At 51.3% G+C, this 57,671-nt stretch carries 56 protein-coding genes and 1 tRNA gene (1 of these 57 running past the window's edge); 37 read left to right on the top strand and 20 right to left on the bottom strand.

The genetic code is table 11. The features are described from left to right. Positions 1-19 carry the 3' portion of a methionine--tRNA ligase gene (gene metG, locus INT19_RS06670; protein WP_193060192.1) on the top strand. Its footprint begins 2,018 nt before the window's first position, so the window shows 19 of its 2,037 coding nt (coding positions 2,019-2,037); its start codon lies beyond the left edge, outside the window; the stop codon is at positions 17-19. Positions 20-151: 132 nt separating this feature from the next. Here the strand turns inward: metG and INT19_RS06665 are convergent, their stop codons facing one another. Genes INT19_RS06665 through INT19_RS06655 form a run of 3 tightly spaced genes read right to left on the bottom strand, consistent with a single transcriptional unit; the run spans position 152 to position 2,524 of the window. After that, the gene (locus INT19_RS06665) at positions 152-1,114 is read right to left on the bottom strand and encodes a PstS family phosphate ABC transporter substrate-binding protein (RefSeq protein ID WP_226912643.1); all 963 of its coding nucleotides are present in this window, start codon (positions 1,112-1,114) and stop codon (positions 152-154) included. Continuing rightward, positions 1,107-1,340, bottom strand: a complete 234-nt coding sequence (locus INT19_RS06660; RefSeq protein WP_193060191.1) for a hypothetical protein — start codon at positions 1,338-1,340, stop codon at positions 1,107-1,109. Before INT19_RS06660 ends, INT19_RS06665 begins: the two co-directional genes overlap by 8 nt. Positions 1,341-1,360: 20 nt before the next feature. After that, positions 1,361-2,524, bottom strand: coding sequence for a Na/Pi symporter (locus INT19_RS06655; protein WP_089038452.1), 1,164 nt, complete (start codon positions 2,522-2,524; stop codon positions 1,361-1,363). A gap of 244 nt (positions 2,525-2,768) precedes the next feature. On the opposite strand from INT19_RS06655, the gene rsxA reads away from it, so the two are divergent. The 7 genes from rsxA to nth are packed head-to-tail and all read left to right on the top strand — an operon-like array spanning position 2,769 to position 8,687. After that, on the top strand, positions 2,769-3,350 hold the full coding sequence (gene rsxA, locus INT19_RS06650; RefSeq protein ID WP_193060190.1) for an electron transport complex subunit RsxA: 582 nt from the start codon (positions 2,769-2,771) through the stop codon (positions 3,348-3,350). A gap of 5 nt (positions 3,351-3,355) precedes the next feature. Next, on the top strand, positions 3,356-3,958 hold the full coding sequence (gene rsxB, locus INT19_RS06645) for an electron transport complex subunit RsxB (protein WP_095603302.1): 603 nt from the start codon (positions 3,356-3,358) through the stop codon (positions 3,956-3,958). Next, entirely contained in the window at positions 3,945-5,621 is a 1,677-nt protein-coding gene (gene rsxC / locus INT19_RS06640; RefSeq protein ID WP_193060189.1) for an electron transport complex subunit RsxC, read from the top strand. Before rsxB ends, rsxC begins: the two co-directional genes overlap by 14 nt. After that, the gene (locus INT19_RS06635; RefSeq protein ID WP_193060188.1) at positions 5,618-6,667 is read left to right on the top strand and encodes an RnfABCDGE type electron transport complex subunit D; all 1,050 of its coding nucleotides are present in this window, start codon (positions 5,618-5,620) and stop codon (positions 6,665-6,667) included. Before rsxC ends, INT19_RS06635 begins: the two co-directional genes overlap by 4 nt. After that, positions 6,664-7,335: an electron transport complex subunit RsxG gene (gene rsxG, locus INT19_RS06630; RefSeq protein WP_193060187.1), complete on the top strand. Its 672-nt coding sequence runs from the start codon at positions 6,664-6,666 to the stop codon at positions 7,333-7,335. Before INT19_RS06635 ends, rsxG begins: the two co-directional genes overlap by 4 nt. Continuing rightward, on the top strand, positions 7,332-8,033 hold the full coding sequence (locus tag INT19_RS06625; RefSeq protein ID WP_193060186.1) for an electron transport complex subunit E: 702 nt from the start codon (positions 7,332-7,334) through the stop codon (positions 8,031-8,033). The genes rsxG and INT19_RS06625 overlap by 4 nt, the downstream gene beginning before the upstream one ends. A 15-nt stretch (positions 8,034-8,048) precedes the next feature. Continuing rightward, a complete protein-coding gene (gene nth, locus INT19_RS06620) occupies positions 8,049-8,687 on the top strand; it encodes an endonuclease III (protein WP_172420925.1) in 639 nt (212 codons plus the stop codon). 53 nt (positions 8,688-8,740) lie between these two features. Here nth and INT19_RS06615 read toward each other — a convergent pair whose 3' ends face one another. Then, positions 8,741-9,799: a tRNA-queuosine alpha-mannosyltransferase domain-containing protein gene (locus INT19_RS06615; RefSeq protein WP_193060185.1), complete on the bottom strand. Its 1,059-nt coding sequence runs from the start codon at positions 9,797-9,799 to the stop codon at positions 8,741-8,743. A gap of 154 nt (positions 9,800-9,953) precedes the next feature. On the opposite strand from INT19_RS06615, the gene INT19_RS06610 reads away from it, so the two are divergent. Genes INT19_RS06610 through INT19_RS06595 form a run of 4 tightly spaced genes read left to right on the top strand, consistent with a single transcriptional unit; the run spans position 9,954 to position 15,356 of the window. Next, on the top strand, positions 9,954-10,328 hold the full coding sequence (locus tag INT19_RS06610; RefSeq protein ID WP_038484719.1) for a response regulator transcription factor: 375 nt from the start codon (positions 9,954-9,956) through the stop codon (positions 10,326-10,328). After that, positions 10,325-12,385, top strand: coding sequence for a 3'-5' exonuclease (locus INT19_RS06605; RefSeq protein ID WP_193060184.1), 2,061 nt, complete (start codon positions 10,325-10,327; stop codon positions 12,383-12,385). The genes INT19_RS06610 and INT19_RS06605 overlap by 4 nt, the downstream gene beginning before the upstream one ends. Then, complete coding sequence (locus INT19_RS06600) at positions 12,382-12,585, top strand: hypothetical protein (protein WP_089038462.1); 204 nt, start codon at positions 12,382-12,384, stop codon at positions 12,583-12,585. Before INT19_RS06605 ends, INT19_RS06600 begins: the two co-directional genes overlap by 4 nt. Before the next feature lie 2 nt (positions 12,586-12,587). Next, positions 12,588-15,356 (top strand): ATP-binding protein, encoded by a 2,769-nt coding sequence (locus INT19_RS06595; protein WP_193060183.1) that lies wholly within the window; start codon positions 12,588-12,590, stop codon positions 15,354-15,356. 3 nt (positions 15,357-15,359) lie between these two features. Here the strand turns inward: INT19_RS06595 and INT19_RS06590 are convergent, their stop codons facing one another. From INT19_RS06590 to INT19_RS06580, 3 genes are read right to left on the bottom strand one after another with little or no spacing between them, the layout of a single operon-like run. Then, complete coding sequence (locus tag INT19_RS06590; protein WP_193060182.1) at positions 15,360-16,487, bottom strand: DUF294 nucleotidyltransferase-like domain-containing protein; 1,128 nt, start codon at positions 16,485-16,487, stop codon at positions 15,360-15,362. 30 nt (positions 16,488-16,517) lie between these two features. Continuing rightward, positions 16,518-16,844 carry an HlyU family transcriptional regulator gene (locus INT19_RS06585; protein ID WP_089038465.1) on the bottom strand — a complete coding sequence of 109 codons (327 nt, stop codon included), beginning with the start codon at positions 16,842-16,844 and terminating at the stop codon, positions 16,518-16,520. 53 nt (positions 16,845-16,897) lie between these two features. Beyond that, entirely contained in the window at positions 16,898-18,118 is a 1,221-nt protein-coding gene (locus INT19_RS06580; protein WP_193060181.1) for an argininosuccinate synthase, read from the bottom strand. Positions 18,119-18,327: 209 nt separating this feature from the next. Between INT19_RS06580 and rnt the strand changes: the two genes are divergently transcribed. Together rnt and INT19_RS06570 are read left to right on the top strand one after the other, a co-directional pair. Then, positions 18,328-18,996 (top strand): ribonuclease T, encoded by a 669-nt coding sequence (gene rnt, locus INT19_RS06575; protein ID WP_038484741.1) that lies wholly within the window; start codon positions 18,328-18,330, stop codon positions 18,994-18,996. A gap of 217 nt (positions 18,997-19,213) precedes the next feature. Then, a complete protein-coding gene (locus INT19_RS06570; RefSeq protein ID WP_089038466.1) occupies positions 19,214-20,473 on the top strand; it encodes a 6-phosphofructokinase in 1,260 nt (419 codons plus the stop codon). Between the two features lie 91 nt (positions 20,474-20,564). On the opposite strand, the gene INT19_RS06565 is transcribed toward INT19_RS06570, so the two are convergent. Further along, positions 20,565-22,280, bottom strand: a complete 1,716-nt coding sequence (locus INT19_RS06565) for a bifunctional protein-serine/threonine kinase/phosphatase (protein WP_038484747.1) — start codon at positions 22,278-22,280, stop codon at positions 20,565-20,567. 257 nt (positions 22,281-22,537) lie between these two features. On the opposite strand from INT19_RS06565, the gene ppa reads away from it, so the two are divergent. The 8 genes from ppa (at position 22,538) to purH (ending at position 31,419) form a co-directional block, all read left to right on the top strand. Continuing rightward, complete coding sequence (gene ppa, locus INT19_RS06560) at positions 22,538-23,068, top strand: inorganic diphosphatase (RefSeq protein ID WP_009724723.1); 531 nt, start codon at positions 22,538-22,540, stop codon at positions 23,066-23,068. Positions 23,069-23,285: 217 nt separating this feature from the next. Continuing rightward, complete coding sequence (gene dsbD, locus INT19_RS06555; RefSeq protein ID WP_193060180.1) at positions 23,286-25,166, top strand: protein-disulfide reductase DsbD; 1,881 nt, start codon at positions 23,286-23,288, stop codon at positions 25,164-25,166. 296 nt (positions 25,167-25,462) lie between these two features. Further along, positions 25,463-25,927: an acetyl-CoA carboxylase biotin carboxyl carrier protein gene (gene accB, locus INT19_RS06550; protein WP_089038468.1), complete on the top strand. Its 465-nt coding sequence runs from the start codon at positions 25,463-25,465 to the stop codon at positions 25,925-25,927. Positions 25,928-25,957: 30 nt separating this feature from the next. Beyond that, the gene (gene accC, locus INT19_RS06545) at positions 25,958-27,298 is read left to right on the top strand and encodes an acetyl-CoA carboxylase biotin carboxylase subunit (RefSeq protein WP_125748228.1); all 1,341 of its coding nucleotides are present in this window, start codon (positions 25,958-25,960) and stop codon (positions 27,296-27,298) included. A gap of 108 nt (positions 27,299-27,406) precedes the next feature. Then, positions 27,407-28,318, top strand: a complete 912-nt coding sequence (prmA, locus tag INT19_RS06540) for a 50S ribosomal protein L11 methyltransferase (RefSeq protein WP_125748230.1) — start codon at positions 27,407-27,409, stop codon at positions 28,316-28,318. A 99-nt stretch (positions 28,319-28,417) separates the two neighbouring features. Further along, a complete protein-coding gene (dusB, locus tag INT19_RS06535; RefSeq protein WP_146943574.1) occupies positions 28,418-29,458 on the top strand; it encodes a tRNA dihydrouridine synthase DusB in 1,041 nt (346 codons plus the stop codon). Continuing rightward, positions 29,455-29,778, top strand: coding sequence for a DNA-binding transcriptional regulator Fis (gene fis, locus INT19_RS06530; protein ID WP_125748236.1), 324 nt, complete (start codon positions 29,455-29,457; stop codon positions 29,776-29,778). The genes dusB and fis overlap by 4 nt, the downstream gene beginning before the upstream one ends. Positions 29,779-29,838: 60 nt before the next feature. Continuing rightward, entirely contained in the window at positions 29,839-31,419 is a 1,581-nt protein-coding gene (purH, locus tag INT19_RS06525) for a bifunctional phosphoribosylaminoimidazolecarboxamide formyltransferase/IMP cyclohydrolase (protein WP_193060179.1), read from the top strand. Between the two features lie 113 nt (positions 31,420-31,532). Here purH and INT19_RS06520 read toward each other — a convergent pair whose 3' ends face one another. Both INT19_RS06520 and folE read right to left on the bottom strand, forming a co-directional pair. Further along, complete coding sequence (locus INT19_RS06520; RefSeq protein WP_193060178.1) at positions 31,533-32,990, bottom strand: NAD-dependent succinate-semialdehyde dehydrogenase; 1,458 nt, start codon at positions 32,988-32,990, stop codon at positions 31,533-31,535. A gap of 119 nt (positions 32,991-33,109) precedes the next feature. Continuing rightward, positions 33,110-33,661, bottom strand: a complete 552-nt coding sequence (folE, locus tag INT19_RS06515; RefSeq protein WP_125748245.1) for a GTP cyclohydrolase I FolE — start codon at positions 33,659-33,661, stop codon at positions 33,110-33,112. Between the two features lie 297 nt (positions 33,662-33,958). Between folE and INT19_RS06510 the strand changes: the two genes are divergently transcribed. Next, positions 33,959-34,552 (top strand): hypothetical protein, encoded by a 594-nt coding sequence (locus INT19_RS06510; protein WP_193060177.1) that lies wholly within the window; start codon positions 33,959-33,961, stop codon positions 34,550-34,552. Positions 34,553-34,608: 56 nt separating this feature from the next. Here the strand turns inward: INT19_RS06510 and INT19_RS06505 are convergent, their stop codons facing one another. Both INT19_RS06505 and INT19_RS19400 read right to left on the bottom strand, forming a co-directional pair. Further along, positions 34,609-35,583: a serine/threonine protein kinase gene (locus tag INT19_RS06505; protein ID WP_193060176.1), complete on the bottom strand. Its 975-nt coding sequence runs from the start codon at positions 35,581-35,583 to the stop codon at positions 34,609-34,611. A gap of 34 nt (positions 35,584-35,617) precedes the next feature. Then, complete coding sequence (locus INT19_RS19400; protein ID WP_226912781.1) at positions 35,618-35,992, bottom strand: ComF family protein; 375 nt, start codon at positions 35,990-35,992, stop codon at positions 35,618-35,620. Positions 35,993-36,423: 431 nt separating this feature from the next. Between INT19_RS19400 and INT19_RS06495 the strand changes: the two genes are divergently transcribed. Next, positions 36,424-36,508 (top strand) — tRNA-Leu (locus tag INT19_RS06495). Between the two features lie 158 nt (positions 36,509-36,666). Further along, on the top strand, positions 36,667-37,695 hold the full coding sequence (locus tag INT19_RS06490; RefSeq protein WP_193060174.1) for a hypothetical protein: 1,029 nt from the start codon (positions 36,667-36,669) through the stop codon (positions 37,693-37,695). Between the two features lie 115 nt (positions 37,696-37,810). Here the strand turns inward: INT19_RS06490 and INT19_RS06485 are convergent, their stop codons facing one another. Continuing rightward, a complete protein-coding gene (locus INT19_RS06485; protein ID WP_038484790.1) occupies positions 37,811-38,572 on the bottom strand; it encodes an SDR family oxidoreductase in 762 nt (253 codons plus the stop codon). Positions 38,573-38,801: 229 nt separating this feature from the next. Here INT19_RS06485 and INT19_RS06480 point away from each other — a divergent pair, with 229 nt between their 5' ends. The 5 genes from INT19_RS06480 (at position 38,802) to INT19_RS06460 (ending at position 45,195) form a co-directional block, all read left to right on the top strand. Further along, on the top strand, positions 38,802-39,272 hold the full coding sequence (locus INT19_RS06480; RefSeq protein ID WP_038484793.1) for an FxsA family protein: 471 nt from the start codon (positions 38,802-38,804) through the stop codon (positions 39,270-39,272). Between the two features lie 230 nt (positions 39,273-39,502). Then, positions 39,503-39,796, top strand: coding sequence for a co-chaperone GroES (locus INT19_RS06475; RefSeq protein WP_038484796.1), 294 nt, complete (start codon positions 39,503-39,505; stop codon positions 39,794-39,796). A gap of 58 nt (positions 39,797-39,854) precedes the next feature. Further along, complete coding sequence (gene groL, locus INT19_RS06470) at positions 39,855-41,498, top strand: chaperonin GroEL (RefSeq protein ID WP_030072731.1); 1,644 nt, start codon at positions 39,855-39,857, stop codon at positions 41,496-41,498. A gap of 1,032 nt (positions 41,499-42,530) precedes the next feature. Then, positions 42,531-44,222 (top strand): group II intron reverse transcriptase/maturase, encoded by a 1,692-nt coding sequence (gene ltrA, locus INT19_RS06465; protein WP_050801113.1) that lies wholly within the window; start codon positions 42,531-42,533, stop codon positions 44,220-44,222. A gap of 238 nt (positions 44,223-44,460) precedes the next feature. Next, positions 44,461-45,195 carry an RNA methyltransferase gene (locus tag INT19_RS06460; protein WP_193060173.1) on the top strand — a complete coding sequence of 245 codons (735 nt, stop codon included), beginning with the start codon at positions 44,461-44,463 and terminating at the stop codon, positions 45,193-45,195. Positions 45,196-45,270: 75 nt separating this feature from the next. Here the strand turns inward: INT19_RS06460 and INT19_RS06455 are convergent, their stop codons facing one another. The 3 genes from INT19_RS06455 to INT19_RS06445 form a co-directional block, all read right to left on the bottom strand. After that, a complete protein-coding gene (locus INT19_RS06455) occupies positions 45,271-46,617 on the bottom strand; it encodes a Na+/H+ antiporter family protein (RefSeq protein WP_089038480.1) in 1,347 nt (448 codons plus the stop codon). Between the two features lie 169 nt (positions 46,618-46,786). Further along, entirely contained in the window at positions 46,787-48,034 is a 1,248-nt protein-coding gene (locus INT19_RS06450; RefSeq protein ID WP_193060172.1) for an acetate/propionate family kinase, read from the bottom strand. A 2-nt stretch (positions 48,035-48,036) separates the two neighbouring features. Further along, on the bottom strand, positions 48,037-49,464 hold the full coding sequence (locus INT19_RS06445; RefSeq protein ID WP_193060171.1) for a bifunctional enoyl-CoA hydratase/phosphate acetyltransferase: 1,428 nt from the start codon (positions 49,462-49,464) through the stop codon (positions 48,037-48,039). Positions 49,465-49,896: 432 nt separating this feature from the next. On the opposite strand from INT19_RS06445, the gene INT19_RS06440 reads away from it, so the two are divergent. The 7 genes from INT19_RS06440 to mntR all read left to right on the top strand — a co-directional run bounded on the left by INT19_RS06440 (position 49,897) and on the right by mntR (position 54,474). After that, complete coding sequence (locus INT19_RS06440) at positions 49,897-51,105, top strand: MFS transporter (RefSeq protein ID WP_193060170.1); 1,209 nt, start codon at positions 49,897-49,899, stop codon at positions 51,103-51,105. Next, on the top strand, positions 51,102-51,233 hold the full coding sequence (locus tag INT19_RS19605) for a hypothetical protein (RefSeq protein WP_264298857.1): 132 nt from the start codon (positions 51,102-51,104) through the stop codon (positions 51,231-51,233). The genes INT19_RS06440 and INT19_RS19605 overlap by 4 nt, the downstream gene beginning before the upstream one ends. Positions 51,234-51,367: 134 nt before the next feature. Next, positions 51,368-52,132, top strand: coding sequence for a DUF1538 domain-containing protein (locus INT19_RS06435; RefSeq protein WP_193060169.1), 765 nt, complete (start codon positions 51,368-51,370; stop codon positions 52,130-52,132). Continuing rightward, positions 52,132-52,947, top strand: a complete 816-nt coding sequence (umpB, locus tag INT19_RS06430; protein ID WP_193060168.1) for a Na,Li,K/H(+) antiporter subunit UmpB — start codon at positions 52,132-52,134, stop codon at positions 52,945-52,947. The genes INT19_RS06435 and umpB overlap by 1 nt, the downstream gene beginning before the upstream one ends. Next, positions 52,937-53,290 (top strand): P-II family nitrogen regulator, encoded by a 354-nt coding sequence (locus INT19_RS06425; protein ID WP_083004922.1) that lies wholly within the window; start codon positions 52,937-52,939, stop codon positions 53,288-53,290. Before umpB ends, INT19_RS06425 begins: the two co-directional genes overlap by 11 nt. A gap of 10 nt (positions 53,291-53,300) precedes the next feature. Then, positions 53,301-53,717, top strand: a complete 417-nt coding sequence (locus INT19_RS06420; RefSeq protein ID WP_226912782.1) for a CBS domain-containing protein — start codon at positions 53,301-53,303, stop codon at positions 53,715-53,717. 280 nt (positions 53,718-53,997) lie between these two features. Then, on the top strand, positions 53,998-54,474 hold the full coding sequence (gene mntR / locus INT19_RS06415) for a manganese-binding transcriptional regulator MntR (protein WP_089038486.1): 477 nt from the start codon (positions 53,998-54,000) through the stop codon (positions 54,472-54,474). Between the two features lie 14 nt (positions 54,475-54,488). Here mntR and INT19_RS06410 read toward each other — a convergent pair whose 3' ends face one another. The 4 genes from INT19_RS06410 to INT19_RS06395 all read right to left on the bottom strand — a co-directional run bounded on the left by INT19_RS06410 (position 54,489) and on the right by INT19_RS06395 (position 57,640). Then, on the bottom strand, positions 54,489-55,205 hold the full coding sequence (locus INT19_RS06410) for an RES family NAD+ phosphorylase (protein ID WP_193060167.1): 717 nt from the start codon (positions 55,203-55,205) through the stop codon (positions 54,489-54,491). Continuing rightward, positions 55,199-55,621 (bottom strand): MbcA/ParS/Xre antitoxin family protein, encoded by a 423-nt coding sequence (locus INT19_RS06405; protein WP_226916807.1) that lies wholly within the window; start codon positions 55,619-55,621, stop codon positions 55,199-55,201. The genes INT19_RS06410 and INT19_RS06405 overlap by 7 nt, the downstream gene beginning before the upstream one ends. A 329-nt stretch (positions 55,622-55,950) precedes the next feature. Next, on the bottom strand, positions 55,951-56,892 hold the full coding sequence (locus tag INT19_RS06400) for a glycosyltransferase (RefSeq protein WP_193060166.1): 942 nt from the start codon (positions 56,890-56,892) through the stop codon (positions 55,951-55,953). A gap of 79 nt (positions 56,893-56,971) precedes the next feature. Further along, a complete protein-coding gene (locus INT19_RS06395) occupies positions 56,972-57,640 on the bottom strand; it encodes a CDP-glycerol glycerophosphotransferase family protein (protein ID WP_193060165.1) in 669 nt (222 codons plus the stop codon). Positions 57,641-57,671: the final 31 nt, after the last annotated feature.

The raw sequence follows: 57,671 nt of genomic DNA, 5'->3' as shown, positions 1-57,671 counted from the left end.
AGGGCAGCGTGTAACTTAACGGCTAATACATTAATAAGTAACTAATAAGGGGCAAGGCCTGCTACAGCCTTAGCCCCTTTTTTTTTGCCCATCTCTTAGCGACAATGAGCTACCCAGAAAACAACTAATATGCGGCTAGCTTGTTACTCCCTCACTGACTTTCAAGCTGGCGAAGCGCGTCAAGGGTGTCGGCATACTCCTGTTCTTCAAGCGGAAGGTAGCCGGTAAAATGAATCCAGTCACGAATGTCTTCGACATAGGCCATCGCGAAACGGTGAAGCTCCGGTTTTTCCTCGACACTTTGTCTATTCAGGTAAAGATAAAGCGGACGAGATAAGGGGGTATATTGACCACGCTTGACGGTTTCCAGCGTCGGAAATACGGGTTGATCACTATTGGCCACCGCAAGAAGTTTCAGCTCATTCCAGTGACGGTGATATCCGCCGATACCAAAAAAACCCAAAGCACCTGGTTCAGCGGCAATTTGCGCAGCTAGAAACTCCTCATCTTCGCTGGCAACGTAGTCCATCCGGCTACTACGGGTCGCGCCTACAATGGCCGTTGTGAAGTAGTCATAAGTTCCCGAGTCCTGTCCTCGACCAAACAGCTCAATGGGCTCATCTGGCCAACTTGCGCGCACATCACGCCATGTCATGACCTCGCCTTCTGACGCCGGAGACCAAAGCCTGTGAAGTTCGTCGACAGTAATATCATTTGCCCAGCGGTTGGATGGATGCACCACGATCGAAATCGCATCCATCGCAATAGGCACTTCCACATACGCTACATCGTTAGATGCGCACACAGCCCGTTCGCTTTCGTCTATTGGCCGCGATGCATTATTAATATCAGTCTCGCCTGCACAAAACTTCTCAAAACCAGCCGTTGTTCCAGTGAACTCGACGGCAATATTGGCATCAGGATTAGCACGCTCGTAACGACGTGCTGCTTCTCGCGTCAATGGATAAACGGTGCTGGAACCGCTGGCAGTTAAATCACCAGAGGCGGCTGCCTGCATTGAGTTGCTATCCTCGCTGTAACCTTGAAGCAAAAGGCCCAACAGCAGGCCTGACGCCATCAAGGAGTAGGAATATCCGCGTGTAGCATTAGTCATTGCCTCCCCCCAGCTCTTTCTTGAGAGCTTGCCAGAAGGTTTTAAGACCACTCACTTTGGTATCTACAGCATCAATATAATGATCAAGCTGGTCGATCAGCTCATGCTGCTCATGCTCTTCCCGCTCCTGGGTGGACGCCTCAGCCAACTGCGCTTCCAGCTCATCAATCGATTCACGTAGTTCGCGAATACGTGCTTCTGTCTCAATTCTGCGTTGTGAACTCATACCAATTCCATCCCCTTAGATCAAAACAACTGGCTCGCCCCGATCAGGAGCAATGGCAGCACAAAGAAAACACCTAAAATATAAGCCACCACATAGAGTTTGTTTTTCTGTGCCAGCTCCGCAAGGCCAGTGGCAATGCTAGGCGGAATACCACGTAAGAAAGGTAGGCCGTATATGACCAGTATCCCCACTAGGTTAAACATCAGATGCACCAAGGCAATCTGCATAGCCAGTACCGCCGTTGGGCCACTTATCGCCGTTGCAGCGAGCAACGCAGTGATACAAGTCCCCACATTGGTACCTAATGTGAACGGATAGACCTGCCTGAGATTAAACACGCCAGTGCCAGCAAGTGGCACAATCAATGCTGTGGTGGTAGAGGACGACTGCACCAACAGCGTAATGATTGCCCCCGAACACATACCAGAGACAGGCCCTCTCCCCACGCTTGCATGCATGATGTCACGCGCCTTACCCACCATTACCTTGCGCAATACTTTACCAATCGCCGTTACCACAAAGAGGATGAGTGCCACCCCAATAACAATCATAGCAACGCCCATCCAGATCGGATTCGGCAGCCACGATACCGAGGCGCTCAGCAAGTCGGTCGCCGGTGAAATCGCCATTTTCATGAAATTGACGCTTTTCATGTCGACGCTGGCATCGCTAACAAAAAAGCCCGCCAGCAAGGCAGAGGTTTTTTCTAAAAAACCAAACATCATTTCTAACGGAAGCAGTATAGCCACGGCAACGATATTGAACGCATCGTGCACCGTCGCCGCAGAGAAGGCGCGGCGAAATTCCTCACCACTACGCACATGACCTAAACTAACGATAGTGCTGGTCAGCGAAGTACCAATATTGGCGCCCATGATGAGCGGAATCGCAATACTGACTGGCAAACCACCCGCCACCATCCCCACAATGATGGCTGTCACCGTGCTTGAGCTCTGAATTAGCGCAGTTGCGACAACTCCGATAACTAACCCAATCATTGGATTAGTAGCAAATGAAAATAGCTCCTTAGCATTGCTTGCGGTAGCAGCCTTAAAACCGTCTCCGATAGCCCCCACCGCAGCTAACAACAAATAAACCAGTCCAATGACAATTAACCATGATAGCCATTGCGACGTCCCTGGGCGCTCCCCCTGCGTCGGTAAGACAACTCCTGAAGTCGACATGTGTTCCCCCTCCCTAGCTGATTTTAATTTGGATGAGGGTATGCAGAGATGATGTAGCTTTGATGACAGGATTAAAACGGTCTCATGACCAATGCCTGAGCTTGCCCCAGCCGTCATTTTCGAAGATGGGCAACAGGAGAGCGGTAGCAAGTTCTGCTGACTAAGTACTTATTTCTGGTCAATAGTGAGCCATAGCGCTTCTCCCACTAGCCAGCAACGATTTTTCTGCGCACAATACGCCGCTATGAATGAACTCTTCTTGATTTTGGTCAGCACTGCGCTGGTCAACAACTTCGTATTGGTACAGTTTTTAGGGCTCTGCCCGTTTATGGGGGTTTCCAATAAGCTGGAATCCGCGATGGGTATGTCGCTAGCGACGACGTTCGTGCTGACACTAGCATCTGCCGCTAGTTATGCGGTCTATCATGGCTTACTTGTACCCTTGGACGTTACTTATCTTCGCACTATCAGCTTTATCGTTGTTATTGCCGCCGTCGTGCAATTTACCGAAATCATGGTGCGTCAACTCAGCCCCCTATTGCATCAAGTGCTGGGGATCTTTCTACCGCTGATTACGACTAATTGTGCGGTACTTGGTGTTGCCCTGTTATCGCTTAACCGTGAGCTGAGTTTCTTTCATACGACTCTCTATGGCCTGGGTGCTGCGCTAGGTTTTTCGATGATTTTGGTGCTGTTCGCCGCGATGCGCGAGCGATTGGCCAATGCTGATATACCAACCCCGTTTAGAGGCGCTGCCATTGCAATGGTCACCGCCAGTCTTATGTCACTAGCCTTTCTCGGCTTTTCAGGTTTAGCGCAGGGGTAACCGCCATGGGAGACATATTTTCTTGGTGGGGCATTCTCAGTGCAGTGGGTGTGTTGACCGGAATAGGCATCACGTTTGGAGCGCTGCTGGGAATGGCCAGTGTGCGTTTCAAGGGCGAAGAGAACCCGCTGGTAGAGCAGATTGATGCACTGTTACCGCAAACCCAATGTGGCCAGTGCGGCTACCCAGGCTGTCGGCCGTATGCCGAAGCCATCAATCAGGGCGATGCTTTGAATAAGTGCCCGCCTGGCGGCGAAGCGACTATTCACGCATTAGCAGACTTATTAGGCCGAGAGCCTGTGCCACTGGATGGCGAAGCAGCCACCGAAGATACCGTCGCATTTATTCGTGAAGCCGAGTGCATTGGCTGCACTAAGTGCATTCAAGCATGTCCGGTGGATGCCATTATTGGCGCTGCAAAGCAAATGCATACGGTGATAGAAGATGAATGCACCGGCTGCGATTTGTGCGTTGCACCCTGCCCCGTAGACTGTATTGATATGTTGCCCAGAAGCAAGCCTCTCAACCAATGGCAGCCTGTCGTCACCATAGCACCTTTAATCGCCAGCGATCGCCAGCTAACCAGGAGCCAGCATGCCGGCCTATGAATTCCCAGGTGGCATTACTCCGCCCGAACGAAAAGATCGCTCGAACCAATCGCCGCTTCGCAACGCGACGCTGCCTGCCCGGGTAACACTTCCGCTGAAACAGCATTCAGGTAATCCCGCGATCCCCTGTGTTGCTATCGATGATGCGGTTCAGGTGGGTAGCCTGATTGCCCAGCGAGATGGCATGGTATCAGCCAACCTGCACGCCAGTATTAGCGGGACAGTGACTCAGATTAGTGATACCGCCATCACCATCGACGCCGATGGCTTAGACCGCTGGCAACTGCTGCCCTCGCTTGACTGGCGTAGCGAAGACCACCAAGCGATCATTGATAGACTAGATAGCTGCGGGCTAGTAGGCCTTGGTGGTGCCGGTTTTCCCGCTTATATCAAAGCCCAAATAGCGGATCATCAGCGCATTGATACGCTCGTCATCAACGCCGCCGAATGCGAGCCGTATATCACCGCAGACGACTTGGCTCTTCGCCACTATCCAACCGAGATACTGGAAGGCGCGCAAATGGTCGCTAGGCTCTGCGGTGCCCATCAGGTTGTGGTGGGAATTGAAGATAATAAGCCCGAAGCGATCCATGCATTAAAGGAGGCGCTCGCTCACTTTCAACAGTCTGACTGCCAGCATCCAGTGAGCATAACGATGAAAGTCATCGAGACCCGCTATCCCAGCGGTGGTGAGCGCCAATTGATCAAGAAACTGCTCAACCTCGATGTTCCCAGTGGTGGCCTTCCTGCCGATGTCGGTGTTCTCTGCCACAACCCCGGCACACTGCTGGCAGCGCTATACGCCGTACGTGATGGCAAACCTTTGGTCGAGCGAATTGTCACCTTGACGGGAGATGCCATCAGCACACCAGGCAACTACTGGGTGCGTCTTGGCACACCTGTTGAAACGCTGCTTCAGCAGGTAGGATTAAACCAGCAGCTACATCAAGTCATTGTGGGCGGCCCGATGATGGGCTTACCACTCTCAACACTTGATGTCCCGGTGACCAAAACGACAAACTGCTTGATTGCAGCCACCCGTGAAGAACTTCCTCCAGCCCCCAGTGAGTCTCCCTGCATTCGCTGTGGTGCCTGTGAAAGTGTTTGCCCTGTTCAGCTTCTTCCGCAACAGCTGCATTGGTATGCCCGTGCAGAGAACGACGCTACATTGGAAAAACTTCACTTATTTGATTGTATTGAGTGCGGCGCCTGCAGTTATGTTTGCCCTAGTTATATCCCATTAGTACAAGACTATCGTTCGGCAAAGCAGCGTATTCGCGATAAGCGCATTGAGTCCGCCAAAGCCGAGCACGCTAAACATCGATTTGAATTTCGTCAGGCTCGACTGGCACGCGAGAATGCCGAGAAGCAAGCTCGTCGCCAAGCAAGGCAGGCACAAAGTCGTCAGACGTCAGATAGCTCAAAGGCAACCGACAGTGCAGCGCCAGTGGTGGATTTACGCAGCTTGCGCATTGCTCAAACAGCCGCTAAAGCGGCAGTCAGAAAAGCTGAAAAAACCCTCGCAAGGGCTGCAGCAGAAGACCCAACTCAGCGCCACGATGATTTAGAAACCCAACTGGCCACCGCCCAAGAAAACCTTAAGGCAGCTGATACCCGGCTGGCTGAAGCTCGCGCCACGATGGCACAACAGGAATCGCCATGAGCATGATGCACGCCTCGCAGCGAACCACTGAATCATTAAATACGATGCCACCCACCGCCCATCTGATGCGATGGGTGATCGTCGCCACCGCACCGGGTCTTGCCGTAATGACGTTTTACTTCGGCCTGGGCGTTATTAGTAATGTGCTTTTAGCCGCCCTGTTTGCACTCGGCGCCGAAGCGCTGGTGTTAAAACTTCGCCAGCGCCTGTTACAGCCTGCGCTTAGAGATTCAAGTGCAGTATTAACCGGCGTACTGTTAGGTGCATCGCTACCACCTGCTAGCCCCTGGTGGCTCATTGGGATAGGCGTTATTGCGGCCATCGTAGTTGCTAAACAACTGTATGGCGGCCTAGGCCAGAATCCTTTCAATCCCGCCATGGTGGGCTACGCACTATTACTCGTATCGTTTCCCACTTACATGACGTTATGGTCGCCGCCGCAGCCACTAATCTCTGAAAACCTATGGGCCCAGATAAGCGGTACCTTACCGGCCTCCACACTTGATGCGCTAAGTGGTGCTACGCCGCTAGATGCCTTTAAACATAAAGGTGAAGCGGTACTGGCCAGCGAGTTTTGGGCTAGTCAGCCTTTACCTGAAGGAACATTGAACGCTTGGCGCAACGTCGCGCTAGCCTGGTTAGCAGGTGGACTGCTATTAATTGCCAAACGGATTATCAGCTGGCATATCCCTGTCTCGATGCTTGTAAGCATGGCAGTGCTTGCCACGTTTTTTTATGCCAGCGACCCAAGCCACTTTGCGTCACCACTGTTTCACCTCACCACGGGTGCCACAATGTTTGGGGCCTTTTTCATTGCCACTGATCCCGTTTCAGCGGCAACCAGCCGCCGAGGAAAACTGTTTTTTGGCGCGGGAATTGGCGCCTTGGTCATGATTATTCGCACATTTGGCGGCTACCCCGATGCAGTAGCATTTGCCGTTTTACTGATGAACTTATGTGTACCGCTATTGGATATCTATACCGTGCCACGCCCTACGGGCCAGCCTAAAGCACAGCAGCATGCAAAGCACGGTGACTCACCATGACGCCCCGCCAAGCCATGCTACGCGGCGCTTTCGCCTTAGGAGTGTTCTCACTGGTCACTGCTGGCAGCGTTGCGTTAACCCGGGCGGTGACTGCCGAGCGTATCGCTGATCATCAGCTAGCCTATCAACACCGCCAACTGCAGGATGTACTGCCTGCCGCATTAACAGATATAGCGGTTCAAACGGTTTTAGATGGCGTATTCGAGCTCCCTAACCCGGAACAACTGGGGCACCGCGAACCTCAACAGGGATGGTACGCCCAGCGCGATCATCAGCGGGTCGTCATCCTGCCGGTCGTTACTCGCCAAGGTTACAATGGCGAAATTCGGCTACTGGTGGGCATTGACCAGCAACAACGCATTACCGGTGTGCGCGTTACCCAACACCAAGAAACGCCTGGGCTTGGCGATGATATTGAGCGCCAGCGAAGTGACTGGATAACCGAGTTTAATGGCTTGAGTTTAAACAGCCTGCCACCGGGTGGATGGGCCGTGCGTAAAGATGGCGGCCACTTTGACGCTTTTACTGGCGCCACCATTACGCCACGCGCAGTCGTCAACGCCGTCCATAGTGCACTGAGCTATGTCGCCGAACATGCCACCGAACATGTCGCCGAAAACGCCACCGAAACAGAACTCCCTATTACCTTCGAAGAGTCCAGCCAATGAGTCAGTGGCGCGAACTAGCCCGAAACGGCCTATGGTCGAATAACCCTGCTCTCGTTCAGTTATTGGGGCTATGCCCCTTACTGGCTGTTAGTGGTAGCGTTGTCAATGCACTGGGATTGGCATTCGCTACCCTGCTTGTCATGGTGGGTGCTAGCACGACTATTTCACTGATTCGCCACCAGGTTCCCAGCGCAGTAAGACTGCCCGCCTTTGTCATGGTGATTGCCGCCTTTGTTACCTGTGCAGAGCTTTTAATGGCTGCATTTGCCTATTCGCTTTACCAAGTATTGGGAATTTTTATTCCGCTGATTGTTACTAACTGCGCCATTTTAGGGCGTGCAGATGCGTTCGCTTCCCGCCAGCCAGTTATTCCGGCTGCCATTGATGGCTTTATGATGGGGCTGGGGTTCGGTGGCGTATTGATTCTGCTCGGGGCACTACGCGAGTTGCTTGGGCAAGGCACGCTGTTTAGCGATATGGAACTACTATTTGGGCCTATTGCCAGCAACTGGCAACTCACCTTCGTCGATGATTATCAATTTTTGTTTTTCGTACTGCCACCCGGGGCTTTTTTCGTTGCGGGGCTGTTGATTGCGCTAAAGAATGTAATTGATCAACGCCGTAGCGCTCGCGCGCAACCTGTTCAAGCCGTCTCCCGAACCGAACGTCGCGTACGCGTTACTGGCACTATCAAATAACCAAGAGAGCACCCGATGAATGCCCAAAAGCGTCATGAAATTTTTGCTCGCCTACAGGCGGAGAATCCCCACCCCACGACTGAGCTAAACTGGAGCACGCCCTTTGAACTGCTAGCCGCGGTGCTGCTATCTGCTCAAGCCACGGACGTTGGTGTTAACAAGGCCACTGATAAGCTTTTCCCTGTGGCCAATACGCCCCAAGGGATCATTGACCTGGGTATCGATGGGCTAAAAAGTTACATTAAAACCATTGGGCTGTTTAACACTAAAGCCGAAAACCTGATGAAAACCTGTCACTTGCTGATCAACCAACATGGTGGCGAGGTCCCTGAAACACGCAAAGCGCTGGAAGCCTTACCGGGGGTAGGCAGAAAAACCGCCAATGTGATTTTAAACACCGCGTTTGGCCAGCCTACCATCGCCGTAGACACACACATTTTTCGAGTTTCTAACCGCACGGGCATCGCCAAAGGCAAAGATGTCGTTGAGGTTGAGCAAAAGCTACTACGCCATGTTCCTAAGGCATTTAAACAGGACGCCCACCACTGGCTGATTCTTCATGGGCGCTATACCTGCATTGCCCGCAAACCACGCTGCGGCAGCTGCATTATTGAAGACCTGTGCGACTATCAAGACAAAACCGAACTTGCTTAAGCCCACTGGTTGTTAACGTGAGTAAGGCAGGGGCTCGACCAACAATGCAGTGATCAGTGCTCCATCAAAAGCGCACGGTAAGCCCGACGCCATTCAGGCCACTGCCACTGCTGGGTATTCAACAGTGTTGGTTGGCTAGCGGGGTCGGTTAACCAAGCGTGCAGTCGTTGGTAAAGCCCCTCTTGCGTGCCATCAAAGCGATAGTCGTTAGGGTATAATTCGGGGAAACACAGCCTGTCGGGTACTAGAGGAACTGCGCCGCGCTGGGCAGCTTCCATAATGGCTAATCCTTGGAACTCGTGCCACGTGGTCGAGACCACAATACCACCGCCTGCTAGCAACGCTCGGTACTCCGCTTCTGGCTGTGGCCCCCAGCAAATCGTATGCGCCGCCAAACGTTCTTCTGCCTCATCAAAAATGGCAGGTACCTCCCGAAAGCGCTGTCCAAGCACCGCTAGTTCAAAAGGAACCTGCTGCTCACTCAGCTTGAACAGCACTGTAAAAAAGTCTTCGGGATTTTTATCGTACTCCCAGCGATGATTCCAAATAATCCGCTGTGGGTGTGCGTTTGTCTGGGGAGAAGCCGCTAGCGGCATTATTGGCACAGGCAACACTTTTGACTGTTGGCGTAAGCGCTCTAATGGCTTAGCTGCTGGCAGGTTTTCAGGCATCTTTTTTAACAACCGCCGCGCACCGTCGAAAAAAGAGTCGCGGTTGTAAGCGGTATTAAACACCAACGTATCCGCCGCCAACGCCGCGTATAAATTGACCATTTTGGCCTCTACCTGGGAGATTTGATCGCTAGACTCTGGGTAGGCAAACTGGTTTTCATGAAAGTAAACAATCTTTCTGGCTCGCCCTAAATGAGGGAATAAGCCAACGAGCGTGGCAATATCGACCATCGAAGTGGCTAACACAACCTCATAGGATTCACTCAGCGTCTCGTACTCTTTTAACCACCAACTCAATGGGTTACCGCGGATTCGCCACGAAAAGTGGCGTGGCGGCAAGCTAAGCAACGTCCAAGAGACATCGTTTACTTCGGCCATCAGACTGTGTGCCCAATAGCGGTGACTAACAGCCTCATAAGCAGACAATAATAAAACGCGCATAAATACCTTAATAAAAAGCCCATTAAACAACGTAAAAAGTAGCCGCTTAATGAGAGACGTTACGAGCATTCGGCCAAGGTCGTCTTGGCCTAACCTGCCGCGCTACATACACTCTAATCAAACACCTAACAACGACCCCTTTAGGGAGGGCATCATGGCCAAAGTACTCGTGGTCGACGACGAGCCCAATATTGTACTGTCTCTGGAATTTTTAATGGAGCAGGCAGGCTTTCAAGTTGTCACCGCCTACGACGGAGAAGCCGCACTCGAACGTATCAACGATTCCGCCCCCGACCTGCTACTGCTTGATATCAGCCTGCCCGGAATCAGCGGTTTTGATGTACTTGAGCACCTTCGCCGTTCAGAAGCGACGGCCCAACTGCCGGTCATTATGCTGACCGCCCATGGGCGAGATATCGAACGTGAGAAAGGCTTAGCGCTAGGGGCTGATGACTACATCACCAAACCGTTTTCGACCCAGTCGCTAATTGAAAAAGTTAAATCACTGCTCAATGGCAACCCACAATGACCCGCGACGGGCTCCCTAAACGTCAGCGACTCATTGGCCTATGGCTGCTGCTAAGTGGTATCAGCTTGCTGGGAGGCGCTATTTTTGCTGCGTGGCTGGATGCTCAGCTTTCGCCTACTGGCCCTACCCGTGTAGCGCTCTGGTTGGGCAGTTTTTCCGGCGGTGCGACGATATTTTTAGTTGGCCTGCTACTAGAACGCATGCTTTTCACCCCTCTACGCCATTTGCAGGTTCAACTGGCCAGATTAGTGGCAAACCCAGATGCTCGTGATGAACACCCACCAGAAGGCTGGCTGAAAGGGCTTGGCCCTGACCTACGCAGAGTGCGCGAGAGTTGGCGCATTGACCGCAATCAATTAGCTACGGCGCATGCCGACGGCGCACGTAGCGCCGCAAAAATACGTCGCGAATTAGAAACGCTGCTGCAAGTACTCGAAACCCCTTTATTGCTATGTGACCACCACCGCCGTTTGATGCTATTCAACCAGGCCGCAGAAGATTTCTTTGTCGATAATACGGCGTTGGGCTTGGGAAAACGCTTAGAAGCGCTACTCCCCGTTGCCAGCCTACAACAAGCGCTTAGCCAACTTCCTGCGGATGGTTCGCCCCGCGAACTGCTTGCCCCCTGTGATAACCGCTGGTTAAAGGTCGTGCTACGTCGAGTTCCTGGCAGTGATGGAGAAACACTACTAACGTTTAGCGATGCAACCGCTTCCTGGTCAAATGAAATGGGTGTTAGAGCAGAACTCGCCACCAAGCTCCCTCTCCTACGCCAGCACACGGCAAGCCTGACCAGTGCAGCGGATGCACTGATACAACTGCGCCATAACGGCACCGAGAACCCAGCGTTACGTCAGCGGTTCGAGCAGGTAATCCAAGAGGAAGGCGCCACCCTAGGTAATAATGTTGGTCAAATCGGCCAGTTATTGGATGATTTGCAACATCAAGGTGAGCGCTTGACTCCCATGTGGTCGAATGACTTCTGGCAAGCCCTGGATGAACGCTTAGACCCAGCGCATCGACTCATCACCCCCGTCGGCATGCCTGCCTGGTTTAAAGGCGACGCACCGGCACTGATTGTTCTGTTTGATTCCTTAGTCAAGCATCTTAACTCTCACCTGCCGGTTAGCCATTTTGAAGGTGAGATATGCCTTGGCAACAAGCGGGTTTATTTGGACTTAATTTGGCAAGGCAGCCCCTTGCCAGAGCATGAGCTAGCGAAATGGCGTCGCCAGCCCCTGCCATCGCTACCGCTTAATCCGCTGGTGTCTGACGTACTGCGCCAGCATGCGAGCGATATTTGGAGCCTTGCTGACGATGATGCTATTCATGCGCGCCTGCGCCTGCCGCTACCAGCCATGGAGCGCGTTGGGGCGCCTCGAGAAACCGCACCTCCGCGACCAGAGTTCCATGATTTCGGCATCGCTGACCTGCCGCCACCCGATGAGGAGTTGGCGAACCGCACATTACGTAGCCTAGAAGTGGTTGCGTTTGATACTGAAACCACCGGCCTTGAGCTACGCCGAGGGGATACGGTGATTAGCCTGGGGGCTTGTCGGGTGGTCAATGCGCGGCTATTGGCCAGCGAGGTCTTTGATCAAAAAGTCGACCCGAAACGTCCAATCCCCCCTACCAGTACAGCAATACACGGATTGACAGATGCTGATGTGGCCGGTGCACCGCCCCTTGATATTGTCCTAACGCGCTTCCGAGATTACGTCGGTGAAGCGGTTTTATTAGCGCATAATGCCGCGTTTGATATGCTCGCCATTACTAACAAAGGGGTTGTCTTTGATTTGCCTGTCATCGATACCTTATTAATCTCAAGAGCATTAGACGAAGCGTTAGATGGGCATGATTTAGATACGTTGGCACAACGCTACGACCTGACGTTCCCACCAGGCACTCGCCACACGGCGCTTGGTGACGCCCGTGTAACCGCTGAATTATGGCTAGCGTTGTTACCCCGGCTTGAAGCACGTGGCGTGGATACGTTAGAGCAGCTGTTGGCGCTGCAGGCCAACGCGTTTGATCGCCAGGATGCCAGCGCCTCATGAAACATCCAGGCTCACGGCAAATCGAGCGTTTAATAGCCTTATTCGCCCTAGCAATACTGCTCTTCAGCCCCCCGCTGATTATCATGGTTGACCGGCTCACCTCTTTGAGCATGAGCTGGTTACCGCTTTATCTGTTTATTGCTTGGGGCGCGGTAATTGGCCTCACCGCCTGGTTAATGGAACAACGTTCAGGACGCTGATCATGCGTACAGATGCAGTGATTCTAGGAACGGCATTTGGCTATTTGGCACTACTGTTTGTCGTCGCCGCGTGGGGGGACCGTCGTGCCGAGCAGGGTCGATCATTAATTGGCTCGCCCACGGTATATGCGCTGTCGATTGCCGTTTACTGCACCGCATGGACGTTCTATGGCAGCGTGGGACGCGCAGCAGACCACGGCCCCAGTTTCCTGCTTATCTATCTTGGCCCAACCCTGGCGATGCTTCTCGCCCCTGTCGTCATTCGCAAAATGGTGCGTATCGCATCCCGCCAGCGCATCACTTCTATTGCTGATTTCATTAGTGCTCGTTATGGCAAAAGCACCAGCTTAGGCGCACTCGTTGCATTAATGGCCCTCATTTGTATAACGCCCTACATTGCGCTGCAGTTAAAAGCGATCACCGTTAGCCATGCAGTACTGGTGAACTATCCCAATACCGCGGATGCCACCCTGGTTGATGAGCGTTTCTGGCTGGACAAATCGCTTTGGGTCGCCTTAGTGCTTGCGGTATTTATTATACTTTTCGGCACCCGCCATCTCGATGCCAGTGAACGACATGAGGGCATGGTTGCTGCTATTGCCTTGGAATCACTGGTGAAGCTAATTGCGTTTATGGCCGTCGGTATTTTTGTGGTATTTGTGTTGTATGAAGGCCCCGGCGCGCTATTCGCCAGCGTCGCCACGATGCCAGAAATAGCGGAAAAAATGGGGTTGGAAAGCGTACCAGGCGGTGCCACTGGCTGGGTCGGAATGCTAATACTGGCCTTTCTGGCCTTTTTAACCCTACCTCGTCAGTTCCAAGTGTTGGTTGTCGAAAACGTCGATGAACAGCATTTAGCCAGGGCGAGCTGGTTATTTCCGCTTTATATGTTGCTCATCAACCTGTTTGTTATTCCTATCGCCTTTGCTGGCCTTCTGTTAGGAACTGGCGCGGGCGATTCCGATAGTTTTGTGCTGACACTGCCCCTTTCTGCAGGGCTTGAAGGATTACCCTTGCTGGTATTTATAGGCGGTCTTTCAGCAGCTACTGGCATGGTGATTGTTGAAACGATTGCACTTTCTACCATGGTGAGTAACCAGCTCATTATGCCCTTACTGCTAAGAACTCAACGCCTTCACCTGAGCACGTCCGGCGAGTTGGCAGGTTGGTTGTTGGGCATTCGCCGCATTGCCATCGTTTTGATACTGCTGCTTGGCTATCTATACCACGCGCTGATTGGTGACTCCTACAGCCTTGTCACTATCGGGCTTGTCTCCTTTGCTGGGGTGGCACAATTTGCCCCAGCCCTGTTAATTGGCCTCTACTGGCGTGGCGCGACTCGCCAAGGAGCCACCGCTGGCTTAATCGCAGGCTTTTTAGTCTGGTGCTATACGTTACTGCTACCAGGTTTTGCCCAATCCGGTTGGTTAGATGCAACGTTTCTAACTCAGGGGCCATGGGGCATTTCATGGCTGATGCCTTACCGCTTATTTGGCCTGGAAGATTGGGATATTTATTCCCACGCACTGCTGTGGAGTATGCTGGCAAATGTTGGCTTACTGATTGGCGTGTCACTTTTTAGCCGCCCTACGCCACTTGAGCAAACCCAAGCCGCCCTTTTCACTGGCGCCTTACACCCTAACTTGCAAACGACCTCTTTATGGAGAGGACAGACGACTCAAGGCGCCTTAAAAGAATTACTTATTCGCTACCTTGGCAACCAAGTCACCCATCGGGTGTTTAACCAAAGCATTAATAAAAGCGACTACCGCTCAGACGAACCGGCAACAGCCGATCTAATTACCCGTTCAGAGCAGGCGCTGGCAGGTTCACTTGGCAGTGCATCAGCGCGCGTACTGATCAATTCAGTGGTGCGTGGAGAAGCACTGGATCTTGAGTCGATTTTGAGTATTTTAGACACCACGTCACAAACCCTGGAGTACAACCGTCGGCTAGAGCAAAAATCACAAGAATTAGTCGCTGTAAGTGACGAGCTACGTAGTGCCAATGAACAGCTGCGCGAGCTTGACCGCCTGAAGGACGAGTTTGTCGCTATGGTAAGTCATGAGCTTCGAACCCCGCTAACCTCGATACGCGCGTTTGCCGAAATATTACGCGATAGTGATCAATTACCCGATGAAAAACGCCAACATTTTCTGGGCGTTATTGTCCATGAGAGTCAGCGTCTTTCGCGTTTAATCGAGGAAATTCTTGACCTTGCGCGCTTAGAGAGTGGTCGCCTGACGCTGCATCCTGTTCCCCTCGACCTAGCAGCCCTAGCGAGGCAGAGCATCGATGCGGTTGCACGCTTACATGAAGATCGAGGTATTACCCTCGATATCAGTTTAGCGGCTGACCCCGCCATGGTGGTCGGTGATCAAGACCGCTTGGAGCAAGTCATTATTAACCTGCTCGATAACGCCAGTAAATTTGCTGACCGCCAGCAGCCTCAAGTGCGGCTGGCACTTTATCGGCACCGTAATCATTTTCGTTTAAGCGTTGAAGATAACGGCCCAGGTATCAGCGCTGACGAACGTGAGCGCGTATTTGAGAAATTTCATCAAATACAGCAAAGCGGCGAGACACCACGCGGACGCCCCAAAGGTAGCGGCCTTGGCTTACCTATCAGCCGAGGCATTATTGCTCACCTGGGCGGAAGGCTATGGGTGGAAGACGCTAAAATGCTGGGTGGCGCATGCTTAACCCTAGAGCTGCCAGCAGCCCCTAAGGAGTCAACTCTAGGTAACTCTTCGCAGCTTACGGGGGAATAGCCGTTATAAGCGCTTTACTTGGTTAACAAACGCTTTGATTTGCTGTAAATCAAATTTCAGCAGTAGCCGCTCATCATCACGAAGACGTCGCAGGTCCACCCAGCCGTCGGCTGTTTGTCCGTGAGACTTATTGTGGCGTTGCTGCTCTAAAAGCAAGTGCTGCATACGGCTAAAAGCGGCTAGCAGTAAGTTCGATTGCTCCTTCGTCAACGTACGTGTGAAATGGGCAAGTGCCGTTAGTCGTTCACGTGTGCCTATCTCACGTCGCTGGTAGCGCACACAGAGTAATCGGGCAGCGCTTATTAGAGGCATCAATCCTTGTCGCTTAAGATCGATTGCTTGGTCATAGGGAGCCGCTAGCCCAGGATGTGAAGCAATGCGACCAAACCGGTCAAGCGCCACCGGCAACTCATCTAACAACGCCGCCATTTCATTCATGAACAAAGGCGCGCTTGAGAGAGTTGAGCGCACCCGTTGGCCTAACGTTTGTGCGAGCTCAGGGTTCCCTGCCACAGGATAAAAATCGAGCCATATATTGGTTTGCTGCACCCGCTTAACCTGACGATCCGCACTCCAAATTGCAAATTGCTGCTGCCATTCGCTCAAGCGCTTGCGCCACATTGGCCAACGCGCCATGACATGGCCACGGCAAAGCGGAATGCCCGCTTCATCTAAGCGTTGTGTAAAACGTTCGCCTAGCGCCTGAAAGTAGCCATCAATTTCAACGTGTCGAGCGTCAGGATAGTCGCCAATAATCAGCGCATTGTCCTGGTCAGGCCCAAGCAAGCTTTCAAAGCGTGCCGCCGAGCCGAGCGTAACAACGCAGTAATCCACTGGCGGCTTACCCCACCCTTGTGCCTGCATTTCATCTAGCGCTGCTGCAATCGATTGACGATAAAGCCAAGCGATGTGGTCACTAATGAGTTCGCTAATACGCCAAGCAGGCAAGTCATAACGCAGCAATGTCTCAACAAAAGAGAGCTGTGCGGCATAGGCGTCAGATAAGGATGGATTAAAAAGAGAGGTATGCGTGTAAAAATCGCGAAGTGGAGCACTTAGCGCCGAGATATCCAATGAGCCATGATGACATACCAAGGAGCGCCAAGGGGAAGCACGGTATACCATGTGCATACTCCGCTCCTCAACTAAACGAAAAGCTTGCTAGGTGTCACTAGCATTACGAGGATCAGCCGTAAACATCTCCTCACCCACTTCATCAATAAAGCGCTGCGCTTTAGCGACCATCATCGCATCACAGGCTTCACGACCTGGCAGCATGTCAGAGCGTTCAAAGCGGTGCTCGTGAGTAACGCCCTCGCCATCCAACTTACGGATCCAACCGCTAACCCGAAATTGTCCGCTTTGGTTATCAGGCTGAGACACAATTAAATACTCTTTATATTCAACTGGCTCGGCCGCTTTGGTGGCTCCTTCCGAGGCGCCAGCCCCCGCGCCACCCAACAGGCCAGAAAATAGTTTTTTAAACATTCGGACTCCTTCGCAATAAAAGCGGCCAGACGTCGTCTGGCCGCTTAGCATGCTTAGCTCTGTTGACGACCTTTACCGGCAGCAATCCGTAGACGCAATGCATTCAGCTTAATAAAGCCTTCTGCGTCTTTTTGATCGTACGCGCCCGCATCATCTTCAAACGTTGCAATCGACTCATCAAACAACGACTGATCGGACTTACGCCCTACAACCGTTGCATTGCCTTTATAGAGCTTCATGCGAACAACGCCCGCGACGTTTTTCTGTGTTTCGTCGATCGCCGCTTGTAGCATACGACGCTCGGGGCTCCACCAATAACCGTTGTAGATCACTTCAGCGTATTTAGGCATTAGTTGATCTTTCAAGTGCGCTTCTTCACGGTCAAGCGTCAGCGACTCGATAGCGCGGTGAGCACGCAGCATGATTGTGCCCCCTGGTGTTTCATAGCAACCACGGGACTTCATACCAACATAACGGTTTTCAACGATATCCAGGCGGCCAATACCATTATCGCCACCTAGTTTATTAAGCTTTTCAAGCACTTCATGAGGCTTAAGCGCTTCGCCATCAATAGCGACGATATCGCCATTCTCAAACGTCAGCTCTACATAAGTCGGCTGCTCAGGCGCAGCTTCAGGAGAAACACTCCAACGCCACATGTCCTCTTCTGCTTCCGCCCATGGGTCTTCCAAAATGCCGCCTTCATAAGAAATGTGCAGCAGGTTGGCATCCATGGAGTACGGTGATTTTTTCTTTTTATTAGAAAAATCAACGGGAATTTTGTGCTCTTCGCAGTAAGCCATCAACTTCTCACGCGAAGTAAGATCCCATAAACGCCAAGGAGCAATAACCTTCACGCCAGGTTTGAGTGCGTAGCCACCCAGTTCAAAACGAACTTGATCGTTCCCTTTACCCGTTGCACCGTGAGAAATGGCATCAGCGCCCGTCTCATTAGCAATTTCAATCAAGCGCTTAGCAATCAACGGACGAGCGATAGAAGTGCCGAGCAGATACTCGCCTTCATAGATGGTGTTCGCTCGGAACATTGGGAATACATAATCGCGAACAAATTCCTCGCGAAGATCTTCGATATAGATCTCTTTAACACCCAGTGCTTGAGCCTTAGTGCGTGCGGGCTCGACTTCTTCACCTTGACCGATGTCGGCTGTAAAGGTCACTACCTCGCAGTTGTAGGTCTCTTGCAACCACTTAACGATAACGGATGTGTCCAGGCCGCCTGAATACGCCAGCACAACCTTTTTGACATCGGACATTCTTTGCTCCTTGTTCATGAAAAGTAGTTCACCCAACGACACCGCGCTGAGCGCAGTGCAATAACATAAACTACGAGTATAGCGCTCTCAATGCTCAGCGAATACCGTCAACGACGCCTAAGGGGTAAAGCTGCTAGAATCATAGCCAACAAAGGGGTTGCTTTAACCGCTTATTCTAACTACTTACTCGCTTTACTAAGGAGAGCTGCATGAGCGAGGCATTTGCCCGCGAATTGATGGCCCAACGTTTTCGCAGTTATCTGCCGGTTGTCATTGATTTAGAAACGGGTGGGTTTAACGCCCAAAGTGACGCAGTACTCGAAATTGCTGCCGTGACGCTTACCATGGACCCTGACGGTAATTTATTACCCGACGCCACTTACGCGTATCACATTCATCCGTTTGAAGGCGCGAACGTTGAGCAATCCGCCCTTGATTTCACAGGCATTAATCTAGATGACCCACTGCGTCGCCAAGTGGCGCTAAGCGAATCTGAAGCGCTAGGTGAAATTTTTCGCCCTATCCGCAAATCAATCAAGGCACATGGGTGCTCACGGGCAATACTGGTTGGTCATAATGCTGCCTTTGATCATGGCTTCCTAAATGCGGCGGCGAACCGCTGCAGCGTAAAACGGAATCCGTTTCACCCTTTTTCCAGCTTTGACACAGCAACCCTGGCAGGCTTTGTATATGGTCAAACAGTGCTTGCTCGTGCATGCCGCGCGGCAGGTATCGAGTTTGATAACAAGTCCGCCCACTCGGCCCGCTACGATACCGAACGCACAGCAGAGCTCTTTTGTGCGATGGTCAACCGCTATAAAGACTTAGGCGGATGGCGGCTGGCTCAGCAGGAACAAGAACTGGACGACAGCGAGTAATGAGCCTCCAAGATGCACCCACAGTGGCTTTGCGCTAAACTTCGCGGCTGCAGGCCACGCGTTTGCACGATCTTTCTACGTAAGCGTGTCATTAGTGGTAAGCGTGCCATTAGTGCGCGCTGCTTAATGCACGATTATGAAAACAAGCAAAGGGGCGTCATTACCCCTTGCTTGAATACTGTTTTAACTACCCGTTTTCAGGAGATGAGACGTTTCCATGGCCCAGCATAATGCCTTTTACGCCCAGTCCGGTGGCGTTACCGCCGTCATCAATGCCAGCGCCTGCGGCGTTATCGAAGCTTGCAGACAAGCGCCCGACCAGATTGGCAAGGTATATGCCGGTCATAACGGCATTATCGGTGCCTTAACGGAAGACCTCATCGATGTGACTCAAGAGAGCGATGAATCGATTGCTGCCTTACGCCATACGCCTGGCGGTGCCTTTGGTTCCTGCCGCTACAAGCTGAAAGATATTGATACCCACCGTGCTCAATACGAACGCTTAATCGAAGTTTTCAAAGCCCACGATATTCGCTACTTCTTCTACAATGGCGGCGGTGATAGCGCAGACACCTGCCTTAAAGTGTCCCAACTGTCTGAAAAACTCGGCTACCCGCTAACCGCGATTCATGTGCCGAAAACCGTTGATAACGATCTGCCTATTACCGACAACAGCCCCGGGTTTGGTAGCGTTGCCAAATATATTGCCACCTCTACCCGTGAAGCATCGCTGGATATCGCGTCTATGTGCGCCACATCCACTAAGGTATTCGTCCTTGAAGTGATGGGTCGCCATGCTGGCTGGATTGCAGCAGCGGGCGGCTTAGCAGGAGAAGGCGAAGGCGAGCCGCCTCACCTAATTATCTTTCCTGAAGTATCGTTTGACCGTAAAGCGGTCATGGCGCGCGTTGAAGAGTGCGTTCAGAAGTACGGTTATTGCGTCATCGTTGTCTCTGAAGGCGCACGCTACGAAGATGGCACTTTCCTTGCCGATGCGGGCAATACCGATGCCTTTGGTCACCGCCAGTTAGGCGGCGTAGCACCAACGCTGGCTGGAATGGTGAAGCAAGACCTGGGTTACAAGTACCACTGGGCAGTTGCTGATTATTTACAGCGCGCGGCGCGCCACTTGGCCTCTAAAACCGACGTTGAACAAGCCTATGCAGTGGGCCGCGAGGCGGTAACATTAGCACTTGCAGGCAAAAATGCCATGATGCCCGCCATACGCCGTATTTCACAGGATCCCTATCAGTGGGATGTTATCTCGGCGCCACTGTCCCAAGTGGCTAACCAAGAAAAATTCATGCCACGGGATTTTATTAGCGAAAACGGTTTTGCGATTACCCCCGCTTGCCGAGCGTATCTCTCTCCGCTCATCCAGGGCGAGGATTTCCCTCCGTTTGAAAACGGTCTGCCTAAAGTAGCTAAGCTAAAGCTCGCAAAAGTGGAACAGAAACTGCCTAAGTTCACGCTGTAAATAGTTAGCGTGTTATAAAAACGGGGCGATGAAAGCATTCATCGCCCCGTTTTTTATGGTTAGCGTTTATTAAGTGAGCAACGTTACGCTTTTAGCGCAATAACCAGGAAAGCACCAATAAGAGCAGCAGAATACCCGCCACCCCCTGCCAAAAACGCCGTGACTCTTGGCGAGGCTCCTCACGGCTGGGCACGCGCCCCAACGGGACTCTTAAGGCATGCAGAAATTCGGAGAGCCGTCTAAAACGTAGTGCACGCTGAGGATCTAGAGCCCGACGTAACGCATCATCAAGCTCAGTCGATATTTCTGGATTGGTTGTTCGGGCACTACGGTAGCTGAGCTCTTCAAGATCGGTGTGGCTGCGCAGTCGATTAGGCGTCAACGTATAGGGCAATGCCCCTGTCAGCAACCAATAGACCGTTGATGCCAATGAATACTGGTCACTGCGCCGACCTACGCTATCACCTAGTGCGTACTCAGGGGCCGTGTGTTCATTAAAACCAATTTGGCGGAGTAGCTCGCCCGAGTGGCGATGGCCATCCACCTCGCGCATGTGGCAGGCACTGAAATCTGCTAACACGAGTTTGCCGTGGGGGTCGATCAGCACATTATCAGGGGTAATTTGCTGATGAATGATATCGCGATGATGCAACGCTTGAACCGCTTTACCCAGTTGATTGGCGATATCCAGACGCTGCACCAAACTCGCTTGTGGGTGCCTTTCTGCCCACTGGCGGAGCGTTTCACCTTCAACGTGCTGCATTAAGTAATAAAGGTAACGGCGTGGTCGTGACGACTGCATTACTTTAACGACAAAGGGCGAATTTACACGCTCTACCACCCATTGCTGCAGTAAAAAATGTTCCAGATAAGCGTTACGCAAAGAGAGTTCTGGGCTGGGTGCTTTCATCACCATTTCACGCTCTGAATGCACATCACGGACGCGATAAACTCTTGATTGCGCATTACGTGACAGCACCGACAGCACCTCAAGCCCATCAAACCGCTCTCCTGGCGTCAGCTCGGGGGGAATAGGCAGGTCACCATAAATAAGCCCTGGGTGATCTTCAGACTCTTCCGGCAGCTCATCGATACGCAGCAGTTGGAAGCAAAATTGATCACCTCCATACCCCCTATCTTGGGCACGCTGCTTTGCTTCGCTCGCTAGGCACTCACAGGCGGCGTCTAGATCACTGGCATTTTGGCGGATCAGACGAACGTAATCAGATGGCATTAAGGTGCCACGGACGCCCTGAGTAGTAAAAACAAAAAAGTCGCCCTGTTTAAGCGGTAGATGGGTATAGTCGATATCGACGCTTCCATCCATCCCCAAAGCACGTGAGGGGTAACGATAGCCGCCAATATCGGTCACATGGTCGCGGGTTAGCTGCTCGAACTCAGCGCCTCGCAATCGAAAAACTAACGTATCCCCCATATGAAATAGGTGCGCTTCACGCTCGCGAAAGACCATCGCGGATAGCGAAGATACGAAACTTCCTTCTTTAACATGCTTGCTTTGGCTGTAGCACCACCCATTGAGAGCACGAAGCACCCGGGTTGCCGACGTTTTCGTGTCCCAGTGGTCAGGCGTCGAGTAATAGTCAGCCAAAAAACCGCGAACACTTAAATCACCTGCCTGTTTAGCCAAGGTGTTACGAGAAATCGAGTCACTAATAACTGCGCAACCCCCTTTTACTTTCAACAGCTGCGCATCAGGCAACCGCACCGACATAGAGCTACGGTGTAGACGCCGATCAGGGGCCACAAAGGCTTGGCCATAACTAATTAGTAACTGGGCGTGCGCCAACTCATCCTCCTAGGCTTTAGGCTCTTCATGGGAACCACACAGCGGTTATGATACACGCTGATCAAGGGAAGCGATGCCCGCCAAACGTCGTGATGGCGAAAAACGACGCTTATTTTTGGATTCATCGTCATTGTTAGCGGCACACACCTATGTCGCATTGGTAATCCACTAGCCAACTTCGTATAATTCTCCGCCATTAATGCAATGCATCAACTGCTTAGCCTTCGCACTACATAAGCCAAGCCAAGGAATAAACGATGAACTTCGATAACATCCCCGCTGGAAAGGATCTGCCCAACGATATTTACGTGGCGATTGAAATTCCCGCTAATCACGCGCCGATTAAGTATGAAATCGATAAAGATATGGGTGCCCTGCTGGTTGACCGCTTCATGGCAACCCCCATGTTCTATCCGGCTAACTACGGCTTTATTCCCCACACCCTGGCCGATGATGGCGACCCGCTGGATGCCTTGGTAGTTACCCCCCACCCCGTGGCTCCGGGTAGCATCATTCGCGCTCGCCCTGTTGGCATTTTGAATATGACCGACGAAGCAGGCGAAGATGCAAAATTGGTCTGCGTCCCGCACCCCAAGCTGAGCACTCTGTATGATGATGTTCAAGAAGTGACTGATCTTCCTGAACTGCTACGTCAGCAAATCGCTCACTTTTTCGAGAACTATAAAGACCTCGAAAAAGGTAAGTGGGTGAAAGTAGAGTCTTGGGAAGGTGTTGAAGCGGCACGCAAAGCGATTGAAAAATCAGTCGCGGCTTACCAAAAAGCTTAACCTATCGGGTTGAGCGATAACGCCAGACCGCGCTTCCTCTTAAAGGCTGCCCATGTGGCAGCCTTTTCTATTATCTGCCGTTTAATTCCGAGACCTGAGATTCAACATTAACGGAGTATGAAGAAGCGCGTCACGTCACCGCAGCATCTACGCTGACATCACAAGGTAGGATATGCTATTTCAAAATTTCCCTGATACGTCTGCGTAAGGATACTTCGTGTTGTCTTTTAAGCGTTTAAGTCTGTTACTGTTACTCTGCTGGCTTCCCCTGCTAGCCCATGCTCAGTGGTTTTCCTCTTCCAGTAATCAAAGCGATTTTTTACCTGTCCTAGAAGCCTTTCAGCCTACCGCTTGGCATGACGGCAGCGCCATTTATATTGGTATCGATATTGCGGACGACTATTATTTATATCGCCACCAATTTAGCGTTAGCAGCACAACGGACGCTGTATCCCTTGATGAGCCGCTACTTCCGCAAGGAACATTCACAACTGATGAATTCATGGGCGATGTGTATGTTTTTCGTGACATATTAGTCTTTGAAACGCCATTTTCCCCGCCCTATAGCGGCCCGATCGATATTGAACTGACGTTCCAAGGCTGTGCCGACGCAGGCCTTTGCTACCCGCCGGAAACCGTATCGCTTGACGCCTCAGAGTCATCTCCCCCCACGGCCTTTGCTGACTGGGACGCTGCAGATCAAGCACTGCCAGGCGCTGAAGGCAGCGACGACCAGCAAATTAGTCAAACCGCGGGCACCAATAGCAGCGCTGAATTCTCAGCCCCACAAAGCGAAGATAGCCGCTTTAGCGCATTGCTCAACAGCGCCAGCCTCCCTCTTGCCTTAGGGTTATTTTTTATCGCCGGACTGGGCCTTACTTTCACGCCCTGCGTCCTACCGATGGTGCCTATTTTGTCTTCCATTATCGTAGGACAAAAACCAACTCGGCCCCGAGCGTTTGTACTCTCAGCCAGCTATGTTTTGGGCATGGCGTCCACCTACGCGTTAGTCGGTGTGCTAATGGGCCTGTTTGGCGCGGGCTTAAACCTTCAGGCCCACCTGCAATCAGCGCCGGTGCTAGTTACCTTTGCTGTTCTATTTACGCTATTTGCCTTAGCCATGTTCGGGGCGTTTAACTTAAGAGTTTCACCGCGGCTGGCCGCTAAAATTGACGGTTGGCAAGCACGTGCACAGCAAAGCGGCCCTGCAGGCCTAGCCCTGGCAGGCGCACTATCGGTATTAGTGGTTTCCCCCTGTGTAACAGCCCCACTTGCCGGTGCGTTGGTGTTTATTTCCTCGACCGGAAATGCTGCCATGGGCGGAGCTGTTTTATTTGCACTGGGCCTAGGCATGGGCGTGCCACTGCTATTAGTGGGCACCTTTGGGGCAACGCTGCTACCGCGCTCAGGCGCTTGGATGAACGGCGTTAAAATTGCTTTCGGATTGCTGTTACTGGGCGTTGCCATTTGGATGGTTGAGCGATTAGTGCCGCCTTCGCTGGCGCTTTTGCTCTGGGCAGCGCTGGCCATAGGTAGCGCACTCATGTTGGGCGCCTTAAATATGAATCAGCCACAAGGCTGGCCTAAAGCACGACAAACAATAGGACTGATGTTACTGGCATGGGGCATTGCTCTTGTCATTGGCGCAGCCCAAGGCGGCAGCAACCCATTGCGCCCCTTAACGGTATCCAGCGCCTCAACGGACAGCGGCACGCCGCAAGCAACGCTTGCTTTTCAGCAAGTTGATGAACTGAGTGCACTTGAAACCGCACTCTCTGAAGCCGCGAGTGCCCAACAGCCTGCCTTTGTTAATTTCACTGCTGACTGGTGTATCTCCTGCAAGCTAATGGAGCGCGATGTTTTTCCAGACCCCAATGTGGTCGCTGCATTGAACGATTTTCGCCTGATTGAGGTCGATGTCACCAATACGGATGCGCAAAGTCGGGAACTGCTAAACCGCTTTAACTTATTTGGCCCACCAAGTCTGCTTTTTTTTAGCCAGGGCGAAGAAGTGCGAGATGCACGCATTCAAGGTGAAATAACGGCTACCCAGCTGGTACAGCACCTGGAAGCGTTACGGCGCTGGCAACAAGGCTGAGCTGAAGCCTATGACCACCTTGTGTCGCGAACGTCGTCAAACGGTTGTTTAAATAACCAGCAACGAGCTTATGTCGGCCTTCACTAGACATGCCCGTACTTTTTCGGCAAACTTCGCAGCCATATCAGCTAAAATCTTCATGTTTTAGGACTTAGCACCGGGTAACGTTCAAGATCGTGCAGCGTTCTGTTCATTTTCAAACAAGGTTTACTGCGCTGTGACAGCGCTCAATGCAGCTGGCGATACGATACTCAACTGCATTGCGATTAACTTTCATCACTTTTGGGGCAACAGGTATGGATATTCGTAAAGTTAAAAAACTGATTGAACTCCTCGAAGAATCAAACATTAGCGAAATCGAAATTCAGGAAGGCGAAGAGTCCGTCCGCATCAGCCGCCATCCGAATGGTGCAACGTGGCAGCCTCAGCCGATGCCACAGTACGCTCAAATGCCGCCTATGCAGCAGGCGCCAGCTCAACCCAGCGCTCCGGCTGCTGAGGCAGAGCCCCAAGGCGTAAGCTATCAAGGTGAAGCGGTTAACTCACCCATGGTTGGCACGTTCTACCGTAGCCCAGCACCCGGCGCCAAATCGTTTGTGGAAGTTGGCGATACGGTTAAGCAAGGCGATACGGTATGTATCGTTGAAGCAATGAAAATGATGAATCAAATTGAAGCCGATCGCGACGGCGTCGTCGAGGCCATCCTAGTGGAAGACGGAGAGCCGGTGGAATTCGATCAACCTATGATCGTCATCGCTTAATCTTTCACAACAACACGGGTGGATTCTCCCATGCTGGACAAGGTACTTATCGCAAACCGCGGCGAGATTGCCCTTCGTATTCTCCGGGCCTGTAAAGAGCTAGGCATTAAAACCGTTGCGGTTCACTCCAAAGCTGACCGTGAATTGATGCATGTTCGCTTGGCCGACGAAGCGGTATGCATCGGCCCCGCCTCCTCAGCGCAGTCGTACTTGAATATTCCTGCATTAATAAGCGCTGCTGAAGTGACGGATTCAAGCGCCATTCATCCTGGCTATGGCTTTCTCTCGGAAAACGCCAACTTTGCTGAGCAGGTTGAGCGCTCTGGCTTTACCTTTATTGGCCCGCGCGCGGAAACTATCCGCCTAATGGGTGATAAAGTTAGCGCCATTGAAGCAATGAAGGCCGCAGGTGTTCCTACCGTGCCTGGCTCAGACGGCCCGCTAGGTGATGATGATGCTACCAACCTAGCCACAGCACGCCGCATTGGCTATCCGGTAATTATCAAAGCGGCTGCCGGCGGTGGTGGCCGCGGTATGCGGGTGGTACACACCGAAGGCCATCTGCTTTCAGCCATTACTGTCACCCGCACTGAGGCGCACTCGGCATTTGGCGATGGCACGGTTTACATGGAAAAATTCCTTGAGAAACCCCGCCATGTTGAAGTTCAGGTGCTGGCTGACGGGCAAGGCAATGCTATCCACCTTTATGATCGCGACTGCTCTTTACAGCGTCGCCACCAAAAGGTTCTGGAAGAAGCGCCTGCTCCTGGCATCAACCCGGAAGCGCGTGCAAAGGTGCTCGAAGCATGTCGCCAAGCGTGTCTCGAAATTAACTATCGTGGCGCGGGCACCTTCGAGTTCCTATACGAAGACGGTGATTTCTTCTTTATTGAAATGAATACCCGTGTACAGGTAGAGCACCCTGTCACCGAGATGGTCACAGGCGTAGATATCGTTAAGGAACAGTTGCGCATTGCCTCCGGCCTGCCACTTTCGATTCGCCAAGAAGACGTAAAGATCAATGGCCATGCCTTTGAGTGCAGGATTAATGCAGAAGACTCGCGTACGTTTATGCCCTCCCCAGGCAAAGTCACTCTGTTCCATGCCCCCGGTGGCCTTGGCGTGCGTATGGACTCTCATCTGTACACTGGCTACACCGTACCGCCTCATTATGATTCACTGATTGGCAAGCTAATCACCTGGGGAGCTGATCGCGAGATTGCCCTAACGCGTATGCGCAACGCCCTAGATGAGCTACTGGTTGAGGGGATCAAGACCAATATTGACCTGCAAAAAGATTTGGTGAGAGATAGTTATTTCCGCCAAGGCGGCGTCAATATTCACTATCTTGAAAAGAAACTCAGTAGCTAATATCTGCAAAAGCGATATAGATAGCTGATAATGCTCAACGGGGTGGCCATAGCCACCCCGTTATTGTTTTACCTTTGCGTGAATGCACGTACGCAGTGGAGATTACTGATGCCCTGGCTCCAACTCAAAGCCCATGTTGCTCCAGAACAAGCCGAACTACTCGAAGATCTGCTGTTAGAAGAAGGCGCAACGGCCATTGGCCTACAAGACGCCCACGATGATCCCGTCTTCGAACCTGAGCGAGGCACTACCCCGCTTTGGCAAGATACAATTCTGACCGGCCTATATGACGACTTAGGTGGCGTTGAAGCCATGCTTGAGCGTATTCAGGCCGCTTGGTCTGAGCAAGTCCCCGGCGAACCCTGCCCAACGATTGAGTATGAACTATTAGCCGACAGAGACTGGGAAAGAGAGTGGATGGATGACTTTACGCCGTTGCGAATGGGCCAACGGCTATGGATTGTGCCGAGCTGGCATGAGCCACCAGAAGCCAATGCTGTCAATCTCATTCTTGACCCAGGCCTTGCATTTGGCACTGGCACCCATCCCACGACAGCGCTTTGCCTGGAGTGGTTGGATAGCCTAGCAGTTAGTGGCGAACTGGAAGATAAAACCGTTCTGGATGTGGGCTGCGGCTCCGGCATTCTTGCCATTGCCGCACTAAAGCTCGGTGCTATCCATGCGGACGCCACTGATATAGATCCACAGGCACTTCAGGCAAGCCGAGACAATGCGGCGCGCAATCAGATTAGCGACGCACAATTGTCGCTTTACTATCCAGAACAACTGAACGACGGCCACTACCCCGTCGTCACGGCTAATATTCTAGCGGGACCATTAGTTGAGTTAGCCCCAATGATTGCAGGTCATGTCGCGCCCGGCGGACAAATAGCACTGTCTGGCATTTTAGCTAACCAAGCGGATGAGGTCTTGCAAGCCTACGAAGCCCAGGGCTTGACAATGGAAGAGCCCACAATTCGCGAAGGGTGGGTTCGCCTATCAGGCCACCGCGCTGTTTAATCTAGCCAACGGCCTTCACCCCATCGCCGAGTAGGCGTATCATACGCCCCCTTGAAACGCCTACTCGGCGATTATTATCTGTATCAACAGCGCAGCACAATGACCACACAAAACTTTCAGCCACCAATGATAGGGCCTTACCAGTTACCCAACCAAGTTATCTTGGCGCCGATGGCTGGCGTTACCGACCGCCCGTTTCGCCAACTTTGTAGGCGTTTAGGTGCGGGATGGGTGGTCGGCGAAATGGTGACAGCTGACCCTTCTCTTTGGCATACCCGAAAGTCCAAGCTACGTATGGATCACCAAGGCGAGCCTGACCCACGGGTTGTACAAATTGCCGGGGGGGATGCTGAAATGCTGGCCAATGCTGCGCGCCTTAACGCCGAACTAGGCGCCCAGGTGATTGATATCAACATGGGATGCCCGGCTAAAAAGGTCTGCAATAAGGCGGCTGGCTCTGCCTTAATGCGTGATGAAGCGCTTGTAGCCGAGATTCTGGACGCCGTTGTTAAGGCTGTTGATATTCCAGTTACCTTAAAAATCCGCACAGGCTGGTCTGCTGAAGCTAACAATGGCCTACGCATTGCTAAACTCGCGGAATCCGCAGGCATCCAAGCCTTAGCAGTACATGGACGTCATCGAGAGCAGCGCTATACTGGATGGGCTGAGTACGACACTATCGCTGAAATTAAGTCGCACCTGACGATACCGGTAATCGCCAATGGGGATATTACCAGCCCTCAAAAGGCCAAAGAGGTCTTGTCATATACAGGTGCAGATGCAGTAATGATTGGCCGCGGAGCGCAAGGTAACCCATGGATATTCGAGCAGATTACCCACTACCTTGCCCATGGTGAGCTGCTAACACCCGCGACTCTTGATGAGCGCCGCGACGTTCTCAATGAACACTTACAAGCTCTGCACACGTTTTACGGCGATACAATGGGTGTTCGTATAGCACGCAAACACCTTGGTTGGTACTTGAATGAAGACCCGCGCTTCAACGACAAACAGTATTATCTGCTGAAGCAGCAATTTAATGCGCTTGCCACCCCAGCATCGCAACTTGATTGGATTAATGATGCCATGACGCAAGACGCTGCAGAGCGTCTGCTAGCTAAAGGAAGCCATGCTGCATGACTGAACGCGACCTGCTTTCGAACGAGCTCTCTCACCGTCTTACAGGCACTCTGGCAGACCCTGCCGCGAGCGCACCGCCTCAACCACTTAGAGAAGCGGTTGAAACGGCGATACGTCGTTACTTCGAGCATCTCGATGGCAGCCAGGCAACTGATCTCTACGCGATGGTGATGGCCGAAGTAGAAGCGCCACTACTTAGCTGCGTAATGGAACATACTGAAGGCAACCAAACCCGCGCCGCGGATGTATTGGGCTTAAACCGTGGCACATTGCGCAAAAAACTTAAGCTCTATGGATTGATTGAAGGTGACGCCCCATAAGGGGCGTTGTTGTTTGTAATTTTCGATGTTAACTCCTTGACTCTGCACACGAGCACTCTAATGGCTGATAGTACTGCTACCCCCGTCCGTCGCGCCCTTTTGAGCGTATCCGATAAAACCGGCATTGTTGAATTCGCCCGCGGCTTAAGCCAGCACGGCGTAGAACTTCTGTCGACTGGCGGGACCTTCCGACTGCTTCAGGAAAACTCAGTTCCTGTTAAAGAAGTCTCTGAGCACACGGGTTTTCCTGAAATCATGGATGGCCGTGTAAAAACACTGCACCCCAAAATCCATGGTGGAATTCTGGCACGCCGCGGTCAGGATGATGCAGTGATGGCAGAAAACGACATTGCCCCCATCGACATGGTGGTTGTTAATCTTTACCCATTTGCCGCCACTGTCGCCAACCCAGACTGCACACTGGAAGACGCCATCGAAAATATCGATATCGGCGGACCGACCATGGTGCGTGCATGCGCCAAAAATCACGCCTTTACCACCATCGTGGTAAATGCTGATGACTATGCTCGGGTACTGGGAGAGCTGGCTGCGCAAGACGGTCAAGTGAGCGCCGCCACCCGCTTTGACCTGGCCGTGAAAGCATTTGAGCACACCGCCGGTTATGATGGCGCCATTGCCAATTACCTAGGCCGTAAAGTGACTAGCGAAAACGCAACGTTTGCTCGCACTTTCAACCTGCAATTAGACAAAAAGCAGGACATGCGATACGGCGAAAACCCGCATCAGCAAGCTGCTTTTTACGTGGATCCCCAAGCAAGCGAACCGAGCGTCGCCACTGCAAAAACTCTGCAAGGTAAGCCACTCTCCTTCAATAACGTGGCCGACACAGATGCAGCATTTGAGTGCGTTAAAGCGTTTGATGAAACGGCTTGTGTCATCGTCAAACATGCCAACCCTTGCGGTGTAGCCATTGGCGCTACTGCACTTGAAGCATATGACAAAGCCTTCGCTACCGATCCGACCAGCGCTTTTGGTGGCATTATTGCGTTTAACGTGGCACTAGATGCCGAAACCGCTCGGGCAATTATTGATCGCCAGTTTGTTGAAGTTATTATCGCACCCGGCGTGAGTGATGAGGCAGTTGCTATCGTGGCAGAGAAGCAGAATGTACGCCTGCTTGATGTCAGCGCCCACTGGCCTGGCGAAACACAGCCTGCGTTTGACTTTAAACGTGTTAACGGCGGACTGTTGGTACAAGAGCGCGACCAGGGCATGGTAACCCGCGAAGAGCTGACCGTGGTTAGCGAACGCGTTCCAACGGAACAAGAACTTCGCGACCTGGGTTTTGCTTGGCGAGTCGCTAAATTCGTTAAATCGAATGCGATTGTATACGCCAAAGAGGGTCAAACAGTGGGTGTTGGCGCAGGCCAAATGAGCCGCGTTTACTCAGCGAAAATTGCGGGCATTAAAGCGGCGGATGAAGGTCTTTCAGTGCCCGGCTCGGTAATGGCGTCAGATGCATTCTTCCCTTTCCGCGATGGTATTGACGCCGCCGCAGCCGCTGGCATTACTGCCGTTATTCAGCCCGGCGGCTCCATGCGTGACCAGGAAGTCATTGATGCCGCTAACGAAGCGGGCATTGCCATGGTATTTACTGGCATGCGCCACTTCCGTCATTAATCGCCTCGTCTTGCCATAAAAACAGGCCCCCAACGGATTTTCCGATGGGGGCCTGTTTGCTGATAGCGCTGCTTATTTATAGCACTATTTATTTATAGAACTTGCGCCTGCGCTTAACCTAGATCAATACACAGATATTTTGTCTCAAGGAACTCTTCCAAGCCTTGATGCCCGCCTTCACGCCCAAGACCGGACGCTTTTACGCCACCAAAAGGCGCGGCTGCATTAGAAATAAGGCCGGTGTTAATTCCCACCATGCCATACTCAAGTGCATCGGCGACGCGCCAAACGCGACCCAGATCTTGTGAGTAGAAATAGGAGGCTAAACCATACTCGGTGTCATTAGCCATCTCGATAGCAGTTTCCTCTTCATCGAAGGGAAAAACTGCCGCCAGCGGGCCAAAGGTTTCTTCGTGAGCCACCTTCATCTTATCTGTTGCAAAGCTAATCAGCGTCGGCGTAAAGAAGTTTCCACCGAGTGGGTGCGGGTGACCACCTAGCAGCAGCTCAGCGCCATTATCGACCGCATCCTGCACATGCTCACTGACCTTTTTGACCGCCTCACCGTCGATCAACGGGCCAATGTTAATATTGGGCTCGGTGCCATTACCTACGTACAGCTCACTATTCATAGCAACCGCCAACTTCTCACAGAAGGCGTTAATAACGCTGGACTGCACCAAAAACCGGTTAGTGCATACGCATGTTTGACCAGCATTACGAAACTTCGCTGCCATGGCACCTTCTACAGCGGCATCAAGGTCTGCATCTTCAAACACGATAAAGGGCGCATTACCGCCCAGCTCAAGGGATATTTTTTGCACGTGCTCAGCCGCCTGAGCCATGAGCTTGCGGCCAACTTCCGTAGAACCCGTAAAGGTAATTTTGCGCACTTTGGGTGATTGAGTAAGTGCACTGGCAATATCCGCAGCGCTGCCAGGCACTACATTAAACACGCCACGGGGAATGCCTGCTCTTTCTGCCAACATGGCCAGAGCCGTTGCAGAAAATGGCGTTTGGCTTGCAGGCTTAACGACAATCGTACAGCCCGCGGCTAACGCGGCGCCTGCTTTACGCGTGATCATAGCAGCCGGAAAATTCCAGGGAGTAATAGCCCCCACAACACCGACAGGCTGTTTTGTCACCACAATACGCTGGTTCGCTTTAGCGGCGGGAATAGTCTCGCCATAAACACGGCGCGCTTCTTCAGCAAACCAACGTAAAAAGCTAGCGGCGTAGGCAATTTCGCCCTCTGCCTCTTTTACTGGCTTGCCTTGCTCGTAGGTCATGAGCAAGGCGAGATCATGTTTATGCTCCAGCATAAGATCATGCCACTTCAGCAGCAGATCAGCTCGTTCTTGAGCTGTCAGCGCACGCCAAGCGGGTAACGCGGCATCCGCTGCATCGATAGCGCGCTCTGTCTCAGCTTTACCTAGTCGAGGCATGTCGCCCACGGACTCACCGGTTGCAGGGTTTAAGACATTAATTTGCTCACCGCTGTCGGCGGCCACCCAGCTACCATCGATATAGGCAAACGGGCAATACAGCTGTGTTTCTTTCAGCGCTTCCATGACAGACTCCTGACCAAATATTGGCCTCACGGGCTCATTGACCTGTTCATGCTAAGACGAAACCACGTGTTTAACCAAATCTTTACAATGAAATCTGCCAAAGATTCTTAGCCAGTATTTCAACTGATTAACGTTAAGAATTCCTGCCGCGTGGCTTGATTGCTGCGAAAACTCCCCAGCATCACAGAAGATGTCATACTTGAATTTTGCTTTTCCACACCGCGCATCATCATGCAAAGATGGCGTGCCTCAATCACCACAGCGACACCTCTTGATTGGGTAACTTGCTGCACTGCCTCGGCAATTTCACGCGTCAAGTTTTCTTGGATTTGCATACGCCTAGCGTACATATCAACAATACGGGCAAACTTCGAAAGCCCGAGTACTTTTCCGCTAGGCAGATAAGCGATATGACATTTGCCAATAAAGGGTAGCAAGTGGTGCTCACACATGGAGTACAGCTCAATGTCTTTTACAAGGACCATTTCATCTGTTTGCGACTCAAATACCGCGCCATTAACAATCTCCTCAAGTGATTGCTGATAGCCAGCAGTTAAGAACTGCATTGCTTTTGCGGCTCTTTTGGGTGTATCGCGCAGCCCTTCACGGTCAGGGTTTTCACCGATTGCGGTGATAATGTGGCGGTAGTGTTGAGCAATGTCGTCGGTCATTTGAAGCCTCATCAAAACTGTACGTGCTAGCCATTGAAAAATATCTGCTCTACTAGAGCGTTTACTCAACGGCGAAATATTGCTATCGATCAATAGCTGAGAGCCGTGCGCCAATCATGTACAAAAAATATACGCGAAACAACTTTTGCACAATAAGAAACACCACACCCGGTTATTTTAACGCATCTAACCCTGCTGTGGCAGAGTGCCGCGCACCCCCCTTTGAGACTATTTAAGCTGTGCTATCATGGATCGAACTAGCCAGCTTAATTCGTAGCGCTCATCTGAGATTTCCTTATGTCATTCAAACCTGCACCATTTTTCTTAACTGCTCTATTGGGAACTGCATTGGCAACCCCCTTGTTAGCCGCTGAACAGACATTAACACTACCTAAAGGTGCTAGTGTCGGTGTCGAGGTGATCGAAGAGTTTGCTTTTAGCGACAGCCAATCGCGTTATGAAGCTATCTTACTTCATCCCACCCAAGCTGGCAGCGCCTCGCATCAGTTGCCCGAATACTGCGTTTTAGTCGCCAATGCACAGTTCACTAATGGGCGCATTCGTATTACAACTCAAGACGCAACCTGCATTGAAACACACGATGCTGAAAGCGCTATTTTCACAGGGTCATTTAGTGCCGGTGCGTATGCAGAAGACGGTCAGTACGGTCTTGCCTGTGATGAGTCGCCTTGCACCTTATCGCCAGGCCAAGCATTCGTGGTAACACTGGATGAAAATATCGATATCAACGCTCAAGATAACCCTTCAGCGGAAATTAATGCTGCTCGGCGAGAGGCTGATGGAGAAGGCGTAGCCAACCCCATCCCATCAGATCGGCCTGACCCGGATGCAAGCGCTGAAAACCCACGCTCCGTCAATCAACCTGAATAAAACCACGTCACTCATCGTCAATGGAGGCGATGCTTAATTAACTCCCGCTGCAATTGTTATGCTAGCCAAATAGGCTTTTCAAGCTGTAACAACTGCTGCTCCAGCTGGCGGATGTGCTGATCCCAATAACCGCTCTCCGCCAGCCATGGAAACGCACGAGGAAACGCTGGATCATCCCAGCGAGAAATAAGCCACGCGGTGTATCGGATAAGACGATAAGCCCGCAACGGCTCGATCAGTGACAGCTGGTGTTGCGGAAATGTTTGCTCCTCTTCATAGCCTTCAACAATTTCACTTAGCTGTGCTCGCCAGCCAGATGGATCATCAACGGGTAACAGCATCCATACATCTTGGATAGCGGGCGCCATAAGGCAATCGTCAAAATCCACCAAGGTAAATGATTCATCTCTTCCTAAAACATTGCCCAGATGACAATCACCATGCGTTCGAATCATTTGATCGCTGGCGATGGGGTGCTTTTCAAGATGACGAAGAATTTTCTGTACAACGTTGTGATAAGCGCGCTGCTGATGCTTGCTTAGCCTTTTACTCTCGATAACACGGGCCTCAGCATCATCAATATCGCCCTGCCACTCTAATGTTGGACGGTACTGAAACGCCTTTCGTGATGACACTGCATGTAACCGCCCTAACGCATTACCTAATGCAAAAAGATGCGACGGATTGTCTAGCTCAGGCGCTTGACCACTGCACTGCGGGTAAAGCGTGAAGCGAAATTGCTGGTAAGTATGGAGTGATTGGCCATGCTGATCCCGCCATGGCGCAACAACGGGCACATTTGCAGCAGCCAACTCCTGAAGAAAATCATGCTCTTCCTGAATGATCTCATCTGCCCAACGACCAGGACGATAGAATTTCACAACCCAGCGCTCACCGTCATCGTCACGAAACATCAGCACTCGATTTTCATAGCTATTAAGTGCAAACGGCTCGCCAGCCGGCCAAATCCCAACAGACTCCGCAGCAGACATAACAGTGTCCGGAGAAAGCGTACTAAACGGGTGTGGCATATACCGCTCCTGTGCAAATTAAGCCTGCATTCTATCAATTATGCACCAGAGGTGTTCGAGCAACTGCCCAAATATCGACACGTTTAGCCCCCGCACGAAGCGCTTCTTCAGCAAGTGCTTGGCAGGTCGCGCCAGTAGTAACAACGTCGTCAATGATGGTGAGATGTGATGGCAGTGGACCATTAATATGAAAGGCACCTACTAAATTTTTTGCTCGCTCTTTTCTGCTTAACGTCCTTTGAGAAGGCAGCTGTTGACGACATTCAGCCGTTAACACGGGCAGTTTGACCCGCTTGCCTAGTTGATCAGCCAACCAGCGAGACTGATTAAAACCACGCTGCCGCGCCCGGGCGCTATGCATCGGTACAGGCAAGAGACCTTCTCCCATACAGCTGGGTGATTTACTCATCATCAGCTCTACCAGCAACATGCCGGCACGGGGCGACGCATTAAATTTAAAATCATGAACTAACGCTCTTATAGGCTCTTCAAATAAAAGCTCCACCGTCGCGGAGGTAAACGCTGGAGGGTTCTCTCTGCAGTGGCCACAAAAAGATTGAACGGATGCAACGCTTCCAACAGCCAAAGGCTCTTTACACTGCCAGCAGCCATTGGCATTCCACGGCAACTGTGCAAAGCACTCCTGGCACCAACCGCCACTGGTTTGCCCGGGAGAAAGACAAAACGCGCAGTAGCCTGGCAGTCCCTTTTTGGCCCAAGTGCTTGCACAATGTACTAACCGCGTTAGGAGCATACTTTCCTCAGACTGATTTAATTAACAATTTTAGTGACACACCGTTGACATTAATACGAATGCTGTTAATATACGTCTCGTCTTCAGCGGATGTGGTGGAATTGGTAGACACGCTAGATTTAGGTTCTAGTGCCGTAAGGTGTGGGAGTTCGAGTCTCCCCATCCGCACCAATTTAAAGGTTCTTACCTTCGAAAAATTCGGTAGCTTCATGCTAACCGAATTTTTTTGTTTTACGATCCTGCATAAACCGATTAGCTGACCTCAGTCTGTTTTTGAGTTAGGTTAGCAGCTAACAACTAACAACCTTATCGCTTCCAGGATCTCTTCGATGAAACCAGTGCTCGCTGTCTTTCTCCTTGGCGTATTTTGCGCACTGTCGCCAGACACCTATTCTGCTGAAACCTATTCTGCCGAAACCTATACTACTGAGGAAGATAGCGACAGCGACCTACCCGAGTGGGCTGAAGCGCGCGTGGAGCCATTTCGAGCAAGCATTGGCAACTGGGTAGACAACACATCAAGAAACATTGACTCTTTTTTTGGTGGTGATCAATCCGCTTCTGCTGATAACAGATCTTACCTCCGCCTTGGCCAGGAAATAGACTGGATGGAAGGCGAAGGCACTAACGGTGATATTAGTGTGCGTTATCGCATCGATCTTCCTACGACAGAAGACCGCCTGCGCTTAATCATTGAAAGCGATCCAGAAGAATCACAAGGCACACTGGCTGAACAAGGCTCTGGGCGGCTCTATAACGACCAACGCGATCGCAGAACATCAACATTCGGCCTTGATTGGTTAGAAAGTAGAGACAAACGTGAGAACTGGAGCAACCGCTTTGGCGCTGGCGTCCGGCTTCGTCTGCCTCTTGATCCCTATGTCCGCTTTACCAGCGAGCGCCTGTGGGACTTAAAGGATAGCCCCTGGCAGCTAGAATCATTTAATCGACTATCCTGGTTTAACAACTCAGGTTATTCAGCACGCACCGAGTGGGATCTTGGCCGGCCATTATCCACCAATCGCCACCTGCGATTTATCACCAACGTGCAATGGCGTGAGGAAGAGGACACGCTTGAGTACAGCGAGGTAGTGCAGCTAAACCAGCGCTTAAACAGCCGTAGCGCACTTCGCTACTCAGCTATCGCCATTGGTGAAAGCCTGTCTAGCCCACGAATGACAAACTACTACCTGCAAACCCGCTACCGCAGAGATATCCATAAAGGAATACTGTTTGCAGATGTCATTCCAGAATTGCATTTTCAGCGAGAAGTTAGCTACGACCCGCGCTGGGCGATGACATTACGGGTAGAAATGTATTTCCAACGCGAGCTCCAGCGCGATCACTTCCACTTCTAGCAATCAGTGCCCCACCGCGAACGCACGATAGGCCATTGGCAGTTCTGCCAATGGCCTATTAGTTAGTTGTCACCGTTAGTAGCAATACTAATAGCAACAGCTGATTTTTAGTGATTTAAAGCCGCAACCCACCGTCGCACTCGATAATTCGCGCCGTGAAGTAGTCATTTTCAAAAATGAAGGCGACGCTTTTCGCGATGTCATCAGGATTACCCAGCCGCTTAAGAGGCACACTGGAGGAGATTCTTTCCAACATATCGGGGCGCATGGAAGCTGTCATGTCGGTTTCAACAAACCCTGGTGCTACGGTTCCAGTACGAATGCCGTAACGGGCAAGCTCTTTGCCCCAGGTAACTGTCAACGCATGAACACCTGCTTTAGCAGCAGCGTAATTACTTTGCCCCATATTTCCGGCTCGAGAAATACTTGAAATATTGACAATAACGCCCTGGTGCCCAGCTTCTACCATTTGCGTTGCCGCTTCCCGGCCGCACAGAAAAACGCCGGTTAAATTGACATCAAGCACCTTCTGCCAAGCAGATAGCGACATACGTTTTTCAACTACCCCTTCTTTTGCTTTGATAAGTAAGCCATCGTCAGTGATCCCTGCATTATTAATACAACCGCCTACCGGTCCCATGCGGGCCGCAATGTCAGCAAATGCCTGCTGCACTGACTGCTCATCAGCCACATTGGTCACAAAGGCGTGTGCTTGAATATCTTGAGACGCTAACGCTGATACCGCCTCATCCAATGCTGCTGCACTCATATCCAAAAGCGCCAAACGAGCACCTTGCTTGCCTAGCCGCTCCGCCATAGCAAAGCCCAGACCGCGGGCTCCCCCGGTAATCGCGATCACTTTATTTGTCAGGTTCATCTGATTCTCCTTAGGCCGATACTTATAAAGACTGATACTTTAAATTGCTTGCTAAGCGCTACCTATCTCGCCTCGTAAAATGGCGCTATTGTGCATCGCAGCATAGAAGTTATTGAGCGAAATATCGAGCATTAGAACACATACGTAAGCAAGCTAACCGAACGTTGGCTGCTTGTTTTCGCGAATTCTGCCACCATATTGACGAATTACGTTTGTTATGGAGTCTGTCATGCCCATTCTTCTTTTTATATCGCTGTTTACGTTAGTTGATTTTGTACTACTGTTTTCGATCGGTAGCCAAATTGGTTTATTAACCACTCTGCTTCTCGTACTGGGCACTGGTTTCATTGGACTACATCTAATTCGCAAAGAGGGTGTTTCCACTCTGGCGCGCGCGCGACAGCGCATGCAAGTGGGCGAAATTCCCTCTCAAGAACTGTTTACCGGGGCCGCTCTGATTTTCGGAGGCGCCCTACTTTTGGCCCCAGGCTTTCTCTCTGACGCGCTAGGCATCGCCTGCCTGCTGCCTAACGCTCGACAGTTAATATTTAAAGCCCTCACCTGGCTAGGCTTAAAAAGCACTGCTGACCAACAGCAGCAAGCAAGCTACGAACAGGCCCAGACATCACGCTCAAGCAGTCAAGAAGGGCCGATTGAAGGTGAATTCATTAGCCGCGATGAAACAGCAAGGCGGCGCTGAAGGCTCATCGAAGAAGAATGCCAAAAAACCACATTTTTTTATCACTTACCCCTTGAAAGGCTACGAGCAGCCCCCACTTTTGAGTCAGCACACAAGTTCGGCGGATGCACTAGCTTTCGCCATTAACATGAAGGTGACTTACCTTCACTTTTCGCGGGCAAGAGGCCCACGAAAATCTCATTTAGCTAACTGCCCTTATGGGCTTTGACGATACTCAGGAGAACGTGAGCATGAATATCCGTCCTTTGCACGATCGCGTCGTTGTTCGTCGCGTGGAAGAAGAGCAGAAAACCGCTGGCGGCATCGTGCTTCCGGGCAACGCCCAGGAAAAACCCACTCGCGGTGAAATCCTGGCGGTTGGTAATGGTCGCATTCTCGACAACGGTGACGTTCGCCCGTTGGACGTTAAAGTTGGCGACTCGGTGATTTTCAAAGACGGTTTCGGCGTTGAGAAACAGAAAATCAACGGCGAAGAAGTTCTGATCATGAGCGAAGCCGATATCTTGGCAGTCGTCGAAGGCTAAATCTCGCCTCGACTACTTACTTTTCCTTTTAAATTTCAATGTTTAGGAAATAACGAACATGGCAGCTAAGCAAGTAAAGTTCTCCGATGATGCCCGCAAACGCATGGCTCGTGGCGTTGACGTTCTGGCCAACGCAGTAAAAGTTACCCTCGGTCCGAAAGGCCGTAACGTGGTACTGGACAAGTCCTTCGGCGCACCGACCGTTACTAAAGATGGTGTATCGGTTGCTAAAGAGATCGAACTGAAAGACAAGTTCGAGAACATGGGCGCTCAGATGGTTAAGGAAGTTGCTTCCAAAACGTCTGACGCTGCAGGCGACGGTACCACTACGGCAACGGTTCTGGCTCAAGCAATTGTCGCAGAAGGCTTGAAAGGCGTTACTGCGGGCATGAACCCGATGGATCTTAAGCGCGGTATCGACCAAGCGGTTAGCGCGGCTGTTAAAGAGATTCAGGCAATGTCTGTTCCTTGCACCGACACCAAGTCGATTGCTCAGGTAGGCACAATCTCCGCTAACGGCGACAAGCGCATTGGAGAGATCATCGCTGAAGCGATGGAAAAAGTCGGTAAAGAAGGCGTCATCACCGTTGATGAAGGCCGTGGCTTCGAAGACGAGCTGGAAGTCGTTGAAGGTATGCAGTTTGATCGCGGCTACCTCTCGCCCTACTTCGTTACCAACCAAGACACCATGGCTGTCGAGCTGGAAGACCCTTACATCCTGCTCGTAGACAAGAAAATCTCCAACATCCGCGAATTACTGCCGGTGCTGGAAGCGGTTGCTAAGCAAGGTAAACCACTCGCGATTATCGCTGAAGATATCGAAGGCGAAGCGCTGGCAACGCTGGTTGTGAACAATATGCGCGGCATCGTTAAAGTTGCTGCAGCTAAAGCACCTGGCTTCGGCGACCGTCGCAAAGCGATGCTGCAGGATATCGCTATCCTGACTAACGGCACCGTGATTTCTGAGGAAGTTGGCCTGACGCTTGAGCAAGCGAACCTGGATCACCTGGGTACCGCTAAGCGCATGACGATGTCTAAAGAAAACACCACCATCATCGATGGCGCTGGTGTAGAAAATGACATCGAAGCACGCGTTAACCAGATCCGTGCGCAAATCGAAGAAACCTCTTCTGATTACGACAAAGAGAAGCTGCAAGAGCGCGTTGCCAAGCTGGCAGGCGGTGTTGCTGTTATTCGCGTCGGTGCGGCTACCGAAGTAGAAATGAAAGAGAAGAAAGCTCGTGTTGAAGATGCGCTGCACTCAACCCGCGCTGCAGTAGAAGAAGGCGTTGTACCTGGTGGCGGTACTGCACTGGTTCGCGTCATGGCTAAAGTACAAGGCCTGACTGGCGACAACGAAGACCAGAACCACGGTATCAACATGGCGCTGCGCGCTATGCAGTCTCCGCTGCGTCAGATTGTTACCAACGCCGGTGAAGAAGCCGCTGTTGTTATCAACCGCGTGAAAGATGGTGAAGGCAACTTCGGCTATAACGCGCAAACGGGTGAGTACGGCGACCTGTTCGAAATGGGTGTTCTGGACCCGGCTAAAGTAACCCGTACTGCACTGCAGTCCGCTGGTTCTGTCGCTGGTCTGATGATCACCACTGAGTGCATGATCGCTGACGACCCTGAAGAGAAAGACGCTGCTCCAGACATGGGTGGCATGGGCGGAATGGGTGGCATGGGCGGCATGATGTAGTGCGACGAGAGTCGTATAGGTAGCTTGCCTAGCGGTCTACAGACGAAGTGGTCACTAACATAACGTTAGTGACCACAACCGCGCAAGAAGCATTTTTAATAAACCCGATATTCGGGCTGTCTCAGTCCGGATATCGGGTATTACCTTAGGGTAAATACCCCTTTTCCGGTATGAGTCTGCTCGTACCTTTCGCTTTGGCGATATTCGTACACGCTGAAACATTTCCATTTTTGGGAACGTGATGTAGCGGGGATATTCGTGTCTATTATTTGACTAAGCTGCCTATCCGGTGCGAAGCCGTGTTCTGGATGGTTCCATGTATCTAAACCGTATGTAGCGGTAACGATATAAGCGGAACCTGCTGTGTAGCCAGCAGTAGCCTAGGGGCAGTGCGTCGCCGGTAACGGTGAGGTGCCAAGCGTCCTGACAATGTACTCCCCCTCTTGGGGTTCAATGCGGCCGTGAGGTCCATTGAAGATCCCGCTAGTAGCATGCGGGTGAGAGGCTAGGCTGGATCATATGACCAACGTAAGTGAACTGCTAACAAGCACCGTCAGCCGCAAGGAGCGTAAGCTACTGACACGCTCTGACCAAAAGGTATTGGGTCGGTTATCCCTCTTACATCTGGGGATACGTTACCAACAGACCTACGGTGTACTGGCAGGGTCTAAGTGATCCGTGTCCATGATGCGGAACTCGGAAACCCCGTACTATTGCCCTACCGGGCAGGCAAGCCGTGAGGCGAGCTGTTAATGGTGCGGGTTTAGGAGGCTGGAAAAAGCGAATGCCGCCCTGTAATGGGGCGGATAAGAGGTTAAACGTTCCTCTACCGGAAACGGGGCCTACGTCCAGCTGGTCTTTAATCGCGTGATAGCGCTCTAAAGCGCTCAATCATGCTGATATTACGAAGAGATAGCCGAGCAAGTTAGCGGCCTTATCTCACCCCTGCGGGAGCACATACACTCCCGCAAGGGATCAATGTATCTGTTCTCCGAAGGGCGTCTTATCGGCATTCATTCGGAGGACAGCAAGATGAGTACTGGTTTTAAACAAGTACCTGCGTTCTCCCACCCGCCTGACAGCTGGCACACCATTAACTGGTCTGCCGTCGACAGAAAGGTGAGAGGGCTACAAGTGCGGATCGCGAAGGCGACTCGGGATCAACGTTGGCGCAAGGTGAAAGCTTTGCAACGACTGCTGACCCACTCGCTGGCGGCCAGAGCATCGGCCGTCAGACGTGTTACTGAAAACCGGGGCAAGAAAACGCCCGGTGTTGATGGTGAATTGTGGAGCACTCCACAAGCCAAGTGGTTAGCGTTAGGCAGGCTAAAAAGTAAGGGCTACCGCCCTGCTCCATTACGCCGTGTCTATATTCCCAAACCGGACGGTTCACGCCGCCCACTAGGGATACCGACGATGCGGGATCGGGCCATGCAAGCACTCTATTTGCTGGCGCTCGAACCGGTATCGGAAACGGTGGCTGACCGCAACAGCTATGGTTTTCGTCCATGGCGCTCAACGGCCGATGCGATAGAGCAATGCTTTGTCAATTTGAGCCGTAAGCATTCTGCTGAATGGGTGCTGGAAGGCGATATCAAGGGGTGCTTTGACAATATCAGTCACGACTGGCTGCTGGCTAATGTCCCGATGGACAAGCAAGTGCTCAAGAAGTGGCTGAAAGCGGGATTCATGGAGTCTCACCGTCTGTATCCGACAGAGGCAGGAACGCCCCAGGGCGGGATCATCTCTCCGGTATTAGCCAACCTGGCGCTTGATGGGCTTGAAAAGGTGTTGGAATCCCATTTCGGGAAGAAAAATACCAAAGCAAGCTACAAGACCAAGGTGAACTATGTGCGTTATGCCGACGACTTCATCATTACTGGCATCTCGAAAGAGCTGTTGGAAAATGAAGTACTGCCTGTCGTTTCTGCCTTTATGGCAGAACGTGGGCTTACGTTGTCAGCCAGCAAGACCGTGGTGACGCACATCGCAGAAGGTTTTGATTTTCTCGGGCAGAACCTGCGGAAGTACAACGGCAAGCTGTTGATTAAGCCCAGCCGTAAGAACCTGCAACGACACCTAAAGAAGATCAAGGACATCGTCAGACGCAACTGCATGTCACGACAGGATGTGTTGATTCACCAACTCAACCCGGTACTGCTGGGATGGGCGAATTATCACCGTCACGTCGTGGCCAAGGAAACGTTTGGCTATGTGGACTACCGTGTTTGGAAGCTATTATGGCGTTGGAGTTGTCGACGACACAGTAATCGCCAAAAGCGCTGGGTGAAGAAGAAATATTTTCATTCGGTGAAAAGCGAGAACTGGATTTTCCAAAGTACCTTAATGCCCGGTAAGCCCGTACGGTTGCAGAGCAGCAAGGACATCCCGATTGTGCGACATACCAAGATCAGGGCGGAAGCAAACCCTTATGACCCTAGAGACGAGCAGTATTTCGAGAGCAGGCTGGAGCGCTCTTGGGAAGCGTCAACGAAAGGTCGTAAGAAACTGCAAACGCTATGGAAGCGGCAAGGTAAGCGCTGCCCAATGTGCCGTGGCTTAATCACTTGGGAAACCAAGTGGAACATTCACCACGTGGTGGAACGGCATAAGGGTGGCGGTGACGAGCTGAGTAACTTGGTGTTGTTGCACCCTAACTGTCATCGTCAGTGGCATTCGCAACAGGAGAAAAGGTCACCGGTCTCTCATCTGGGAGGCTTATAAAGGCTTGAGCCGTATGCGGGGAAACTCGCACGTACGGTTCTTAGGGGGCGGCGGTGCAGTAATGCACTGCTGCTACCCGACATGCAACCCTGAGCCCTATCGCTCTGACGTTTAACGTCGCTAAGAACCCCGCCATGGCGGGGTTCTTTTATTTGGTAATGTACCCCCCATCGCTAACGATCGTTAAAATCATGCTACCATCAGCGCCTTTATCCGGCAGCTGTAGGTCTTCATTACCGTGCTCTCCAATATTCGCATCGTACTAGTGCAAACCTTCCACCCAGGCAACATTGGCGCTACCGCTCGCGCGATGAAAACCATGGGCTTATCCGAGCTCTTATTGGTTAATCCGCGCGCATTCCCAGATGACGAAGCAACTCGCATGGCAGCAGGTGCAACAGATGTGCTTGAAAATGCCCGTTGTGTAAGCAGCCTTGAAGAAGCGGTTAGTGATTGCGTACAGGTGGTGGGTGCGAGTGCAAGGCTCCGCAGCCTACCGCTGCCGCATTTCGATGAACCTGATGACATGGCGCAACAGGTGATTGAGAACGCCGCACAAGCGCCGGTTGCACTGGTATTCGGGCGTGAGCGCTCAGGTCTCACCAACGACGAAATACGTTGCTGCACACACCAAGTCAGCATACCTGCCAACCCTGAATACGGTATTTTAAATCTATCACAGGCCGTGCAGATTTTAGCCTATGAAGTACACCGTGCTTGGCGGAAGCGCGATGATAGTCACTTCATGTACCAACGGCCACTTGAAGCCACGCCGCCCAGCCGCGAGCAGTTTGTGCACTTCCAGGAGCATCTTGGACGCCTGATGCAGCAAAGTGGCTTTCTTACCCAGCCCCATGCCCGCACTGAAGAACAGCTTCAGGCGCTGTTCTCCCGCTCTCAGCCTAGCCGCAAGGAGCTCTCCTTACTCCGCGGCCTGCTCAGCGCTTTCGAGACGCACCTACCTGGGCAATAATCATGGTTTTAGTATAAAAAAGGGCAGCTCATGGCTGCCCTTCTTAGTCTGCTTGTTGGTTTGCGCGAAAAAAACTTAAAGCGACATCGCTGCCAACCACCCAAAAGCAATCAGCGGTATATTGTAGTGCAGGAAGGTAGGCACCACGCTGTCCCACATATGATCATGCTGTCCATCAACATTTAGACCTGAAGTTGGCCCCAGCGTGGAATCAGACGCTGGCGAGCCAGCATCGCCCAGTGCAGCCGCGGTACCAACCAGCACAACCGTCGCCATTGGCGAGAAACCGAACTGCACCGCCAGCGGTACAAAAATCGCTGCGATAATGGGAATGGTTGAAAACGATGAGCCAATCCCCAGGGTAATAAACAAGCCTACCAGCAGCATAACAAACGCCGCTAATCCGCGGTTATCACCAAACAGTTCAAACGCACCTGTCACTAACGACTCGATATCCCCTGTCGCCTTCATTACTTCTGCAAAGCCAGCCGCTGAAATCATGATGAAACCGATCAACGCCATCATGCGCATACCGCTGGTAAATAGATCGTCTGCTTCACGCCACTTAAAAATGCCGCCCAGCGAAAGCAGACCAATCCCCACTAGCCCACCAATAATCATAGAGCCGGTATATAGCTGTAAACCTAACGCAGCCACAATAGCCACGCCCGACATCACCAGCCCAAACGTATGAGGTTTTGCAGGCGAGTGACCTTGGTGGGCATTAGTCGCCACTAGATCTTTATTAGTATATTCACGCTGCCCACGGTAGCTGAAAAACAGTGCTACGAGTAAGCCAATGGCCATTCCTCCTACCGGAATAGCCATTGCCATGGGCACCATGCCCCGGGTAATTTCCAAACCCAGTGACTCGCCAGCGCTATTTAAATTTGCCAGCAGAATATCATTCAAAAAGATCGCGCCAAATCCTACAGGTAGCAGCATATACGGAGCGGTTAACCCAAAGGTAAGCGCACACGCCACCGCGCGGCGGTCAAGCTGGAGGCGATTCATTACCACCAACAACGGCGGAATCAGCACCGGGATAAACGCTATATGCACCGGAATGGCGTTTTGTGATGAGATAGCCACCAAGAGCACTGCGACGAGCAAAAACACCTTTACCCGCGCCTGATGTGCCGCAGTCGCTTCTTTTCCCAACATTGTAATCAGGCGATTGGCCAGCATATCTGGAAGCCCTGAACGGGAAATAGCCACCGCAAAGGCCCCAAGCGTGGCATAAGCAAGGGCTACTTGCGCGCCTCCACCAACACCATCATTGAATGCACTGAGCGTTTCATCCAGTGAAAGACCGCCAACCAAGCCCCCAACCAGCGCGCCTACAACCAGTGCAAACACCACGGATACCCGAGCAAGCGAAAGCGCCACCATGACTAGCACAGCAAGAATTACCGCGTTCATTAAGATTCCCAGTTAGATAAGTGAGTGAGCTTACAAAAACTGGGGATTCTATCAGATCAGTGGTTTCTCGGTAGCGGTAATGACAGTAGTCATCACCACAACAATGACAACACTCAACCCTCTTTACGGTCAGTGGCTCAACTAATCTCCCTGGCATCAGGTGGCTGAATTAAAATGCTGCTTGATCCGCCCTATTGAGAAGCGCTAGGCAATCACTGGCGATTACTCGCTCTTCATCGGTTGGAATGACCCAAACGCCCACACGGCTACTCGCTGAAGAGATGCAACAGGCATCACGCTTATTGGCTTTTTCATCAAGTTGCATGCCCAACCACTCACACTGCGCCACAATACGTGCACGCACCGGTGCTGCATGCTCACCAATACCGGCGGTGAATATCAATTGATCAAGCCCGCCCAGCGCGCCAGCTAAACTGGCGATTTCCCGCGCGGCGCGATAGCAGTAAAGCTCAACAGCCTCTTCGGCTTCCGGGGCATCACTTGCAAGCAACTCGCGCATATCGCTACTTATTCCAGAGACACCGAGCAGCCCTGAACGCTTGTATAAAAGCGCTGATACGTCCTCAATACTCATTTTTTCATCACTAATTAAGTAAAGCACTACGCCTGGATCCAAGGCACCAGAGCGAGTCCCCATCGGCAATCCATCAAGCGCAGTAAACCCCATGCTGGAAGCCACACTAATGCCATCACGAATAGCACACATACTGGCACCATTACCCAAATGCGCCACCACCACCCGTGAACGGGGTGCATCATCCGGCAATACATTAGGTAGCGTGCGCTGAATATAATCGTAGGAAAGGCCATGGAAGCCATAACGTATCAACCCCTTGGCCGTCCATTCCCGCGGCAAAGCAAACTGCCGAGCCACCCAGGGCTGATGAGCATGAAACGCGGTATCGAAACATGCGATCTGCGGTACGTCTGGCAGACGCGCCATCAGTAGTTTGATAGGCGCAAGTCCATGGGGCTGATGCAACGGCGCTAAGCTTGAAAATTTTTCCAACTCGATCACGTCGTTAGCGCTTAATCTAGTCGCTTCACAGTAGGTTTGGCCGCCATGAACAACGCGATGCCCAATGGCAACCAGGGTACTTTTATCCTCACGCTGCTCAAGCCATGCCATCAACTTTGTGATGGCCTCTTCATGGTTTATTGCCGGGGTTAGGCCCAGCGCCTCCAGAGTTTGCAAACTATAGCGATGCGGGGGCTGTCCAGGTTCGCGATGCGCTAACGACACGCGACATTGCGACGTTGCCAAGCCCGAAAAATGGCCGCTGTAGGCGACCGTCAACGCCTCCTGAATTCCACCGGCAGCGTCTTCATCAGTGATATGATAAAGCGCAAACTTGACGCTGGAAGAACCACTATTCAGCACCAGTATTTCCTGCATGGTTATGCTCCTGAAGGGTTACTGAGTAGGCTCCGACGCTGATAGTCAGCGAGTAGTAACGCTAATGCACTGGATGCCATGCGCGTCAATGCATCATCCGCGCGGCTTGTCAGCATGATCGGCACCCTAGCGCCGACGACAACGCCCGCCCCCGTGGCATCCGCCAGGTGAGTCAGTTGCTTCATCAACATATTGGCCGCTTCAAGATCTGGCGCGAGTAGGATGTCGGCACGCCCTGCCACTGGCGAAATGATGCCTTTAGTTCTTGCCGCCGCTTCTGAGACGGCATTATCGAAAGCCAGCGGACCATCCAAGGTGCCACCGCTAATCTGGCCGCGCTCAGCCATCTTACACAGGGCCGCCGCATCAATCGTAGACGTGATTTTGGGGTTGACGGTCTCGACAGCAGAAAGGATCGCCACACGGGGATTGTCGTTACCCAATGAGTGAGCTAACTCGATCGCGTTTTGAACAATATCGCGCTTCTCAGCTAGCTTAGGATAGATATTGATTGCCGCATCCGTAATCAACAATGGTCGCGGGTAGGTTGGCACATCAAAGGCCATCACATGACTTAGGCACCGCTCGGTACGCAACCCTGTGTCACGCTTAAGCACTTCATGTAAAAGCTCATCGGTGTGCAGCGCGCCTTTCATCAACGCACCTACGTGGCCTTGACGTGCTAATGCCACCGCTTGTTCAGCAGCCGCGTGGCTGTGGGGAACATCCACCAGTTCGAATGCACTGATATCCACCTCGGCTTTTTCGGCGGCGAGTTGTATTTTCCCTTTGGGCCCAACCAGCACAGGAATAATTAAACCTTGCGCCGCTGATTCAACCGCTCCACAAATAGCACTTTGGTCTACCGGATGAACAACGGCAGTGGGCATTGGCTCCGGATGATCGGCAGCAGTTAAAATCTCATGCAACCTGCCACGCTCGGTTAAACGCACTTTGGGCAGCAACGCGCGAGGCCGTTGGATTTTTTTAATCGGTGCCAATACGCTAGCGTCACCTTCAATAACCGTATCACCGCGTTGATTTTCGCAACGGCAGGCAAAGGTGATCCTATGATGCTGATCGTCTTTTTCAATAGCCCGCACGGAGACCCGCAGAACATCCCCCAGCCTTACGGGGGCCTTAAACTGCAACGACTGGGTAAGATAGACCGTGCCCGGCCCAGGCAGCTGCGTTCCCAGCACAGTGGATATCAGCGCGCCGCCCCACATGCCATGAGCAATGACTTCCTGAAAACGGCTGCTCTTAGCAAAGTCGCTGTCGACGTGTGAAGGATTAATGTCACCTGACATCACAGCAAACAGTTTGATGTCCTCCATGGTCAGGCGTTTTTCTAGGTGGGCTTCATCACCGACCGTTATTTCGTCATAGGTGCGATTTTCAATTAGATCATTAGCGTCATTGGCCGACATCGAGTGACTCCTTTAAACCACGTCCTTAAACTAGGAAACTTCCTTAATCACCCATACGTTAGAAGCGAATATGGTGACCTGCATCTACATAGTGGGTTAAACCCGTCAGTGACGCTCCAGCATCAGAGGCGAGATAAACGACGGCATTGCCGACAGATTAAGAAGTTCGTCGGTATCATCCACACTTAGCTGCCCTAACTTAAGCATTTTTTATGTCGTTTAAGCGTCACTAACAGATACGAATCATTTGTGACACAAGCTTACGACTTTAGTCAAAGCACACTTGTTGCTTTGCAACATACTACCTAGTATGCCGCCCTCAACTTATTACCGACACTGCTAATTCGTCCGACAGTTGATAGCTTCTAAAAAAATCTGACCCGTGAGATAGTTAGTTAACGCGTTAACAAACTACAGAACAAGGGACGTAAAATGGCATTGACGCGACATCGCACACTACTCCTTATCATGCTAGCAAGCGTGGTTATTTCCACTGCTATGGGGCTTCGCCATGGTTTTGGGCTTTTCCTTGAGCCGATGAGCAGCGATTTCGGCTGGGGGCGCGGCGTGTTTGCCTTTGCCCTTGCAGTTCAAAACCTAATTTGGGGGCTCTCTCAGCCTTTCACCGGTGCGCTGGCTGACCGTTTTGGAGCGGCGAGAATTATTGTCGTAGGAGCCATTTTGTATGTGACGGGGCTGTGCTTTATGAGCCTTTCCACCAGCGCATTAGGCATGACTCTAAGCGCTGGATTCCTCATTGGTTTAGGCCTATCCGGCACTACATTTTCAGTAATTTTGGGCGCAGTGGGACGCGCAGTACCCCCCGAAAAACGCAGTATGGCGATGGGCATTGTCAGTGCCGCTGGCTCTTTTGGACAATTCGCGATGTTACCCGGCACACTGGGGCTAATTGAGTGGCTTGGCTGGTCAGCAGCTCTTCTAGCGATGGGCGCCATTGCCGCGCTGATGATTCCCCTGGGGGCGATGTTAAAAGACCGCCCAAGCCCCAGCGCACTGGGCGACTTAAGCTTACGCGACGCGCTCAATGAGGCGGTCGGCCAGAAAGGCTTTTGGCTACTGTGCCTCGGCTTTTTCGTCTGCGGCTTCCAAGTTGTATTTATTGCTGTCCATCTACCTGGGTATTTATTCGATAACGGTCTGGCTATTCAGGTGGGCACCACGGTGTTGGCACTGGTTGGTTTGTTCAACATTGTGGGTACCTACACGGCAGGATGGATGGGAGGAATTTGGTCAAAACCGCGCCTACTTAGCTGGCTATACTTAATTCGCGGCGCGATAATTGCCGCTTTTGTCATATTGCCACTGACCTCTACCAGTGCTTATTTATTTGGTATCGCCATGGGCCTACTATGGCTCTCAACCGTGCCGTTAACCAACGGCATTGTGGCGTCTGTATTTGGTGTTCGCCATTTATCCATGCTGGGCGGCATTGTATTCTTATTTCACCAGCTAGGATCATTTATGGGTGTCTGGCTTGGCGGATATCTTTATGATCTCACTGGCCATTATGACACTGTCTGGAAGATTGCCATTGTGCTCTCACTGGTCGCCGCTGGTCTGCACTGGTTTATTAGCGAAAAACCACTGACACGAAACATCACTCCTCAGGTGGCCTCATGAAACCACTAACAGCGTTTGCACTGTTGATAGCATTAGCAATGCTACTGCTGGGCGGAGTGGTGCTAGCCTGGTGGGGCTGGCACTCTTTAGATGGCTCGCTGCTGCTATTTGGCAGCAGGCTTTGCTGAGAAGCCCCAAATCCTGAGCTGAGTCACGCTGGTCACTATTTTTTTACTTTACACTCGCCGCTTAAAGGCACGCTTACTAGACACCTGCCAATTCATAACAACCATTTATAAGCCCCGGTGAAAATAAACGCTCAATGAATATCGTTACCTCGCTAGCACACCAGCTTAAAGACAGCCTTAGAGACCTATTACCTGTTGTCCTGGTTATGGGCTTTTTTCAGATTGTCGTCATACGCCAGCCGCTACCCGATTCACTCGCCCTTTTAGATCTAGTGCTAGGGCTCGTGTTTGTCGTAATGGGACTGACTTTATTTATCAAAGGCCTCGAACTAGGACTTTTCCCACTAGGCGAAAATCTAGCACGCGCTTTTGTGCAAAAGGGATCGGTATTTTGGCTGCTGCTATTTGCGTTTGCGCTTGGTTTTGGTTCAACCGTTGCTGAGCCGGCACTTATTGCCGTCGCTGCCCGCGCAGGCGAAGTGGTCTCAGAAAGTGGCTTAATTGCGAATACTAGCGATGCCCAGGCTTCTTTCGCTTTTACCCTTCGTATGGTGGTGGCCGTTTCTGTTGGCACTGCAGTCGTTGTCGGTGTATTGAGAATTTTCAAAGGCTGGCCTCTACACCTGATGATTATTGGCGGCTATATCATTGTCTTATTGCTGACACTGGTGGCTCCTAGCGAGTTAATCGGTATTGCTTATGATTCCGGCGGTGTTACCACGTCAACAATTACTGTTCCGCTCGTTACGGCGCTAGGCGTGGGGCTCGCATCGACGATTAAAGGACGAAACCCAATGCTGGATGGCTTTGGCCTTATTGCTTTTGCATCAGTCATGCCCATCATTTTCGTGCTGCTATTCGGCATTTTTGGCCTCAATTTAGTCGCAGGGAGCTCTTGATGAATTTAATCACTACCTTTTGGGACACTCTGCGAGACATTTTGCCCATTGCTGCCATTATTTTTGGCTTTCAGTACATTGTAATTCGCAAACCCATTAAGCGCTTACCGCAAGTATTGGCTGGCTTTTTCATGGTGTGGGTTGGACTGTCGCTATTTCTTGTGGGCCTTGAGCAAGCGCTCTTCCCCATGGGGGAATTAATGGCCACCCAGCTAACTAATTATGATTTTTTGCCTGCTGTTGCAGAGGGAGCTCAACGACACTGGAGTGATTATTACTGGGTATATATATTTGCTTTCGCGATTGGTGCGAGCACGACCATTGCCGAGCCATCGCTTATTGCTGTCTCAATTAAGGCTGGCGAAATTTCAGGCGGAACCATAGACCCATTTATGCTGCGTCTTGCTGTGGCGTTAGGTATGGCATTCGGTATCACTCTTGGTGTATGGCGTATTGTGATGGGTTGGCCACTCCAATGGTTTGTTTTTGCTGCTTACTGTTTAGTGATTATTCAAACCCTGCGCTCACCTAAATCGATAATTCCCCTTGCTTTTGATTCCGGCGGCGTTACAACCTCGACCATTACCGTGCCCATTATTGCAGCACTAGGATTGGGCCTGGCGTCATCAATACCCGGCCGAAGCGCTCTGATGGACGGTTTCGGCATGATTGCTCTCGCCTGCTTGTTTCCCATTATTACGGTGATGGGATATGCACAGATTGCTCAGTGGAAAGATAAACGCAAGCAAACCACTGATAGCCTCTCTTACAGCCAAGCTCCGTCGTCTACTAAAGGAGATAAAAATGCGCTTTAAACTGATTGTAGCGTTAGTTGAGGATGAACTAAGCGACGATATTCTTCAGGCCGCTCGCGATGCCGGCGCTACCGGGGCAACGGTAATCAATAACGCTCGCGGTGAAGGTCTCAAAAAAGCACGGGGTATTTTCGGCATGGAAATTACCGCCCAACGAGATGTGCTGCTTTTTTTAGCTGAAGAGCACATCAGCCGACATATTCTCCAAGCCATCGCTGACGTTGGCGAGTTTGACGAAACATCCGGCACAGGTATTGCGTTTCAGATCGATGTAGAAGATGCCCTAGGCGTAACGCATCAAATCAAATCTCTTTCAGAAACGCTAAATCAGCCCTTAGGCTAAGGAACTTAAAATGTCGAACGTCAAAGCCAATATGACAGAGCGCACAGTAAAAGATGTCATGCATTCTCGCTATGTGACGGCAGATGGATTATTAACGGTTGCGGATGGTATTACCTTAATGCGCCAACACAAAGCCAGCGTTATCATCATCAATCGGCGTACTGAGCTCGACGAGTTAGGCATCGTATTACCCTCTGATATCGCTAAGAAAGTCCTCGCACCTAACCGCCCTGCCGAACGTATCAATCTGTATGAAATTATGAGCAAACCTGTTGTTAGCATTCGCACCGAGATGAACGTCCGCTACTGCGCTCGGCTTTTTGATCAATTTGGCCTATCACTCGCGCCCGTTATTGATGCAAACCAACAAGTATTAGGCATCGTTGATTACCACCAAATGGTACTAGGATGGCTGACTAACTCTTGATGTGGCCAATCCCACGATGACACCATAAACGTATTAATACGCCGTGCCTGGGTGGAAACAACAGAGTCAGGAAAAAGCAGCAAGACGCTACTAGCACAATGATTAGCCAACCATACTGCTTGGCCATTATTTCTTTCTCCTGTGCTAGGATCCCAATAAGTACAGCTGTAGCTCAACAAAAAAGCTTTATGCAAACAGTTTAGCCATGGCTAACAATTATCTAAAAAAATGCGCTACCATCACTAATTAACGTTTCCACTAACCTTGATAAATTTTGCCAATGAGTGAATACCAACAGCAACACTCTCCTACCGCATACGGCCAAGATGGAGATGCGCTACCGCCAGTGGAACAGCATGCGCAGCAGTATGAGACGGTGCGTAATGCCCACGAAACGGAACTGATCGAAGATTATGTCGAGTTAATTGGCGACTTATTACGCCACCGTGGAGAAGCGCGCGCAGCCGATATCGCTACTCGAATGGCCGTTAGCCAAGCGACCGTCTCTAAAATGATTCGCCGCCTGAATGAGCTGGGCCTAGTGACAAGCAAGCCCTATCGCTCGCTCTTCTTGACCGAAGAAGGCCAAAAAATGGCCGAAATTTCCCGGACGCGTCACGATGTAGTGCTGCATTTCTTGCGTGCCCTTGGGGTCGATGACAGTACAGCGCGTATTGATGCAGAGGGCATGGAGCATCATGTTAGTGATAAAACACTCACGATCATGCAGCGCTTCACCGAGCAACAGCGAACATAATTACGCTACTGAATTCACTTGATGGGTACAGCTGAGAGGCGATTCACTTGGGCTATTCGCCCGTTCCAGATCATCTCAATATGAGTGGTCTGGATAATATCCAGGATGAACTGCGGCGTCATTAACGCCCAGCAAGTGGCTCCTGGTTGCCGAACAGAATGGTAACGCAAACCGGTACGTTGCTCTTTGCGAAGCTCTCTGCCTAACGTGCGCGCTGCTCGATAATCGTCGGCATCATAAATGGCATGGGATGGCTGAAGCGCCAAGCCATCACGACAGGCTTTTTCATTAAATAGGCACTTAAGCCCACGGAAGATAAACCGTTCAAAATGTAACGATGGTACGTTTTTCCAATAGATTTCCTGATGGTGCCTCACTTCACTGATTGCCGTTGGTTGTGCATCCGCAATGTAAAGCACACCAAAGCTGCCGTCGCTAAAGCGAGAACCCTCCGGATTAACGTGGGTAAAAGGTGCTGTCGCATAAGAGCATCCTCGGATACCAAAGGGAATCTGGTTGTGAGGAATGAGTCCCAAATCACCAGCCTCGTTACGCAGCCTTGGGTTCGTCAGCGCCTGCAGGGCATAAAGCGCTTCAAACTCATCGAGGCTCGCAACATCGTCAAACAGCCCAATGGGAGGAAATTTACTGTTGACTAAGCGATACCCCACTACCTCTTTCGATTGACAAAGGGGCAGCGAACCTTCGCTTATTCCCGCCGAATCTACCACTGAGCACCTCGCAAGCTATCAATACGCTTGAAGGTTTCATAAAGTGCTGCGAAATCTCCAGTACCGATCACTTCAAGCGGCGTACGCCCGTTAAAGTAAGGATTGTGATTTGCCATAGAGACGAACCCGTAAACATTATCAGGGTTTTCAAACAGCATTCGCAGTGCCGCATGAATATTGAGCAAATAACTGATTCGTGCCAATTGATCACTGTCTAACTTGATCTCAGCTAAATCTCCCCGCCGCGCGCGGGCATAGCTGCTGTGGGAGACGCGTAGAATAGATTCGCCCTGCTCACCTGTCGCCCGCCATTTATCCAAAATACGCACAGCGGCTTTCAAACCAGCCGCAGCGGCGGCCTTGTCCTGAATAACATTGCTGGCTGTTTGCATAAGCACCTCGTACCCTGTCTGCATCCACCTATCCATAGATACTAAATCAAAAGATTTGTGTCTGCAAAGACTGTGCCTGTCAATACCGTATCTACAAATACAACTTGATTCATAAGACTATCCACCTCAAAGCGTAGCCTTAGACTTATCAGGCACCTACGGATGAAGACGATAGTCTGCTGCTCTCTAAAAAAACATTAAGTAAAAAAAATGCCTCGCCGAATATTTTCTTAATATTCGGCGAGGCATTTATAAAAACAATACTCGACTACCGCTTATCTATTACCATCCACTATTCACCAATCACCAATCACCAATCACCAATCACCAATCACCAATCACATAACTTCAAGCTAAGATCTTTCTGGCTTAGCCAGGCCGAGGAGTAACGCCAACCTGTACGTTGCTGAATAAGATTTAAAATAATAACACAACAGATAAGCTAAAAATCTCTCTGAAAAAGTCAACTCTTTTTCTAAAAACAACTTTAGCGCTTTTATTGGGGGGAAATAGCCTTTAGCTAAAATTATAATGAAACTCCTCTTCGAATTCTTTTTCATTTTATTCAACTGTCCTCCCATCACTCGCCTTCGTTTTTTAAGAATATCCTTTACATTTGAGCGTGCTGGATGGTTAACAATAACCTCCTGGGCGTATTCAACAGGAATCCCTTTTTCGCTCGCACGCACTCCCCATTCATTGTCACCACCAGACATGAGGTTATCGTTAAAATATCCAACTATTTCAAAGTTTTTTGACCACGTCATCATATTAGCAGTCACCGCTCCTCCCCGCTGAGCATAGCGTTCTTGATCAAATCCAAAGGCCTTTTCATAAATTTCAACAAGCGTCAGTTTTTCAGATTTGAAGAAAAGCTCTACTTTACCAGCAACGCGTTCTGCACCTTTATCGAGTCGATTAATAGCTGTCTCCAGCCAATAAGGATCTGGGATACAATCAGAATCAGTAAACGCAACTATTTCACCTCGAGAAATCTTTAATGCGGCATTTCTTGCTGCATATGAGCCTGGTTTCGCTTCTTTGATCATGGTGAAGTTGTTGGGTAAGTAAAAGTCCGCTGGCGGAGAATCATCAGAGGCATTATTGACAATAATGACTTCAAAATTGTCTTGAGCAATCGACTGGTTCTCTAATGCAACAACACACTTTTTTAGACGTGACCAGTCATAATACGTCGGTATAATCACAGAAACCCTTGGAAAACCAACTCGAGCGCCAACATTGGCATCGTCACTTACCTGCCTGCTTTTTATACCTTTTTCATAAAATGACATGTCGCATCCCCATAAAATCATTGAGAAGCTGGCTTTATTCTCTATTCAAACTACGTACTCATTTTGTAGTTACATTCATTCAGGCATGGCTGGTTACTTCGAGGCGACAGCTGTTACGCAGATGAGAGGTGACGCGTTCACACTCTCTGCCATCGTTCATAGCGGCATGGCGAGCTACAAAAGTTGCTAAGCGCTGGTGATGGACCTTTTTAGTCAAGGAGTCCCAGGCTTCAGGTAAATGCTCCCAAGATTCGATTACCGGACCTGGCGCATCAGCAAGATAATCTCCATAAACTCCTACATCGAGGTTGAGATAATCATCCAGGTCAGGTGCCATCAAAATGATGGGGCGATTCAAACAAGCATAGTCGAACATCAAACTCGAGTAGTCCGTGATAAGTACATCCACGGCCGGAAATAAAGCATTTACATCTGGAAATATACTGACAGGCGCTTCACGAATACTCGCATTCCCCTCCATTAACGCTTGTACACCGCTCATTTTCAACGAGGTGTGCCCGCGGATGAGTAATAGTACTCGATGCTTTTCAAGCCATGGTAGTAATGCTTCTAGGCGTTCTCCTTGAGACACATCAAGCCCCCCTTTGCCTTGCATTCTAAGGGTCGGGGCATATAGCACCACCTTGTCGTACGCCAATATATCGATGCCAGCCTGTTGCAATAATGTTGACGCATTTTCTTGGAAAGCATTCCAGCGAGGATAGCCAAGGGCAGTGTAAGCGTTCATCCTACGACGTAGTTGACCTACTTCACGTCAC

Origin of the sequence: Halomonas sp. 3A7M (genome assembly GCF_014897875.1) — a bacterium.
GTDB lineage: Bacteria > Pseudomonadota > Gammaproteobacteria > Pseudomonadales > Halomonadaceae > Vreelandella.
Note: the sequence above shows the minus strand (reverse complement) of the source record. Positions and strands in the feature narration are given on the sequence as shown.

Bases quoted from the DNA above. Each gene is read 5' to 3' on its own strand.
- INT19_RS19400 (WP_226912781.1), bottom strand. From the start codon at position 35,992: ATGAGTAAATCACCCAGCTGTATGGGAGAAGGTCTCTTGCCTGTACCG.
- INT19_RS06635 (WP_193060188.1), top strand. From the start codon at position 5,618: ATGAGCATGATGCACGCCTCGCAGCGAACCACTGAATCATTAAATACG.
- accC (WP_125748228.1), top strand. From the start codon at position 25,958: ATGCTGGACAAGGTACTTATCGCAAACCGCGGCGAGATTGCCCTTCGT.
- INT19_RS06420 (WP_226912782.1), top strand. From the start codon at position 53,301: ATGTCGAACGTCAAAGCCAATATGACAGAGCGCACAGTAAAAGATGTC.
- INT19_RS19605 (WP_264298857.1), top strand. From the start codon at position 51,102: ATGAAACCACTAACAGCGTTTGCACTGTTGATAGCATTAGCAATGCTA.
- INT19_RS06520 (WP_193060178.1), bottom strand. From the start codon at position 32,990: ATGGAAGCGCTGAAAGAAACACAGCTGTATTGCCCGTTTGCCTATATC.
- dusB (WP_146943574.1), top strand. From the start codon at position 28,418: ATGACCACACAAAACTTTCAGCCACCAATGATAGGGCCTTACCAGTTA.
- INT19_RS06655 (WP_089038452.1), bottom strand. From the start codon at position 2,524: ATGTCGACTTCAGGAGTTGTCTTACCGACGCAGGGGGAGCGCCCAGGG.
- ppa (WP_009724723.1), top strand. From the start codon at position 22,538: ATGAACTTCGATAACATCCCCGCTGGAAAGGATCTGCCCAACGATATT.
- INT19_RS06445 (WP_193060171.1), bottom strand. From the start codon at position 49,464: ATGTCGGCCAATGACGCTAATGATCTAATTGAAAATCGCACCTATGAC.
- INT19_RS06475 (WP_038484796.1), top strand. From the start codon at position 39,503: ATGAATATCCGTCCTTTGCACGATCGCGTCGTTGTTCGTCGCGTGGAA.
- rnt (WP_038484741.1), top strand. From the start codon at position 18,328: ATGAGCGAGGCATTTGCCCGCGAATTGATGGCCCAACGTTTTCGCAGT.
- accB (WP_089038468.1), top strand. From the start codon at position 25,463: ATGGATATTCGTAAAGTTAAAAAACTGATTGAACTCCTCGAAGAATCA.
- INT19_RS06605 (WP_193060184.1), top strand. From the start codon at position 10,325: ATGACCCGCGACGGGCTCCCTAAACGTCAGCGACTCATTGGCCTATGG.
- INT19_RS06505 (WP_193060176.1), bottom strand. From the start codon at position 35,583: ATGCCACACCCGTTTAGTACGCTTTCTCCGGACACTGTTATGTCTGCT.
- folE (WP_125748245.1), bottom strand. From the start codon at position 33,661: ATGACCGACGACATTGCTCAACACTACCGCCACATTATCACCGCAATC.
- INT19_RS06480 (WP_038484793.1), top strand. From the start codon at position 38,802: ATGCCCATTCTTCTTTTTATATCGCTGTTTACGTTAGTTGATTTTGTA.
- rsxG (WP_193060187.1), top strand. From the start codon at position 6,664: ATGACGCCCCGCCAAGCCATGCTACGCGGCGCTTTCGCCTTAGGAGTG.
- INT19_RS06405 (WP_226916807.1), bottom strand. From the start codon at position 55,621: ATGCAGACAGGGTACGAGGTGCTTATGCAAACAGCCAGCAATGTTATT.
- fis (WP_125748236.1), top strand. From the start codon at position 29,455: ATGACTGAACGCGACCTGCTTTCGAACGAGCTCTCTCACCGTCTTACA.
- INT19_RS06510 (WP_193060177.1), top strand. From the start codon at position 33,959: ATGTCATTCAAACCTGCACCATTTTTCTTAACTGCTCTATTGGGAACT.
- INT19_RS06490 (WP_193060174.1), top strand. From the start codon at position 36,667: ATGAAACCAGTGCTCGCTGTCTTTCTCCTTGGCGTATTTTGCGCACTG.
- INT19_RS06580 (WP_193060181.1), bottom strand. From the start codon at position 18,118: ATGTCCGATGTCAAAAAGGTTGTGCTGGCGTATTCAGGCGGCCTGGAC.
- rsxA (WP_193060190.1), top strand. From the start codon at position 2,769: ATGAATGAACTCTTCTTGATTTTGGTCAGCACTGCGCTGGTCAACAAC.
- INT19_RS06395 (WP_193060165.1), bottom strand. From the start codon at position 57,640: ATGAACGCTTACACTGCCCTTGGCTATCCTCGCTGGAATGCTTTCCAA.
- INT19_RS06595 (WP_193060183.1), top strand. From the start codon at position 12,588: ATGCGTACAGATGCAGTGATTCTAGGAACGGCATTTGGCTATTTGGCA.
- INT19_RS06570 (WP_089038466.1), top strand. From the start codon at position 19,214: ATGGCCCAGCATAATGCCTTTTACGCCCAGTCCGGTGGCGTTACCGCC.
- INT19_RS06600 (WP_089038462.1), top strand. From the start codon at position 12,382: ATGAAACATCCAGGCTCACGGCAAATCGAGCGTTTAATAGCCTTATTC.
- INT19_RS06625 (WP_193060186.1), top strand. From the start codon at position 7,332: ATGAGTCAGTGGCGCGAACTAGCCCGAAACGGCCTATGGTCGAATAAC.
- INT19_RS06425 (WP_083004922.1), top strand. From the start codon at position 52,937: ATGCGCTTTAAACTGATTGTAGCGTTAGTTGAGGATGAACTAAGCGAC.
- nth (WP_172420925.1), top strand. From the start codon at position 8,049: ATGAATGCCCAAAAGCGTCATGAAATTTTTGCTCGCCTACAGGCGGAG.
- INT19_RS06455 (WP_089038480.1), bottom strand. From the start codon at position 46,617: ATGAACGCGGTAATTCTTGCTGTGCTAGTCATGGTGGCGCTTTCGCTT.
- rsxB (WP_095603302.1), top strand. From the start codon at position 3,356: ATGGGAGACATATTTTCTTGGTGGGGCATTCTCAGTGCAGTGGGTGTG.
- INT19_RS06435 (WP_193060169.1), top strand. From the start codon at position 51,368: ATGAATATCGTTACCTCGCTAGCACACCAGCTTAAAGACAGCCTTAGA.
- INT19_RS06665 (WP_226912643.1), bottom strand. From the start codon at position 1,114: ATGACTAATGCTACACGCGGATATTCCTACTCCTTGATGGCGTCAGGC.
- INT19_RS06450 (WP_193060172.1), bottom strand. From the start codon at position 48,034: ATGCAGGAAATACTGGTGCTGAATAGTGGTTCTTCCAGCGTCAAGTTT.
- INT19_RS06590 (WP_193060182.1), bottom strand. From the start codon at position 16,487: ATGCACATGGTATACCGTGCTTCCCCTTGGCGCTCCTTGGTATGTCAT.
- INT19_RS06440 (WP_193060170.1), top strand. From the start codon at position 49,897: ATGGCATTGACGCGACATCGCACACTACTCCTTATCATGCTAGCAAGC.
- groL (WP_030072731.1), top strand. From the start codon at position 39,855: ATGGCAGCTAAGCAAGTAAAGTTCTCCGATGATGCCCGCAAACGCATG.
- INT19_RS06660 (WP_193060191.1), bottom strand. From the start codon at position 1,340: ATGAGTTCACAACGCAGAATTGAGACAGAAGCACGTATTCGCGAACTA.
- INT19_RS06485 (WP_038484790.1), bottom strand. From the start codon at position 38,572: ATGAACCTGACAAATAAAGTGATCGCGATTACCGGGGGAGCCCGCGGT.
- rsxC (WP_193060189.1), top strand. From the start codon at position 3,945: ATGCCGGCCTATGAATTCCCAGGTGGCATTACTCCGCCCGAACGAAAA.
- INT19_RS06400 (WP_193060166.1), bottom strand. From the start codon at position 56,892: ATGTCATTTTATGAAAAAGGTATAAAAAGCAGGCAGGTAAGTGACGAT.
- INT19_RS06585 (WP_089038465.1), bottom strand. From the start codon at position 16,844: ATGTTTAAAAAACTATTTTCTGGCCTGTTGGGTGGCGCGGGGGCTGGC.
- INT19_RS06615 (WP_193060185.1), bottom strand. From the start codon at position 9,799: ATGCGCGTTTTATTATTGTCTGCTTATGAGGCTGTTAGTCACCGCTAT.
- ltrA (WP_050801113.1), top strand. From the start codon at position 42,531: ATGAGTACTGGTTTTAAACAAGTACCTGCGTTCTCCCACCCGCCTGAC.
- umpB (WP_193060168.1), top strand. From the start codon at position 52,132: ATGAATTTAATCACTACCTTTTGGGACACTCTGCGAGACATTTTGCCC.
- purH (WP_193060179.1), top strand. From the start codon at position 29,839: ATGGCTGATAGTACTGCTACCCCCGTCCGTCGCGCCCTTTTGAGCGTA.
- mntR (WP_089038486.1), top strand. From the start codon at position 53,998: ATGAGTGAATACCAACAGCAACACTCTCCTACCGCATACGGCCAAGAT.
- INT19_RS06610 (WP_038484719.1), top strand. From the start codon at position 9,954: ATGGCCAAAGTACTCGTGGTCGACGACGAGCCCAATATTGTACTGTCT.
- prmA (WP_125748230.1), top strand. From the start codon at position 27,407: ATGCCCTGGCTCCAACTCAAAGCCCATGTTGCTCCAGAACAAGCCGAA.